The 55,804-nt window shown below is 64.0% G+C and carries 45 protein-coding genes, 1 other RNA gene, 1 pseudogene and 1 riboswitch (1 of these 48 only partly in view); of the genes and pseudogenes, 24 read left to right on the plus strand and 23 right to left on the minus strand.

Features of this window, described 5'->3' with window-relative positions; all coding sequences use genetic code 11:
* From B0919_RS06160 to B0919_RS06195, 8 genes are all read left to right on the plus strand, one after another.
* Nucleotides 1-672, plus strand: partial view of a TylF/MycF/NovP-related O-methyltransferase gene (locus B0919_RS06160; RefSeq protein ID WP_078011335.1) — the 3' portion only. Its footprint begins 75 nt before the window's first position; the window shows 672 of its 747 coding nt (coding positions 76-747); its start codon lies beyond the left edge, outside the window; its stop codon occupies nucleotides 670-672.
* On the plus strand, nucleotides 673-2,238 hold the full coding sequence (locus tag B0919_RS06165) for a GNAT family N-acetyltransferase (protein ID WP_078011336.1): 1,566 nt from the start codon (nucleotides 673-675) through the stop codon (nucleotides 2,236-2,238).
* A 50-nt stretch (nucleotides 2,239-2,288) separates the two neighbouring features.
* A complete protein-coding gene (locus tag B0919_RS06170) occupies nucleotides 2,289-2,999 on the plus strand; it encodes an HAD family hydrolase (RefSeq protein WP_176132878.1) in 711 nt (236 codons plus the stop codon).
* Between the two features lie 37 nt (nucleotides 3,000-3,036).
* Nucleotides 3,037-4,095 carry a pseudaminic acid synthase gene (gene pseI, locus B0919_RS06175; protein ID WP_078011338.1) on the plus strand — a complete coding sequence of 353 codons (1,059 nt, stop codon included), beginning with the start codon at nucleotides 3,037-3,039 and terminating at the stop codon, nucleotides 4,093-4,095.
* On the plus strand, nucleotides 4,092-5,396 hold the full coding sequence (locus tag B0919_RS06180) for a hypothetical protein (protein WP_254846491.1): 1,305 nt from the start codon (nucleotides 4,092-4,094) through the stop codon (nucleotides 5,394-5,396). Before pseI ends, B0919_RS06180 begins: the two co-directional genes overlap by 4 nt.
* Before the next feature lie 244 nt (nucleotides 5,397-5,640).
* Nucleotides 5,641-8,553: a LamG-like jellyroll fold domain-containing protein gene (locus B0919_RS06185; protein WP_176132879.1), complete on the plus strand. Its 2,913-nt coding sequence runs from the start codon at nucleotides 5,641-5,643 to the stop codon at nucleotides 8,551-8,553.
* A gap of 132 nt (nucleotides 8,554-8,685) precedes the next feature.
* Nucleotides 8,686-10,056: a DUF7033 domain-containing protein gene (locus tag B0919_RS06190; RefSeq protein ID WP_139361942.1), complete on the plus strand. Its 1,371-nt coding sequence runs from the start codon at nucleotides 8,686-8,688 to the stop codon at nucleotides 10,054-10,056.
* A 76-nt stretch (nucleotides 10,057-10,132) separates the two neighbouring features.
* On the plus strand, nucleotides 10,133-11,605 hold the full coding sequence (locus tag B0919_RS06195; protein WP_176132881.1) for a lipopolysaccharide biosynthesis protein: 1,473 nt from the start codon (nucleotides 10,133-10,135) through the stop codon (nucleotides 11,603-11,605).
* Here the strand turns inward: B0919_RS06195 and B0919_RS06200 are convergent.
* The 3 genes from B0919_RS06200 to B0919_RS06210 form a co-directional block, all read right to left on the minus strand.
* Nucleotides 11,602-12,486, minus strand: a complete 885-nt coding sequence (locus B0919_RS06200; RefSeq protein ID WP_078011342.1) for a CPBP family intramembrane glutamic endopeptidase — start codon at nucleotides 12,484-12,486, stop codon at nucleotides 11,602-11,604. The genes B0919_RS06195 and B0919_RS06200 overlap by 4 nt on opposite strands.
* 94 nt (nucleotides 12,487-12,580) lie before the next feature.
* A complete protein-coding gene (locus B0919_RS06205) occupies nucleotides 12,581-14,062 on the minus strand; it encodes an amino acid permease (RefSeq protein WP_078011343.1) in 1,482 nt (493 codons plus the stop codon).
* Nucleotides 14,063-14,354: 292 nt separating this feature from the next.
* Nucleotides 14,355-14,446, minus strand: a riboswitch (SAM riboswitch).
* Nucleotides 14,447-14,631: 185 nt separating this feature from the next.
* The gene (locus B0919_RS06210) at nucleotides 14,632-15,522 is read right to left on the minus strand and encodes a hypothetical protein (protein ID WP_078011344.1); all 891 of its coding nucleotides are present in this window, start codon (nucleotides 15,520-15,522) and stop codon (nucleotides 14,632-14,634) included.
* 227 nt (nucleotides 15,523-15,749) lie between these two features.
* Here B0919_RS06210 and B0919_RS06215 point away from each other — a divergent pair, with 227 nt between their 5' ends.
* Both B0919_RS06215 and B0919_RS06220 read left to right on the plus strand, forming a co-directional pair.
* The gene (locus B0919_RS06215) at nucleotides 15,750-16,763 is read left to right on the plus strand and encodes a fasciclin domain-containing protein (protein WP_078011345.1); all 1,014 of its coding nucleotides are present in this window, start codon (nucleotides 15,750-15,752) and stop codon (nucleotides 16,761-16,763) included.
* A 105-nt stretch (nucleotides 16,764-16,868) separates the two neighbouring features.
* Nucleotides 16,869-18,407: an alpha/beta hydrolase family protein gene (locus tag B0919_RS06220; protein ID WP_078011346.1), complete on the plus strand. Its 1,539-nt coding sequence runs from the start codon at nucleotides 16,869-16,871 to the stop codon at nucleotides 18,405-18,407.
* 123 nt (nucleotides 18,408-18,530) lie between these two features.
* Here B0919_RS06220 and B0919_RS06225 read toward each other — a convergent pair whose 3' ends face one another.
* Nucleotides 18,531-19,289 (minus strand): EcsC family protein, encoded by a 759-nt coding sequence (locus tag B0919_RS06225; protein WP_078011347.1) that lies wholly within the window; start codon nucleotides 19,287-19,289, stop codon nucleotides 18,531-18,533.
* A gap of 147 nt (nucleotides 19,290-19,436) precedes the next feature.
* On the opposite strand from B0919_RS06225, the gene B0919_RS06230 reads away from it, so the two are divergent.
* Entirely contained in the window at nucleotides 19,437-19,931 is a 495-nt protein-coding gene (locus B0919_RS06230; protein WP_078011348.1) for a ferritin-like domain-containing protein, read from the plus strand.
* Nucleotides 19,932-19,978: 47 nt separating this feature from the next.
* Here B0919_RS06230 and B0919_RS06235 read toward each other — a convergent pair whose 3' ends face one another.
* The 4 genes from B0919_RS06235 to B0919_RS06250 form a co-directional block, all read right to left on the minus strand.
* Nucleotides 19,979-20,560, minus strand: a complete 582-nt coding sequence (locus tag B0919_RS06235; protein WP_176132883.1) for a DUF4468 domain-containing protein — start codon at nucleotides 20,558-20,560, stop codon at nucleotides 19,979-19,981.
* Nucleotides 20,561-20,682: 122 nt separating this feature from the next.
* Entirely contained in the window at nucleotides 20,683-21,732 is a 1,050-nt protein-coding gene (locus B0919_RS06240; RefSeq protein WP_254846492.1) for a Gfo/Idh/MocA family protein, read from the minus strand.
* A gap of 282 nt (nucleotides 21,733-22,014) precedes the next feature.
* A complete protein-coding gene (locus B0919_RS06245; RefSeq protein WP_254846493.1) occupies nucleotides 22,015-22,860 on the minus strand; it encodes a M48 family metalloprotease in 846 nt (281 codons plus the stop codon).
* Between the two features lie 136 nt (nucleotides 22,861-22,996).
* Nucleotides 22,997-24,166 carry a DegT/DnrJ/EryC1/StrS family aminotransferase gene (locus tag B0919_RS06250; protein ID WP_254846494.1) on the minus strand — a complete coding sequence of 390 codons (1,170 nt, stop codon included), beginning with the start codon at nucleotides 24,164-24,166 and terminating at the stop codon, nucleotides 22,997-22,999.
* 229 nt (nucleotides 24,167-24,395) lie between these two features.
* Between B0919_RS06250 and B0919_RS06255 the strand changes: the two genes are divergently transcribed.
* On the plus strand, nucleotides 24,396-25,295 hold the full coding sequence (locus tag B0919_RS06255) for a hypothetical protein (protein ID WP_078011351.1): 900 nt from the start codon (nucleotides 24,396-24,398) through the stop codon (nucleotides 25,293-25,295).
* A 295-nt stretch (nucleotides 25,296-25,590) separates the two neighbouring features.
* Here B0919_RS06255 and B0919_RS06260 read toward each other — a convergent pair whose 3' ends face one another.
* From B0919_RS06260 to B0919_RS06285, 6 genes are all read right to left on the minus strand, one after another.
* On the minus strand, nucleotides 25,591-26,481 hold the full coding sequence (locus B0919_RS06260; protein WP_078011352.1) for a glycosyltransferase family 2 protein: 891 nt from the start codon (nucleotides 26,479-26,481) through the stop codon (nucleotides 25,591-25,593).
* Nucleotides 26,482-26,484: 3 nt separating this feature from the next.
* The gene (locus B0919_RS06265) at nucleotides 26,485-27,192 is read right to left on the minus strand and encodes a cell division ATP-binding protein FtsE (RefSeq protein ID WP_078011353.1); all 708 of its coding nucleotides are present in this window, start codon (nucleotides 27,190-27,192) and stop codon (nucleotides 26,485-26,487) included.
* A gap of 102 nt (nucleotides 27,193-27,294) precedes the next feature.
* Nucleotides 27,295-27,498 (minus strand): fructose-6-phosphate aldolase, encoded by a 204-nt coding sequence (locus B0919_RS06270; RefSeq protein ID WP_078011354.1) that lies wholly within the window; start codon nucleotides 27,496-27,498, stop codon nucleotides 27,295-27,297.
* A 92-nt stretch (nucleotides 27,499-27,590) separates the two neighbouring features.
* Nucleotides 27,591-28,247: a fructose-6-phosphate aldolase gene (gene fsa, locus B0919_RS06275; RefSeq protein ID WP_078011355.1), complete on the minus strand. Its 657-nt coding sequence runs from the start codon at nucleotides 28,245-28,247 to the stop codon at nucleotides 27,591-27,593.
* Between the two features lie 176 nt (nucleotides 28,248-28,423).
* Nucleotides 28,424-28,521, minus strand: an RNA gene (gene ffs, locus B0919_RS06280) — signal recognition particle sRNA small type.
* Nucleotides 28,522-28,725: 204 nt separating this feature from the next.
* The gene (locus B0919_RS06285; RefSeq protein WP_078011356.1) at nucleotides 28,726-29,421 is read right to left on the minus strand and encodes a hypothetical protein; all 696 of its coding nucleotides are present in this window, start codon (nucleotides 29,419-29,421) and stop codon (nucleotides 28,726-28,728) included.
* A 272-nt stretch (nucleotides 29,422-29,693) separates the two neighbouring features.
* Between B0919_RS06285 and guaA the strand changes: the two genes are divergently transcribed.
* Both guaA and B0919_RS06295 read left to right on the plus strand, forming a co-directional pair.
* Nucleotides 29,694-31,226 carry a glutamine-hydrolyzing GMP synthase gene (guaA, locus tag B0919_RS06290; protein ID WP_078011357.1) on the plus strand — a complete coding sequence of 511 codons (1,533 nt, stop codon included), beginning with the start codon at nucleotides 29,694-29,696 and terminating at the stop codon, nucleotides 31,224-31,226.
* Between the two features lie 155 nt (nucleotides 31,227-31,381).
* Entirely contained in the window at nucleotides 31,382-32,785 is a 1,404-nt protein-coding gene (locus B0919_RS06295) for a hypothetical protein (protein WP_139361944.1), read from the plus strand.
* Nucleotides 32,786-32,873: 88 nt separating this feature from the next.
* On the opposite strand, the gene B0919_RS06300 is transcribed toward B0919_RS06295, so the two are convergent.
* Both B0919_RS06300 and B0919_RS06305 read right to left on the minus strand, forming a co-directional pair.
* The gene (locus tag B0919_RS06300) at nucleotides 32,874-34,781 is read right to left on the minus strand and encodes a DUF4153 domain-containing protein (protein ID WP_078011359.1); all 1,908 of its coding nucleotides are present in this window, start codon (nucleotides 34,779-34,781) and stop codon (nucleotides 32,874-32,876) included.
* 152 nt (nucleotides 34,782-34,933) lie between these two features.
* On the minus strand, nucleotides 34,934-36,931 hold the full coding sequence (locus tag B0919_RS06305) for an ABC transporter substrate-binding protein (protein ID WP_176132884.1): 1,998 nt from the start codon (nucleotides 36,929-36,931) through the stop codon (nucleotides 34,934-34,936).
* Between the two features lie 270 nt (nucleotides 36,932-37,201).
* Between B0919_RS06305 and B0919_RS06310 the strand changes: the two genes are divergently transcribed.
* The 9 genes from B0919_RS06310 (at nucleotide 37,202) to B0919_RS06355 (ending at nucleotide 48,984) form a co-directional block, all read left to right on the plus strand.
* Nucleotides 37,202-38,950 (plus strand): peptidase domain-containing ABC transporter, encoded by a 1,749-nt coding sequence (locus B0919_RS06310; RefSeq protein ID WP_254846495.1) that lies wholly within the window; start codon nucleotides 37,202-37,204, stop codon nucleotides 38,948-38,950.
* 119 nt (nucleotides 38,951-39,069) lie between these two features.
* Complete coding sequence (locus B0919_RS06315) at nucleotides 39,070-40,464, plus strand: HlyD family secretion protein (RefSeq protein ID WP_078011362.1); 1,395 nt, start codon at nucleotides 39,070-39,072, stop codon at nucleotides 40,462-40,464.
* Nucleotides 40,461-42,071 (plus strand): TolC family protein, encoded by a 1,611-nt coding sequence (locus tag B0919_RS06320; RefSeq protein WP_078011363.1) that lies wholly within the window; start codon nucleotides 40,461-40,463, stop codon nucleotides 42,069-42,071. The genes B0919_RS06315 and B0919_RS06320 overlap by 4 nt, the downstream gene beginning before the upstream one ends.
* A 195-nt stretch (nucleotides 42,072-42,266) precedes the next feature.
* The gene (locus tag B0919_RS06325) at nucleotides 42,267-42,956 is read left to right on the plus strand and encodes a DUF1361 domain-containing protein (RefSeq protein ID WP_176132886.1); all 690 of its coding nucleotides are present in this window, start codon (nucleotides 42,267-42,269) and stop codon (nucleotides 42,954-42,956) included.
* 235 nt (nucleotides 42,957-43,191) lie between these two features.
* Nucleotides 43,192-44,592 (plus strand): dGTP triphosphohydrolase, encoded by a 1,401-nt coding sequence (gene dgt / locus B0919_RS06330; RefSeq protein WP_078011365.1) that lies wholly within the window; start codon nucleotides 43,192-43,194, stop codon nucleotides 44,590-44,592.
* A 593-nt stretch (nucleotides 44,593-45,185) separates the two neighbouring features.
* Complete coding sequence (hemL, locus tag B0919_RS06340; protein ID WP_078011367.1) at nucleotides 45,186-46,508, plus strand: glutamate-1-semialdehyde 2,1-aminomutase; 1,323 nt, start codon at nucleotides 45,186-45,188, stop codon at nucleotides 46,506-46,508.
* Nucleotides 46,509-46,791: 283 nt separating this feature from the next.
* Nucleotides 46,792-47,664, plus strand: coding sequence for a hypothetical protein (locus B0919_RS06345; RefSeq protein ID WP_078011368.1), 873 nt, complete (start codon nucleotides 46,792-46,794; stop codon nucleotides 47,662-47,664).
* Between the two features lie 97 nt (nucleotides 47,665-47,761).
* Complete coding sequence (dcd, locus tag B0919_RS06350) at nucleotides 47,762-48,298, plus strand: dCTP deaminase (RefSeq protein WP_078011369.1); 537 nt, start codon at nucleotides 47,762-47,764, stop codon at nucleotides 48,296-48,298.
* A gap of 197 nt (nucleotides 48,299-48,495) precedes the next feature.
* Complete coding sequence (locus B0919_RS06355; protein WP_078011370.1) at nucleotides 48,496-48,984, plus strand: hypothetical protein; 489 nt, start codon at nucleotides 48,496-48,498, stop codon at nucleotides 48,982-48,984.
* Between the two features lie 83 nt (nucleotides 48,985-49,067).
* Here the strand turns inward: B0919_RS06355 and gldC are convergent, their stop codons facing one another.
* From gldC to B0919_RS06380, 6 genes and pseudogenes are all read right to left on the minus strand, one after another.
* Nucleotides 49,068-49,409: a gliding motility protein GldC gene (gene gldC, locus B0919_RS06360; protein WP_078011371.1), complete on the minus strand. Its 342-nt coding sequence runs from the start codon at nucleotides 49,407-49,409 to the stop codon at nucleotides 49,068-49,070.
* Between the two features lie 157 nt (nucleotides 49,410-49,566).
* Nucleotides 49,567-50,691, minus strand: a complete 1,125-nt coding sequence (gene dnaN, locus B0919_RS06365; protein WP_078011372.1) for a DNA polymerase III subunit beta — start codon at nucleotides 50,689-50,691, stop codon at nucleotides 49,567-49,569.
* Between the two features lie 527 nt (nucleotides 50,692-51,218).
* The gene (locus B0919_RS06370) at nucleotides 51,219-51,890 is read right to left on the minus strand and encodes a hypothetical protein (protein WP_139361947.1); all 672 of its coding nucleotides are present in this window, start codon (nucleotides 51,888-51,890) and stop codon (nucleotides 51,219-51,221) included.
* Between the two features lie 456 nt (nucleotides 51,891-52,346).
* Complete coding sequence (locus B0919_RS06375) at nucleotides 52,347-53,009, minus strand: NAD(P)-dependent oxidoreductase (protein ID WP_317043884.1); 663 nt, start codon at nucleotides 53,007-53,009, stop codon at nucleotides 52,347-52,349.
* A 25-nt stretch (nucleotides 53,010-53,034) separates the two neighbouring features.
* Nucleotides 53,035-53,172: pseudogene (locus B0919_RS25625) on the minus strand (NAD-dependent epimerase/dehydratase family protein); the annotation flags it as partial.
* Between the two features lie 68 nt (nucleotides 53,173-53,240).
* Nucleotides 53,241-54,101, minus strand: coding sequence for a helix-turn-helix domain-containing protein (locus B0919_RS06380; RefSeq protein ID WP_078011374.1), 861 nt, complete (start codon nucleotides 54,099-54,101; stop codon nucleotides 53,241-53,243).
* A gap of 171 nt (nucleotides 54,102-54,272) precedes the next feature.
* Between B0919_RS06380 and B0919_RS06385 the strand changes: the two genes are divergently transcribed.
* Entirely contained in the window at nucleotides 54,273-54,599 is a 327-nt protein-coding gene (locus B0919_RS06385) for a cyclic-phosphate processing receiver domain-containing protein (RefSeq protein ID WP_078011375.1), read from the plus strand.
* Nucleotides 54,600-54,738: 139 nt separating this feature from the next.
* Here B0919_RS06385 and B0919_RS06390 read toward each other — a convergent pair whose 3' ends face one another.
* Entirely contained in the window at nucleotides 54,739-55,410 is a 672-nt protein-coding gene (locus B0919_RS06390) for an IS5 family transposase (protein ID WP_078011376.1), read from the minus strand.
* Nucleotides 55,411-55,804 lie beyond the last annotated feature (394 nt).

The following is a 55,804-nucleotide window of genomic DNA, read 5'->3' on the forward strand; positions in this document are numbered from 1 at the left end:
CTGCGCCACTCCCCGCTGCCCGACGCCGAGCTGCTGCACAACCTCGGCCTGTACCTGACGCGCCAGACCCTGTCGCGCCTGCTGTTCCTGGACGAGCTGTACCGCCAAATCGTGCCCGTGCACGGCGTTATAATGGAATTCGGGGTGCGCTGGGGCCAGAACATGGCGCTGTTTCACGCCTTGCGCGGCATCTACGAGCCCTACAATTACAACCGCCGCCTCATTGGCTTTGACACCTTTGAAGGGTTTCCGCACGTGGCCGAGCAGGACGGCGGCCGAGCCCAGGTAGGCGATTACAACGTGACGGAGGGTTACCAGCAGCAGCTGGAGCAGCTCCTGGCCCTGCACGAGGCCGAAAGCCCCATTGCCCACAAGCGCAAGTTTGAACTGGTGAAGGGCGACGCCACGGTGACGGTAAAAGAGTACCTGGCACAACACCCCGAAACCGTGGTGGCCTTTGCTTACTTCGACTTTGATCTGTACGCCCCCACCAAGGCCTGCCTGGAAGCTATTCTGCCGCGCATGCCCAAGGGTGCCATTCTGGCTTTCGACGAGGTGAATTGCCCCGAGTTTCCGGGCGAAACGCAGGCCCTGGACGAGGTGCTCGGCCTGCGCAACCACGCCCTGCGCCGCAGCCCGCTCAATCCGCTGATTTCCTACATCGTTCTGTAGATGGAAGCGACCTGGCCCACCGCCTACCGGGCGCTGCCGCAGCAGGAGTTTAGCGCCGACGGCTACACTCTGCTGCCCATTCGCTGGCAGGACCGGCAGTTGATCCGGCAGTGGCGCAACGAGCAGCTGGCTATTCTGCGGCAGAAGGCCCCCATCACGGCCGAGCAGCAGGATCAGTATTTCAGCCAGGTGGTGCGGCCGCTGTTCGGAGCTGAGCAGCCTGGACAATTGCTGTTTTCGCTGCTGCACGAGGATGAACTGATCGGCTACGGCGGGCTGGTACACCTCGACTGGGAGGCTGGCCGCGGCGAAATTTCCTTTCTGCTCAACACCACCCGCAACGCCGACGTGGCCCAGTTCAAGCTGGACTTTGCCGCTTATCTGCGCCTGCTGCAGCAAGTAGCTTTCGAAGCGCTGCCGTTCAACAAAATCAACACTGAGGCCTACGACGTGCGGCCCTACCTGTTTGAGGTGCTGCTGGCAGCAGGCTTCGTGGAAGAAGCGCGCCTGCACCAGCACGTACGCGTGGACGGAACGCTCGTCGACACGGTGTTTCACGCCTGCTTTCGGCCCCAAGCGCCGTTGAATGCTTCGCCCGCAGCCGTGCTGGTCACCAGCATTTCGCGCAAGGTGCCACTGTTGCGCGCCGTGCGGGCCGCGGCCCAGCGCTGGCACTTTGCTACCCGCCTGCTCGGCGCCGATGCCGATGCGCGCTGCCTCGGCCGGCACTTCGTGGACGAGTTCTGGCCCATGCCGCCATTACGGGACCTGTCGCTGGACGACTTACTGGCTCACTGTCGCAAGCACCACGTCAAGGCCATCATCCCGACGCGCGACGGGGAGCTGCTGTTCTGGGCCAAACACCGCACAGCCCTGGCCGAAGCCGGTGTGGCCGTGTTGGTAAGCGAGGCTACTGCCGTGGAGCTCTGCCTCGACAAGCTGCTTTTTGCCCGGCACCTCGCGGCCCACGGCTTTTCCGCTATTCCCACCGCCCTGCAGCGCACCGAACTCGCTGGCACGCAACAATATGTGGTGAAGGAACGATTCGGTGCGGGTTCTGTGAGTCTGGGCCTGAACCTGACGGCGGAAGCAGCCGACACACACGCCGCTACGCTCCACAGCCCGGTGTATCAGCCCTTCGTGGCTGGGCGGGAGTTGAGCGTGGATGTGTACGTGGACGCTCAGGGCCGGGCCCACGGCGGCGTGGCCCGCCACCGCAACGAGGTGCACCATGGCGAGTCACAGGTAACGACGACCGTCGAGCACCCTGCATTGGTAGCGCAATGCCAGCGCCTAGCCGAAAACCTGGGCATTTATGGCCCAGCGGTGTTTCAGGTTCTGGAAACTCCCGCTGGGGAGCTGCACTTCATTGAATGCAATGCCCGCTTCGGCGGCGCCTCTACCGCCAGCGTGGCCGCCGGCCTGCGCGTATTCGACTGGTTTCTGCGCGAAGCACTCAGCCCCGACAAGGTGCTGCTGCCTTTTCAGCCGCGGCCCGGGCAGTGGCGGCAGATCCGTTTCCCGGCCGACTTGGTAGCGCCCGCTGCCGAGGACCTCGATCAGTAGGTCTGCTTCGCTGCGGTTTTCCGATTCGCCTAACTCTTTACTCCTTCTCCTTGGCTGATTCCGCCCTGCCCGTCCTCGTTTTCGACCTCGACGATACGCTCTACGAGGAGCTGACCTATGTGCACAGCGGCTTTCGGGCCGTGGCGGAACTGCTGGCGGCGCGCTTCGGGGCCTCGGCCGAGGAGCTGACGGCGGAAATGATCCGCGAAGAGGCCGAGCACGGGCGCGGCGCGGTGTTCGACGCGGTGATGCGCCGCCGCGGCTGGTTTTCGCAGAACCTGCGCCAGCAGTGCCTCACCGCATACCGCGGCCACGCCCCGACGTTGCAGCTGCACCCCGATGCGGAGCGCTGCCTGCAGCGCTTCGCCGCGTACCCGCTCTACGTGCTGACCGACGGCAACAAGCTGGTGCAGGCCCGCAAAGCCGCGGCCATGGGCTTGTTCGAGCGGGTACGGCACGTGTACGTCACGCACCGCTACGGCCTGCACCGCGCTAAGCCCGACCCGGAACTGTTCCGCCGCATTGCCCGGCGCGAGGGCGTGCCCGCTGGGCAGGTGGTGTACGTGGGCGACAACGTGCGCAAGGACTTTGTGGGCATCCGGCCGCTGGGCTTCCGCACCATCCGGGTGCGCCGCGGCAACTACGCCCACTACGTGCCCGCTACGCCTGGCCACGAGGCCGACGTGCAAATCGACTCGCTGGACGAACTGACGCCGGAGCTACTACACCAGCTTACGGCCACGCCGGCCCAAGCGGAGTAGCGGAAGTTCGGCAAGGGGTTGCGTAGCTTTGCGGACTATGTCTGCTTCCGCTGCTCATTCGCTCACCATTGGCTCGGTGCCCGTGGGTGGAGCGCACCGCCCGTTTATCATCGCCGAAATGTCCGGCAACCACAACCAGTCGCTGGACCGCGCGCTGGCCATTGTGGATGCGGCCGCCGACGCCGGCGCCCACGCCATCAAGCTGCAAACCTACACGGCCGATACCATCACCATGGATACCGGCTTCGTGATTCAGGAGGAAGGCACCTCGCTGTGGGAGGGCAAGTCGCTCTACAAGCTCTACCAGGAGGCTTACACGCCATGGGAGTGGCACGCGGCCATTTTCGAGCGCGCCGCCGAGCGCGGCCTGCTGGCCTTCAGCTCGCCCTTCGATGAAACGGCTGTAGACTTCCTGGAGTCGCTGAACGTGCCGGCTTATAAGATTGCCTCCTTCGAAAACGCTCACCTGCCGCTGCTGCGCAAGGTGGCCGCCACGGGCAAGCCCGTCATCGTGAGCACCGGCGTGGCTACGCTGGCCGAAATCGACGAGGCCGTGCGCACCCTGCGTGCCGCGGGCTGCCGCGAGCTGGTGCTGCTCAAGTGCACCAGCACCTACCCTGCCTCGCCCGAAAACACCAACCTGCGCACGATTCCGGTGCTGGCCGAGACGTTCAACTGCCCCATTGGCCTCTCCGACCACACCATGGGCATCGGCGTGAGCGTGGCAGCGGTGGCTTTGGGCGCCTGCGTCATCGAGAAGCACTTCACGCTGAGCCGCGCCGACGGCGGCGTGGACTCGGCCTTTTCCATGGAGCCGCACGAGCTGAAGGCGCTGGTGGAAGAAACCGAGCGCGCCTGGCAGGCCATGGGCACCGTGCAGCTGTGCGTGCAGGCCGCCGAGGAGAAAAGCCGCATCTACAAGCGCTCCATCTACGTGTCGCAGCCGGTGAAAGCGGGCGAAGTACTGTCGACCGACAACCTGCGCATCATCCGCCCCGGCGACGGGCTGGCGCCGCGCTTCTGGGACGTGGTGCTGGGCCGCACCGCCACCCGCGACCTTAAGCCGGGTACCCCGCTCACCTGGGACCTGCTATGAGTCAGCCGCCGAACCGGGCGGCTACGTCATTGGTCGCCCGGTACCGCGACATTCTGCAGTTGCGCTTCACCCCCGCCTTTGCCGGGCTGCCTCGCCATGCCCTGAATGTGGTGTCGCCGGCCAGCGCGGTGCGCCGCTTGGTGAAGGTGCTGGGCTACACCGGGCTGCGCCTGGTGGGCAATATCTTTCGGCCGGTGCCGCAGCCCGAGCCGCTGGCGGGGCGGGTGTGGCTGTACGTGCTCAGCCAGAACAACTACGACGCGCTGCACTTCCTGCGGGCGCACCGCCCCGATGCCGCGATGGTAGCGGGCCAGAGCAAGCAGATCGGCCGCTACAACGGGCAGGTCGGCCGCCTCTCGCTGCGCGGCAAGCTGCTGTATTACTGGCAGTTTCCGGTGGTATTCTGGGGACTGTGGCGGCAGCATGGCAGCTTGGCGTGGCGGTTTTTCGACCTGATATACAACGCCATCGGCTACTACGAGGAGTACCGCCGGGCACTGCGCCGCTACCGGCCGCGGGCCGTGGTGTTTGCCAACGACCACAACGACGACGCCCGCGCCATGCTGCTCGCCTGCCAGGCAGAAGGCGTACCCACGGCCTACATCCAGCACGCCAGCGTCAGCACTATCTTTCCCCCACTGGGCTTTGACCTGAACCTGCTCGAAGGCCAGGATGCGCTGGATAAGTATCGGCAGTGCGGCCCCGTGGCCGGGCAGGTGCAGCTGGTGGGCATGCCCAAGGCCGACGCTTTCGTGGGGCAGCGCAATACCAACCCGGTGGTGCGGCGCGTGGCCATTGCCACCAATATTCTGGACCCCACCGAGGGCATTGCGGCGGCGGTGCAGCACCTGAGCGCGCAGTTTCCCGAGCTGCAGTTTACCCTGCGTCCTCACCCCAACGACCAGCGCGACTTTGCCCAGCTGCTACGGCCATACCCGCGGGTGCAGCTCTCCGATGCCCGCCGCGAAAACGTGTTTGCCTTCCTCGCTGCCCACGACGCGCTGGTGGCGGCCGATACCTCCACGCACCTGGAAGCCACGCTGTTGAACCTGGCCAGCATCTACTACCGCTTCGGCTCCACCGGCGGCTCGTTCGACTACTACGGTTACGCAGCCCACGGCCTGGTGGACTACGCCCCTGCGCTGCCGGATATAGACGCACTATTGACCCGCTATCAGCAAGGCAAACCAGCCGACCTCTATCTAAAAGCTGGCTACTATAACGCTACCCTCGGCACCCCGCACGAGGGGCACAGCCAGCAACTAGCATTGGCTGTGCTGGATCAATGGTTATCCAGCTGATTATCTGCTTCAGCCGGGCATGATCTTTCCGCACGGATGGTAGTGGCCAAACTCAATGTGTTTTCTGACAAATTCCAAGAAATAGTTATACCCAAAGCTCGACGGCGCTATCTTTATTCGCCTTTTGTTCATCCAACTGCTCCCTATGCATCTCGATTATTTTACTCGAATACTTTCCCGTGCTACCTGCATTGCCTTGAGCGCCGCGGCCAGCCTGTTGGGAGCTGCCGCTACTGCGCAGACTATGCCTGGCCCTGGCAACACGTTGCGCTTTACGGGCTTTTCGGGTTTCACAGCCGTCAACTGCGGTACGGCCACGCGCGGCATCACCAGCCAGGTAACCGTCGAAGCGTGGATTAAAACCAGCTCTTCCAGTCTGCAATTCGCGGCAACCAAGTACTCCAACAGTCTGGGGGAGGACAGCGGGTTTCAGCTGGGGACCAACAACGGCCACGCCGCCTTTTACGGGCGGGCCCGCACGGGCACGTACTACGTCGCCGGTGAATCCTCGACGGTAGTGGCCGATGGGCGCTGGCACCATATTGCGGGCGTGTGCAACGACAACGTCTGGCAGATTTACGTGGATGGCGTGCTGGAAAACAGTGCCACCTACCCGTACAGCGGCGGTAACTTAGCCAGCAGCCAGGTCTTGTCGATTGGCAACTACTGGTCGGCGGGCGACTACTACTTCAACGGCAACATCGACGAGGTACGGGTATGGAATACGGCCCTGACAGCGGCACAGATCCGGGCAAACATGTGCCGCAAAATCACTATTGTCACCACCGCGCCGACGAACCTGGTGGCCTACTACCGCCTTGATCAAAGCAGCGGCAACAGCGTCCCCGACCTTGGGAGCCAGCCCGTTACGGGCACGGTGAGCGGAACAACGTCGTGGACGACTTCCGGCGCGCCCATTGGCGACCTGAGCGTCGCCGCCTACCCTGGTAGCGGCACAGTTTCGCTCACCGCCGCCTCCGGCGATGTGGCTACCGTCAGCGGCCTGAGCGGGGCGCAGGGCGTGCAGCTGTACGCCATCAACAGTGCGCCGACCTCGGCGCCCAGCAGCGGGGCTGCCTCCACTTACTTCGGGGTATTTTCGCTGCCTACTACGGCCACATACACTTTCGCTCTGCAGCCGCAGAACAGCGTGTCGGTGACCAAGAACTTGTACAGCCGCTCGGGCGGCGACGCGGCCAGCTGGTCGACGACCTCCCCGACCCGCAGCGCCACTACCCTCACGCTGACTGGTCAGAGCTACCGCGCCGAATACATTATTGCCGACCCCAATGCCTGGACGGGCGCCGTGAGCACGGTGTACACCAACCCGGCCAACTGGAGCGCAGGCTTTGTGCCCACCTTTACTGATAACGTGGTAATTCCGGCCAACGCCGTGCGTATGCCGGTGCTCAGCGGCACGGCCAGCGCGGCTAGTTTTGGGGTAGAAACCGGCGCGTCGATGACCATTGATGCCGCCGGTACGCTCACCTTGTTCGGTGGCAGCTTAACCAACAATGGCGCGTTTGGGGGCCCGGGAAGCTTGGTGCTGAATCCCTCGGGCAGTGCAGTACAGCTCAGCGGCACTGCGGGCATCAGCGTGGGTAGCCTCAATGCCACCGGCAACGGCACCACCGATGTGCGCGTGCCGTTATCCATTTCTCGGGTGCTCACACTGAATCAGAACCTGGCGCTGAATGGCGCCGGCACGCTCACGCTGCTCTCCGATGCTCAGGGCACGGCCATGGTCGTGAACGTGGGCAACGGCCAGGTTATCGGCAACGCCACCGTGCAGCGCTACCTCGACGGCTCGCTGAACGCCGGCCTGGGTTACCGTCACTTGTCGGCTCCGGTGGCCAACACCACCATGGCCGACCTGGTCACAGCCGCATTCAGCCCGGTTGTCAACCCGGCCTACAACACCGTAGGCAACAGCGTAACGCCCTTCCCGACGGTGTTTGGCTACGACCAAAGCCGCGTAACGAGCGGTTCGGGTGTGTCGGACTTTGACATGGGCTGGGTATCCCCCGCCAGCCTGACCGAAGCGCTGGTACCCGGCCGCGGCTATACCGTGAACACGACCGGCAACCAGACACTGGATTTTGTGGGCACGCTCGGCAACGGCAACGTAAGCCTCAGCGGCCTGACCCGCGGCACGGGGCCACAAGCCGGCTGGCACCTGCTAGGTAACCCCTACCCCGCGCCCATGCTCTGGAGCCGGGCTTATCAGAACGCTACGGGCCTCGACAACGCGGTGTACGTTTATAAATCCAACGGGCAGTACACGGGTAGCTTCGTCAACGGCGTGGGCGCCAACGGCGGCTCCGACGTCATCCCGATGGGCCAAGCCTTCTTTGTGCGCACCAGCGCGCCGGGCATCAGTGGCAGCCTGAACCTGACCAACGCCGCCCGCGTGACCAGCTACCAAAACCCACTGGTGCAACGTCCCGCAGCCGAAACGCGCCCGCTGCTGCGCCTGCAGCTGCGCGGCAGTGCTACCGCCACCGATGAAGTGGTCCTCTACATGCAGGCCGGCGCCACCACCGGCTTCGATGGCGGCTTTGATGCCTTTAAAGTCAGCCAGGGCGAAACCCTGGCCCTGGGCGTACCGCAGGGCGCCGAGCAACTGAGCATCAGCGGCTTGCCCCTGACCGATGCCAGCACCCTGACAGTGCCTCTGACGGGCCGCGTGCCCCAGCCCAACACTACCTACACCCTGACGGCCGCCGAGCTACTGAACCTGCCCGCTGGCCGCTCGGCCTACCTGCACGACGGCCTCACCGGCAGCGTAACCGATCTGGGCCAGCAGCCGAGCTACCGCTTTACCTCCGCCACTACGGACCTGGCGGGTCGCTTCACGGTATCGTTCAGCGCCAGCCGCGTGCTGGCCGCCTCGCAGGCGCAGCAGGCCCAAATTGGCCTCTACCCCAACCCGGCCCGGCGCGAGCTGTTCCTGCAGCTGCCCGTTACGGCTTCTCCTGGCGTGGTGGGCGTAACGCTCGTCAACGCACTCGGCCAGAGAATCTTCGGGCAAACGTTGGCGGCGGCCCGCGCTACCGGTACCCAGCGCGTGGAATTGCCCAGCCTGCCGGCCGGTGTATACACCGTGCGCGTAGCCCTGACCTCGGGCGTCGTCACCAGGCAGCTGGTCATCGAATAAGCTGCTCTGACTACCAAGCCGGGCGGCGGGAGCGGGAATCATACTCCGCTCCCGCCGCCCGTTTCTGTTGGGGCCCGCCACGCACCTTTGCCCAGCATGCTTCCAGCGCGCTGCCAGCTGTATTTTCGCGCCATGAACCTCCCACCTGCCACCGCTGCACCAGTCACTACTGAAGCCCGCCTGGCCTACGTGCTGCGGCATTTCTGGCTGGCTTACCAGCCGGCTCCGCCCGTGCGCATCGGTTACGCGGCAGACCGGCCGCAGGTGGAAGTGCTGGAAGGCGCCGTTGACTTTTTCAGCGGCCACGAGCCTTACCCGGCGGCGCCCAATTTTCGGGCGTGGCAAGAGCAGCAGGTGCCGTTTTTTTTCGATGCGCACCCCGAACGGCCGCTGCTGGAGTTGCTTCCCGGCCGGGCCGTGGTCAGCGCCGACGTCGTGTCGGCGGCGTTTTACCTGCTCAGCGGCTGGCAGGAGTACTTCTGCGCGGAGCGCGACCAGCACGGGCGTTTTCCCTACGCGGCCAGCGTGCAGCAGCGCTACGGGTTTGTGGCGCTGCCGGTGGTGAACTATTACTTCGACGTGCTGCGTCGGGCGGTGGAGCACGTCAGCGGGCAGGCACTGCAGCCGCGGCGCTGGGCGGCCGACGCGCCGTTTGCCACCTTCGTCACCCACGACATCGACAACCTGTATAGCGCCTGGAAGGAGCCGGCCAAAGCAGCGCTGAAGCGGGGGAACCTGCTCGGGTTTGGCCGGCATCTTTGGCAGCACCTCGCGCAGCCCGATGCCTGGGACAATCTGGAACAGGTGCAGCAGAACGTAGCAGCTTACGGCGCCTCGAGTACATTCTTCTTTATCCCGAATTACGGACGGTCCACCGAGCATGGGCCTTACAACGCGGACTACCGCTTGCACAAGCTGATTCCGCGCGTTCAGACGCTAGCTGCCAAATCTGAAATAGGCCTGCACGGGAGCATCGGTTCCGCTCGTACCCCCCAGCAGCTCGGGGCCGAAGCCGAAGCCATTGGCGAAGCGCTGACGGACAAAGGCCAGCGGTTGGGCCTGCGCTTTCACTACTTGCAATGGGAGCCGCGCGTGACGCCCGAGCACCTGACTGGCCTCGGCGCGCTCTACGATTCCACCTTGGGCTTCGCCGAGCATTTCGGCTTTCGCCACTCTTACTGCTTGCCCTTCCGCTTGTTTGACTTCAAGCACGGCCAGGCGTTCGACTTTCTCGAAATCCCGCTGAACCTGATGGACGCCACCCTGCACCACCCGCGCTACCTGCGGCTGGCACCCGCGGAAATCATGCCCGCTATCCAGCCCATGCTACAGGAAATCGAGCGGTTCGGCGGCGTGTTTACTTTACTCTGGCACAACGAAAACTTCGACCCGGCCAACTCGGCGAACGGCCCGCGGGAGTTCCACCGCATCATGGAGTACCTTCGCGGCCGCGGCACGGCGTTTCTGACGGGCCGGGCAATATGTGCAGCGGTGCAAGAGTAAGCTGAGGCGTTTGCCATTCGGCGCCACCACGCTGCTAGCCCAATACCATAATTTCACGACCTCACTATTTCACCACTTGGGCATCGTCCAGCGGCAGGGGCTGCGCAACACGGTTATTTCCTACTTCGGCCTGGGCTTGGGCTTCGTCAACACCGCCCTGCTCATGCCGCGGTTTCTGGCTGCCGACCAGGTGGGCCTTACGCGGGTGCTGCTGAGTCTAGCCACCATTTACGCCCAGCTGTCGGCTTTCGGCTTTGCCAGCGTGGGTATTCGCTTCTTCCCCTACTTCCGCAACCGCGACGCCGGTCACCACGGCTTTCTGCCCTTGCTGCTGGGCCTGCCGCTGCTGGGTTTTGCCGTCGTTACGGGTGCGTACTGGCTGGGCCAGCCGTTGATTCTGCAGGCCTATGCCACCGATGCAGCCCTGCTCGGCCCCTACTACAGTTGGTGCGCGGTGCTGGCCCTCTTCACGCTGCTTTACTCCCTGCAGGACGCCTACCTGAAAGGGCTGTACCACACGGCGTTTTCCTCGTTTCTGCAGGAAGTGCTGCTGCGCGTGCTCATTGCGGGCGTCACGCTGGCGTTTGGGCTGGGCTACCTCTCGTTTCACCAGTTTGTGCTCTGGTATATCGTCGTCAACAGCAGCATCACCCTGCTGCTGACGGGCTACCTGGCCTACATCGGGGAACTGCACCTGCGGCCTAAGCGGGCGGCGCTGGCGGTGCGCCCGGTACGCGAGCTGCTGAACTTCGGGGCCTTCGCCCTGCTCTCCAACATTTCCGGCACCGTTATCAGCTCCATCGACGCCCTGATGGTGGGCTCGAAGGTGAACCTGAAAGCGGCCGGCGTGTACACCACGGCGTTTTTCATCAGCACGGCGCTGACCATTCCCTTCCGCTCCATCAATAAGATTGCCTTTCCGCTGCTGGCCGATTACTGGAAGGAAAATGATTTGCCGCGCATGGCCGAATTCTACCGCAGCACCACCCGGCTCAATACCGTGCTGGGCTGCTACCTGGCCCTGGGCATCGGCCTGAACCTGGATTTCATCTACTCCCTGATGCGGCCTGAGTACGCCGCCGGGGCCACCATCGTGTGGCTGCTGCTCGTCGGCCGCCTCATCGACGGCATCACCGGCGTCAATGGCCTGATCGTGGTGACTTCGCCGCGCTACCGCTTCGATTTGTTTTTCAACGCCGGGCTGGCCGTGGCCACGGTCTTGCTGAATCTGCTGCTCATTCCGCCGCTGGGCATGGTGGGCGCGGCCTGGGCGGCCCTGCTGGCCCTTACCAGCATCAATGTAGCCCGCACGTGGTTTGTGTGGCACGCCTACCGCCTGCAGCCCTTCGATTACCGCATTCCGCTTATCCTGGCCATATCGGCCGCCACGGCGCTGGCGGCGTGGCTGGTTCCGCCGGTGCACTCCCCGCTGGTGACCATGCTCGTGCGTTCGGTGCTGCTGACGGTGGTGTACGCGGGGCTGGTGCTGCTCACCAGCGCCGTACCCGAAGCCACAGGTTTGGTGCGCAAGCTCACCGGACGCCGCTAAAGCGCTGGTACGGTTGGCAGTTCGCTGGAGGCAGCCACCGGCCGCGTAAGCTGCTGGATGTAGCGCATGCTCAGGCCCACCACGAGCAGCGACACCGCCACGGTGGCAAACTCCCAAGGCTGCGCCGCGGAAATGTGCTCGTGCCACTTGTACTCTCCATGGGCCGCATACATGGCACCCCAGGCCGCCATATTATTGATGGCATGCACGGCGATACACGCCATCAAGGACTGGGTGCGTGTGTAGAGCCAGCCCAAAAACAAGCCAAGCAAAAAGGCACTGAGGGCCTGGGGCGGATTTAGGTGGATGATGCCGAACAGCAGGCTGGTTTGCAGAATAGCCCGGCCGGCGCCGTAGTTGCGCGTGAGGCCCGGCAGCAGCAGGCCGCGCATCAGCCATTCTTCCAGCACCGGCGCCCCCACGCACATCACCACCAAAGCCAAGGCGGGCTGCTGCATGAGCTTGACAAAGGTCTTGTCGGCGCTCCAGGTGGGCAGGTCCAGCCACGCCACGGGCAGGCGGGCAAACAACAGGGCCACCGCTACCACTGCCACTACCGCGAATAGCCGCGGCGAGTCGGCCGGGCCAGTCCAGCTGGTGGGCTCCAGGCGCTTGGGTCCGGCCCGCCGCCTCAGGAACAGAATCAGGGCTAGTTGTGCCACTTGCCCCAATACCACCATAAAACCAGTAGCGTAGCGCGCCGGCAACCACGCGTGCCCGGCAATGATGGGCAGAGCGAATAGAATAGAACTGAGCAGCAACCAGCCCAGCATGCCCCAGCTTTCTTTGTACGTAGGATAATACCGGGTAACTACTGTGGGGGCTACGGGCGCGGGCGCTTCGGCCAGCGGCGCTTCCGATTCAGGGTATAGCTGTTCCATATAGATGAGTTAATTGCTGGCTAAAGTAAGCAAACGGCAACGCCGCCGGCCTCACGGCTCGGCGGCGTTGCTGCTGGATACCAAGAATAGTTTACTAAGCCACCTGATTGCCGGCCGGCTCCACCGTGGGGTCTACCGTCAGCCCCTGGGCCAGCTTGCTGTGCTTCTTGCCGTAGCTGAAGTAGATAACCAGCCCGATGGCCAGCCACACCACCAGACGAATCCACGTGTCGCCGGGCAGGCTGAGCATCATCACCAGGCAGGTAATAATGCCCAGAATAGGCACCACCGGCACCCAGGGCGTGCGGAAGGCGCGGGGCGCGTCAGGCTCTTTTTTGCGCATGATGAGCACGCCCACGCACACCATCACGAAGGCCAGCAGGGTGCCGATGCTGCACATCTCGCCGACTACCTTGATGGGCACCAGCCCCGCAAACAGGCTGATGAAGGCGCCGAGCAGCAGGTTGGATTTGTGCGGCGTCTGGAAGCGCGGGTGCACCTGCGAGAAGACGCGCGGCAGCAGCCCGTCGCGGCTCATGGAGAAGAATACCCGGCTCTGGCCCAGCAAATCCACCAGGATTACCGACGTGTAGCCGATGAGAATGGCGCCGATGATGGCCGTGCTCAGCCAGCCGTAGGGCGTTTTTTCGATGGCAATGGCTACCGGCGCGGCGCTGTCTTTGAACTCCTTGTAGTTGGCCAGCCCCGTCATTACGTAGCCGAAGAGCACGAAGAGCACCGTGCACACCAGCAAGGAGCCGATGATGCCGATGGGCATGTTGCGCTGCGGATTCTTGGCCTCCTGCGCCATGGTGGCCACGATATCGAAGCCGATGAAGACGAAGAAAACCAGCCCGGCCCCGCGCAGAATGCCGCTCCAGCCGAATTCGCCGAAGGTCCCGGTGTTCTGCGGGATGTAGGGGTGGTAGTTGGCCGGGTCGATGTATTGCCAGCCCAGGGCAATGAACACCAGCACCACCAGTACCTTCAGGGCCACCACCACGGCATTGAACCACGCCGAGCCCTGCGTGCCCCGGATGATAATAGCCGTAATAGCCAGCACCACCAGAATGGCCGGCACATTCACCCAGCCGCTTACGGTGCTGCCGTCGGCCAGCGTAGCCGTTTCCCAGGGCGACATCACCAGTTGCGGCGGCAGGTGCAGGCCGTACTTGCTGAGAAACTTCACCAGGTACTGCGACCAGCTGATGGCCACCGTGGCCGCGCCCACCGAGTACTCCAGCACCAGGTCCCAGCCGATAATCCAGGCGAATAGCTCGCCCATGGTGGCATAGGAGTAGGTGTAGGCCGAGCCGGCCACCGGCACCATAGAGGCAAACTCGGCGTAGCACAGGGCCGAAAACGCGCAGCCGATGGCCGCTACAATAAAGGAGAGAGTCACGGCCGGGCCCGTGTGCTCGGCCGCGGCAATGCCCGTGAGCGAGAACAGGCCCGCCCCGATGATAACGCCCACCCCGATGGCAATGAGGTTGAAGGGCCCCAGGCTGCGCCTGAGCGTGTGCGAACCAGTCTCTGCGGCTTCCAGCCGCAGCAGTTCCAATGATTTTTTGAGCATGATACAGGATTAGCGCCGCTACGGACGCGCAGAAAACAGCCCCGGCCGCTAGCGGCCCATCAGCACGGCCCGCCCGGACGCTTATCCGCCGAACGGCCCTGGGGCAACGAGAAAAAGCTGGTCCACGGCGACTGACGCCGCCGGGCGCGCAGTTACACCCCGAAAGTGTGGCTACTGCCGACTAGCTCCAACAACAACAGCCGGCCTGCAAAGCGAGGCGGGCAGCAGGCACCGATACGGCGCGGGTGGAAAGGCAAGCGGAAAAGTGGTTCGAAAAGCCCACAGCAACTTGTTTTTATATGGTCAGGAATTGGCACCGTTCGGGACTTTCCCGAGGTTGCCGGCGCTTCGCAGAGCCTGTCTCTCCGCGCCTCTGTATAAAAACAATCCTTCAGCAGTAAAGAATTGGTCCGGCAAAGGTAGCCCCACGACGCCGGCAATTGCAAATCATGGTGCCCGCCCCGACTCTCCAAACGCCTGCCGCCCGGTGCGGCCAGCGGCCCGAAGACTGCTGGCCGCACCGGGCAGCGGTACGCGAAAAAAGTCGTTTTCTAGCTCAGGAAGGCAGGTTAGTAGTTGTAAGACACGCCGGCTGATACCCCGGTCGACTGCCCCACGTTGCGGCCCGTTACGTACTGGCTTACGCCCAGAATCACGCCGATGCCTTTGATGACGGGCTTGTACACGCTGGCCCCGATGCGCGCGTAGCTGACGCGCGTAGCCGTGAAGTCGCCCGTGAAATTGGGCTGCAGGATATCCGTGCCTGTGCTGCTCGACTGCTGCAAAGAGCCCCAGGCCTCAGCGTAGAAATTCAGGCCGGCGTAGCCCACCTTGGCGTCGGCGAGGAAGGCATTGGGTACGGCATTGGTGCGCAGGCTGTAGCCGGCCTGCCCCATAAAAAAGATGCCCGAGGGCGTACGCAGCTGCGCAATGCCGAGCGTGGTGTACTTGGTGGCTCGGTTGCCGATGGCAATGATGTAGCCCAGCCCGGGGTCGTTGCGGTAGTTGCCGGCCGGCGTGCTCACCCCCACCGCGCCCAGCAGATCCAGCTGGCTATTGCCCACCGGTGCCGAAAACGACTTGAACTTGAGCATCACCGACACGTCCTGCAGCCCGGCGCGGGTGTTGGTGTAGCCCTCGTCCTGCAGCACCGGCTGCGCCGCCTTGCCCTTCGCTTGGATGTAGGGCAGGCTCAGCACCGCCTCGATGTTGTCGGTGATGCCGTAGTTGGCGTACAGGCTGACCGAGGACACGCGCACCTCCCGAAAAATCGGCACGGCGTCGACTTTGTCGGGTACCAGAAAGACGTTTCGGTAGTGCTCGGCGGTGCCCGTAAATACCACGGAGCCGTGGTGCTTGCCGGCCATAAAGCCGCTCACCAGGCTCTGGGCCTGCCCGGCCCCGACGGCGCCCAGCAGCGCCGCCCCGGTCAGCAGGCAGGTGAGGTAAGAGTGTTGCATGTATAAGGTGAAGAGAGGAAATGAAGACGCTTTAGCGAGTAGTCCGGCGTGTTGGCACAGCGGTTTGCGGGCCTGACCAAATTCGGGCGCGCTAGCTACGAGCCCAATTCTACCTTCGGATTCCCAACGCGGGAGAAAAATTTTCCGAACGGGTAAAACCACTGGCCCAACCGGTTCCGTTTGTTGGCCGGCTTCGCCGGAGCCATGTGCTACTCTCCACCTTCTCTATGCCTTCACGCCTACGCGCCCTGTTTCCCATTTTGGGTTTAGCGGTTCTGACTTCGCTGTCGGGTTGCAACAAAAACACCGAAACCAACCCCTCCATTGCCGGCGTGGCCGTGGGCAATAAGGACTTCAGCGTGCTGGAAGATGCCGCCGTGCGCGGCGGTGTGGTGGCGCTCCTTTCGAACCGCAACCCCGACGACCCGCAGGGCAACTACACGGTCTTTGCGCCCAACAACGCCGCCTTTGCCCGCCTGGGCCTGTACTCGGCGACGGACCTGCTGGTGCTGAACCGCGACTTTCTCACCGGCACCCTGAAATACCACGTGACGGGCGGCACGCTGGCCGGCAGCACCCTGCGCGCCGGCGTTAGCTCGCCGTCGGCGCTGGGCGGCATCCCGCGCCGCATCATCGAGCGCAACGGCGCACTCTACGTCAACGGGGCGCGCATCCTCGCCACCGATATTCCGGCCTCCAACGGCACGGTGCACGCCATCGACAAAGTGCTGCTGGCCACCGGCGGCAACGTGGTGGAATCGGCGCTGGCCCTCACTAACAAGCAGGTGTTTGTGCAGCCGGAGCTGACCTTCCTGGTAGAAGCCGTGCTCTACGCCAACCTGGCCGGCACGCTCTCCAGCCCGGGGCCCTTTACCGTGTTTGCCCCCAATGACGCGGCCTTTCGTAACCTGCTCACGCAGTTGCAGGTAGCGCCCGGCTCGCCGCAGGGCTACGTGCCCGCCGACATCCGCAAGCTGCCCGTCGGTACCGTGACGAGCGTGCTACTGCAGCACGTCATCGTGCACCCGAGCGGCCCGGCTGGCCGCTTCACGCCCGAGCTGCCCGAAAACGGCCGTGCTGCCTCGGCCGGCGGCGGGGCCATCAGCTTCGGCCCCTTCACCGACGGGGTGCTGACGGTGCGCGCCACCGGCAACGGCCCCGCCGTGGCCAACATGGCCATTCCCGATGTGCAGTGCACCAACGGCGTGGTGCACGTCATCGACCGCGTGCTGCTGCCCTAAGCGCCTGGCCAACTGCTCGGTCCACCTACTTTCCTGCTTTAGCTACCTAGTGTTGCCCGCCTCGTGGTGCCGTCTGGCTTCGCGGGGCGTTTTTTCCCGATTGCCATGAATAAATGTGTTGCGGGCCTGCTCTGGGGCTGGGTGCTCCTGCTGCTACCGCTGCTCACCTGGGCGCAGCCCGCTGCACAGCTGCCACCGACTGCCTCGCTGGAGGGCGAGTGGAAAGGGCCTCTGACCGTGCCCGGCGGCAGCCTGCCCGTGAGCATCACCGTCACCGAGCTGGCCGGCGGTACCCGCTTTGCCGTGCTCAATGTGCCCGCGCAACGCATCAACCGTGCCCTGCTCACCGTCGACCTCAAAGCCGATACCATCATTTTCGAGTCGCAGGAGCTGGGCTTTAACTACATCTGCCGCCGCTCCGCCGACGGCCAGCAGCTGCAGGGCCAATGGCGCCAGCAGGGCTTCAAAACCGACCTCACGCTGCAGTTTACGCCGCTGCCGCCCCAGCCCAAGAACTTCAAGTTTCCGCCGCCCTACCGCGTGGAGGAGGTCACTTTCACCAGCGCCCACGATAACACACGCCTGAGCGGCACCCTTACCACGCCGCCCGGCGAGGGCCCTTTCCCGGGCGTGGTGCTGCTACCCGATATGGGCCCGCACGACCGCGACGCCGCCGTGGGCGACTACAAGCTCTTCGGCTCCCTGGCCGATTACCTCACCCGCCACGGCGTGGCCGTGCTCCGCCTCGATGGCCGCGGCGTAGGCCAGTCGGGCGGCGACTGGCGTACCGCCACCCCCGCCGACCTAGCCAAGGATGCGCAGGTGGCGCTGAGCTTTCTGCGCACGCGCAAGCTGCTCGACATTGCCCAGCTCGGGCTGATTGGCCATGGGCTAGGCGGCAACGTGGCCCTGCAGGTAGCGACGCAGCCCCTGCCGCCGGCCTTCGTGGTGAGCCTCGGGGCCCTGGGCAACCCGGGCTACGACGTGATGGCGCAACGCCCGCTGGCCGCTTTTCTTAAAGCCGGTGAAGCCGACACGGCCCAGGAGCATCGGGGCCGTCGACAGCTGCTACAGCAGCAACAGCAGGGCGAGAAACTGGCCGAGCTGCGCCGCAAAGGGGCCAATTCGGCCCAGATAGAGACGTACCTGGGGCAGCAGCAGATGCGCCAGCGCGCCGCCGACAAAAAGCAGCTGGACGCCCGCGTGAAAAAGCAGCGCCCGATGATGGAAATCGTGCGCAACATGCCCAACAACGACCAGGCGCAGGCCATTCTCGTCAACATGCTGCGCCAGCAAAACCCTGCCCTCGACCCGGCGGTAGCCCAGGCGCACGCCACCGACATGGTCACGCCCTGCTACCGTAGTCTGGTGACTTACGTGCCCACGCTCAACCTGGAGCAGGTGCGCACCGCCGTCTTCCTCCTCCACGGCACCGACGACCAGCACATTCAGCCGACCAACCTGAGCGTGCTGGAAAAAGCGCTAAAGGACAACCGCCGCGTAACCTCTCGCCGTCTCGACGGCATTAACCACCTCTTGCAGGCTCCAGCGCTGGAATGGCCGCTCGTGAACGGCGAGCAGAAACCTGTGATGTGGCCGCAGCTGAACATCCTCGAGTGGATTCGTAAGCAGGGAAAAGGTTAAGTTCTAACGGTAGCACCCGCTGTCCTGGCGAGAAGGCACAACATTTCGCGCATCAAGCAGGAGCTACCTCTCTTTGCTCGAAGGACAGCTAGATGAGCCATCGTGCGTCCTCACCACGGTAGGTTACTCACCCGTTGGTGCTACGTCACGGCTTTCGGCATCAGCGCTGAAATACCGCATGCGGTAGCAGTTCATGGCCGTTTCGCCGAGCTGCTCCAGCAGGCGGTAATTGGCCACGGCCCCGACGGCGGCTCCCACCAGCGGCAGCAGCTGCGCCAGCTTGGCCAGGTCGATGTAGTCGCGGTATTCCTGCTGAAAGGTGCGCCAGTCGAAGTCGGCGGCGTCGGGGGGCAGCGTTTGACGGTAGGCTTCCCAGTCGGCCACGCGCTGGTACACCTCGTTGCGGGTGTGCTGGCTGCTGAAAGCCAGCTGAAACACATGCAGCAGGTACAGTCGCTCGGTGTAGTCGTGCACATCGTGGCCATACAGGGCCGCAATGTCGAACAGCAGCTTGAGCTTGATGCCCAGCAGCAGCGGAAAATCGGCCAGCCCGACAAAAAAGCCGGCCGCGCCGGTGGCGGCGCCCTCCACCACGGCCACGTGCCGGTAACGCCGGATGCGGGTGCGCACCACGGCTTCGCGCTCTGCCAGCGGGGCCGCCAGCAGCGGCCGGCGCGTAAGGTGCCGGGAGCCAAACAAGACCCCGCGCACCATCTGCTTGATGGCGGCCGTGAGGGCCTGGTGCAGCTTTTCGGGCAGCAGGGCGTTCAGGCGCGTCTGCATGCCGCGCGTCAGGCGGTCGAGCACGGTGGGCGGCTGCTGCATGCGGCGCTGCCACGCGTGCAACTCGGCGTAGGCCTGCTGGTCGGCGACGTCTATCATGGCGGTTTGAAGTGCTTTTCGGGCCTAAGGTACGGGCTGGCGCGGCGCCCGATTCGTAAGCTCTACCATATCAGTGCGGGCGTAGTTGCGTAAGGTGAACGAGTAGCCGCTGCTATTTTCCTCACCACACCAAAACCCCACACACCGATGTTTGATAAGCTGGAAACCCTGAACGACCTGCTCATTCTTCAACTCAAAGACCTCTACAGCGCCGAAACGCAGCTTGTGGATGCGCTGCCGCAAATGGCGGAAGCCGCCAAAGACGGCCGCCTGCGCCGCGGCTTCGAGCGGCACCTGCACGAAACCGAAAGCCAGGTGAAGCGCCTGGAGCGCATCGGCAAGGCGCTGGAAGTGGACCTGGACGGGCACACCTGCGTAGCCATGCAGGGCTTGATCAAAGAGGGTCAGATAACGATGTCGGAAAACGCCACCGACGAGGTAATGGACGCCGCCCTGATTGCGGCGTCGCAAAAAATCGAGCACTACGAAATTGCCGGTTACGGCACGGCCGCTCACTACGCCGAGCGCCTGGGCTACGCCGACGCGGCTGATTTGCTGCGCAAAACCCTGGCCGAGGAGCAGCTCACCGACACCAAGCTCAACGACTTGGCCAAGAACTACCTGAACCAAAAAGCCGAGTAGAACATCCGGCTCGGGGCAGGAAGACGAGAGCTGGCAGGCCGCTCGGCCTACCAGCTCTCGTCTTCTTTCATGGCCCCGGCTATGCTGCGCGTGAGCTGCTGGGCCACCAGCTGCAGTTGCCGCTGGTGGTTTTGCATGCGGCGCGGCGTCATGAAGGGCACCGAGGCATCCAGGAACCTCTCCGCCGGCTCGATGCCGGGGCAGGGCGTGCCGGCGCTGGGGTAGTCCTGGAAGTAAAAGTCGGTTAGCTCGTACTTGTAGCGGCCGTCTTTCACGGCCAGCTTCACGGTGCAAAACAGCTGCTTCTGGAAGAGCAGATTCCCGAGCCCGGGCATGTCGATGTCCGTCACCACCTGCCCTACTACCAGCCCGGCTTCCGGCTCGGCCACGCGCAGGTACACCTGGCTGCGGCGCTGCGGGGTGGCAAACCAAGTTGAGGCCCGGCCAAACAGCACGGCTTGGCTGGCGTTGGCCATCGGTACCACCGCCGTGTAGCGAATGATCTGGGTGCCGGAATCCACCGGAATCGGCGCGAGGACCGGGGTAGCCGGGGCAGAGGCGACTTGGCTGCCCTGCGCCAAAGCGCCGATGGAGCCCATCAGCAGGCAAAGAGTAAGTACGTGTCTCATAGAGATAGGAATTAGTGGAAGTCGGTAAAAGCAAAAGCCCGGCCAGCTGTGCAGCTGCCGGGCTTGTTTCATCGCCAATAATGTGGTTGGCAAGCATTACTTCCTCGTATTGAGCTGCTTCGCTAAGCCGGTTTCAGCGCGTAAATCCGCTCGATAATCTCCACCACTTTCAGCCCTTCCAGCGCGTTGGTGGTGGCGTAGCTGCGCCGCTGCACCGTGTCCACCACGTTTTCGATGACTTGCACGTGGTTAGCCGCTGAGCCTTGGTACGGGCCGTAGTTGTTGGCCGGGTTGGTAGGCGGCAGCACTGGCAACTGGTAGTCGCGCAGGTGGCAGTACTCCACTTTGTCCATGTACTGCCCGCCCAGACGCAGGCTGCCGTGCTCGGCTACCACCGTGAGCGAACTTTCCAGGTTTCGGTCCCACACGGCCGTGCTGTACTGCAGCGTGCCCGCGCCGCCGCGCACCAAGTCAAAAGTAACCAGCCCGGAATCCTCGAATTCCGTCAGCTGCTGGTGGTTGAAGTCACGGAAGCGGGCCGTAACGTTAGTAATGTCGCCGAACACCCAGTAGAGCAGGTCAATGAAGTGACTGAACTGGGTGAAGAGCGTGCCGCCGTCCTGGGCGCGGGTGCCGTGCCAAGTGCCGGGGCGGTAGTAGCGGGCGTCGCGGTTCCAGAAGCAGTTGAGCTGCACCAGGTAAATCTGCCCCAGCCGCCCCTCGTCGTACACCTGCTTGAGCCAGGCCGCGGGCGGTGAGTAGCGGTTCTGCATCACTCCGAACACCAGCCGGCCCGTCTGCAAGGCCGTGTGCACGATGTCTTCGGCATCGGCTTTGCGCAGGGCAATGGGCTTTTCGATGACCACGTGCAGGCCGTGGCGCAGCCCGCGAATGGCCTGCGGGGCGTGCAGGTAATTGGGCGTAGCCACCGTCAGCACATCGGCGGCGGGGCCGTGGGCCAAAAACTCTTCGAGCGAATCGAAGAAAGGCACGTCGGGAAAAGCAGCGGCCAGCTCAGCCCGCAGCTCCTGCCGGGTATCGACCAAGGCGACGAGCTGGGCGCCGGGGTGCCGCGCCACCAGGGAAGCGTGGCGGCGGCCGATATGGCCTACGCCGCAGATAACAAAGCGGACCGGGGCCGCGGCAGCAGAATTGGAGTCAGAAGACAGCACGCCGCAAGCTGCGAAAAAAGCAGCGGATGCAGCCCGGTTTACAGGCTTTTTGCTGGTAGCAGCTTATCCAAATAAGCACCGTTTTTGGAGAAACGCCCTCCGTAGCGGCATCGGGAGTTGTATGGCTTTTCACACCCGGAATGCATCCGTACAACCCGCTCCCGCACCGCTGCCTGTTAAAAAAGCGCAGCCGCTTCTCGGGTGAGAAGCGGCTGCGCAAGGGAAAAAAGTCACAGGTGATAAACAGCTACCGGGCCTGCGACATTGCAGGTGCTGAGCGGCTTAGAGCAGCCGCTTCAGCTCCGTGAAGTTGGTGTTGCTCACTGAGCGGCTGGTGCAGCCCAGCGCACGGGCACTGCTCTGAATGGCCTGCACGCGGGAGCCAGGGTTGGGGTGCGTGCTCATAAACTCCGGCGGATTGGCATTGCCCTGCTTCTCGGCCTTGATGAAGAAGCCAGCCGCACCGTCGCAGGCGTAGTAGCGGGTGCCGTTCAGGTAAATAGCCGAGTACTTATCCGCTTCCTGCTCGAAGGTGCGGCTGAACTTGAGCTGGCCCAGGCCGGCCAGGCCGCCGGCAATCTGCGTGAGCAAGCCCTGGTTTTTGCCCAGCACCACGCTGGCCAGAATACCGATGCCGTATTGGCGCTGCAGCAGCTGGGTGCTGTGGCGGCGGTCGGCGTGGGCTATTTCGTGGCCCAGCACGCCGGCCAGCTCGCTTTCGTTGTCGAGGAACTTCACCAGGCCCGTAAACACGTAAATGTGGCCGCCGGGCGTGGCAAAGGCGTTCTGCGTGGCGTCGTCCTTGATCAGCTTCACGTCCCAGGGAAACTGGTTGCGGTACTTCAGGTTGCCGTTGTCGAGCACACGCTTCACCACGCCGTCGAGCAGCTGGTAGGCGCGGGCGTTGCTGCTGCGTGACATCAGCTGGCCCTTAGCGGCGTACATCGAATCGGTCTGGTGCGCTACCTGGGCACCCAGGGCAATGTCCTGGTCGACGGAAAACAGGTTGAAGCCCTGCGCCGGTGCCACAGGGGCGGCCGCAGCAGCGGGCTTATAAACGGTGGCAGCGGTAAGGCCGGCTGCGGCCGTCAGCGCCGCGGCGAGGGTCAGGAAAGGACGGAACATCATCGGGTAAGAAATCAAAAACAGAAGCGTTGTACGACGCTCAGAAAAAACGGTGCCAAGGCCGCGCAGCGGCACATCCGGGACGCGCAAATGGCCAGTCATCCTGAAGACTCGGCGCTTCAGGATGACCAATTCGAAACTACTCCGCTGCGCCAGTTTTTACCACCGCTGCCACGTATGCCACCTGCTCAGGCGTCAGACCGGGGTGAATGGGCAACGACAACACTGTACGGCACAGCGCCTCGGCCACCGGAAACTGACCGGCCCGGTAGCCCAAATAAGCGTAGGCCGGCTGCAGGTGCACCGGCACCGGGTAATACACTACCGAAGGCACCCCGTGCTGCTGCAGGTGCTTTTGCAAGGCATCACGCCGCGCCTCCGACGCCAACGTGAGGGTATACTGGTGAAACACGTGGGTGCTGCCGGCCTGCCGTGCGGGAATCTGCAGGCCCGGCACCGTGCCGAGGGCCGCATCGTACTGGGCGGCTACCTGTTGCCGGGCGGCCGTCCAGGCGCCGAGGTGGCGGAGCTTCACGCGCAGCAGCGCCGCCTGCAGGGTATCGAGGCGCGAGTTCAGGCCGATGCGCTGGTGCACGTACTTGCGGCCGCGGGCCTGGCCGTGGTTGGCCAGCTCGTACAGGTGCGCGGCGCGGGCCGCGTCGCGGGTGAGCAGGGCGCCGCCGTCGCCGAGGCAGCCTAGGTTCTTCGACGGAAAGAAGGACGTGGTGCCCACCTCCCCTACCGTACCGGCCGCTACCAGCTGCCCGTCAGCCCCTTGCCAGGTAGCCCCGATGGCCTGGGCGTTGTCTTCAATCAGGGCGAGGCCGTGCCGGTTGGCCACGCCGCGCAGGGCGGTGAGGTCGGCGCACTGCCCGTAGAGGTGCACGGCCAGGATGGCGCGGGTGCGCAGCGTGATGGCGGCCTCGGTAGCGGCGGCGTCGAGCGTGAACATGCGCGGATCGACTTCGGCCGGCACGGGGCGCAGGCCCAGGATGGCAGCTGCTTCGGCCGTAGCCACGTAAGTAAACGCCGGCACAATTATTTCGTCGCCGGGCTGCAGCTCCAGGCTCATCAGGGCCAGTTGCAGCGCGTCGGTGCCGTTGGCGCAGGGCACCACGTAGGCGCCCCCGAGGTAGGCGCCCAGCTCCTGGGCAAACTGCTCCACGTCGGGGCCCTGGATAAAATCCCCGGTGTGCATCACGTGCTGTAGGGCAGCATCCAGTTCCGCTTGGATGGCAGCGTGTTGGGCGGGCAGGTCGAGCAGGCGGATGGGCGCCGGGGGCGCAGCGAGAGCAGATGCAGCGGACAAAACGCGGGAGATGAAAGGCATTGACCACCGCGTGGCGCGGTGGTTTCGGGGGCTAAAGATAGCGCGGGGCTGTGGCGACGGAACTTCCCGGCTCGCTTATATAGGCTTAAAGCCATCTTTCTGCCCGCAGCCTGCGTAACCTGCTATGTAGAGCTTGCGTTAAGCGGCCCAAATGCCCCGCTGGCCGCAGTGCGGGCGACATTTTTCTTCACTGTAACCTAGCATCCCCATGTTTAAGAAGGTTCTTACCACCCAAGCCCTGGCCCTGCTGCTGCTCAGCGGCGGCGTGGCCTTTACCAGCGCCAGCTGCAACCGCGCCGACCGTCAGGAAGCCGCGGCCGACACCGATCAGGCCTACGAAGACTTCAAAACCTTCGTCGCCAACACCGAAGCCAATGCCGAAGCCGTGGGCAACAAAACCCAGGCCGAATGGGACGAGGAAACCAACCAGCTGAAATCGGAATACGACGCCAAAACCGCGGCGGCCGAAGCCAGCATGAGCAGCTGGAACGACCAGCGCAAAGCTGAATACGACGAGCTGAAAACGCGCTACACCACGGCCTACGACAAGCGTTCCACCGCTTACGGCAGCGGCAGCATGAGCGCCGGCGGTAGCGACGCTACCAAACCGGGCAAGTACTACACGGCCACGAACCCGGCCACCCAGCTGACGGCCGCCAACGCCCGGCAGACCTACGAGGCCTTCGTCAATAACATCAAGCAGAACGAAGACAAGTACGACATCGACGACTGGCGCTACATTAAGACGGAGTGGCGCGCCCTCGACGAAGCTTACGACAAGGTGAAAGGCGACATTCCGGCCAAGGACCTGGCCGAAATCCAGAAGGAAAAGCTGAAGTTCGCCGCCTTCAAATCCTTTGACAAAGCCGAAGCCCGCGCTGCCCAGGGCGCCGACGCAGTAAGCGGCGAAGCCCGGAAATTGGACGCCAATACCCAGGACGAACGTTCGAAAGTTGGTCAGGCCGCCAGCAACACCGCTCACGACGTGAAGGAAGCCGGTAAGGACGTGGGCCACGGCATTGGTCACGTCGCCAAGAAAATCGGCGAGAAGACCAAGGATGGCTACAAGGAAGTAAAGTCGGAAGTCAAGAACACCGACAATGACTAATCACGGATTGCGGCAGATTCATCGGCTTTCACGGATTTCGTGAACGATGGACGCCACACGGTGGAATTTCAGCAAAAAGGCCTCGCTTCGGCGGGGCCTTTTTTAGTTGCTACGCGATGAAAGCGGTTTAGAAATGGGTATGTATAGCTAAGCCGTCTGTCATCCTGAGCGGAACGCGAAGGATCTTATCACGCTTGGGCATATTACCCTCTAGCGCTGTAAGGTCCTTCGCGTTCCGCTCAGGATGACAGGAGGAAGATGAACCTTGAGCAGCGTCTTTAAGACGAGCTTTGCGTCAAAGCACTTCTAGCAGCCAGGACAGCTTCAGCAGATCCAACGCGCGCAAATCCGACTGCTCCAGGACACGGCGGCGCAGCCGCCACTCGGCGGCGCGCAATCCAGCCAGAGCCAAGCGGCTCAGTCCCAACCGGCGCAGCCGCAGCGCCGTGCCCAGCAGGCGGGTATCGGTGCCCAACCCTTCGGAGCGGTAGAGCGCGGCCAGGTTCAGTACCGCGTCGTGCGACTTTTGCAGAAACACCGGTGCCGGCTCCAGCCCGTCGTGGCGCACGGGGTTATCAAGGTGCAGCACGGGTACTTGGGCTTCGCGCAGGCGCCAGCCAAATTTGGTGTCCTCGTGACCGTAGCGAGTAAGGCTTTCATCCAGGCTGAAGCCGCGAAACAGCTCGGCCCGGATGAGCAGGTTGTTGATGGTCAGCTGGGCGTACGGGTCTCGTTGCCGCGCGGCCGCCGGGCGCGCCTCGCGCTGCCAGCCGTAATACCAGCGCAGGTGCAGCACCGGGTCAGCCGGTGGGGCATCGGCATAACAAGTACCGCCCACCAATACTGGCGCCTGCGACGCCACCGCTGCGTAACGGGCGATGAAGCCGGCGTCGGGCAGGGAGCTGTCGTTATCGAGCAGCAGCAGCCAGGGGTGCCGGGCCCAGGCCACCAGCTGATTGCGGATAGCCGCCCGGCCTACGTTGTGGGGCAGCTCGCGGTAGTGCACGCCGGGCAGCGCGGCCAGCGGGCGGTGTTGCGCCCGAACAGGCGGGGCCGAGCCGTCGTCGAGCAGCAGGATTTCCGCGGGGCCGGGCCAGTTGGCCAGCTGTGCCCGCAGGGCCTGCACCAAGGTCTCGACGGGCCAGTTGTACACGGGAATCAGGACGGAAAGGCCTGCTTCGGGCATGACTTATCCGTAGTTCTTCACCCGTAGCTCCTCGCTGCCAATGACGCTGACCTTCCCGTCTTCGCAGCGAAATACGCGCTTGGGGTAGCGGCGAATCAGTTCGTAGTTGTGGGTGGCCATCAGTACGGCCGTGCCGGCATTGTTGATTTCCAGGAACAGCCGCATGATGCCGTCGGTGACGTCCGGGTCGAGGTTGCCGGTGGGTTCGTCGGCCAGCAGCAGGGCCGGCTCGTTGAGCAGGGCGCGGGCAATGACCACGCGCTGCTGCTCGCCGCCCGAGAGCTGGTGCGGCATTTTGGTGGCTACACCCGTCAGGCCCACGCGCATGAGCACATCCTGCACGCGCTGCTTCATTTTGGCCCGGTCGCGCCAGCCAGTGGCCTGCATCACGAAGAGCAGGTTTTGGGCCACGCTACGGTCGTAGAGCAGCTGAAAATCTTGGAACACGATGCCCAGCTTGCGCCGCAGGTACGGCACGCGGGCGGGCGGCAGCTGACGCAGCGGGTAGCCCACCACACTGCCCATGCCTTCGGCCAGCGGCAGGTCGGCGTAGAGCGTTTTGAGCAATGACGTCTTGCCCGAGCCCGTGCGGCCCACCAAGTATGCAAATTCGCCCTTGCCCACTTCTAGCGACACGTGCTGCAGCACGGTATGCACGTCCTGCATGATGCGGGCGTCGCGAAGCTCGATGACGGCGGAAGGCGTTTCCATGAGGTTAGCAATTAAGGACCAAGGGTGAGCAATCAAAAAGGCCCCGGACTTAAACGCGGCATAAGTTACCTGCGCAGTCCTGAGGCCCCTCCTGCCCAAACCCTAAATAGCCAAGGGCTGCAGCTTGCCGAACTCCAGCCCCTCAATCACCGCCGCCAGCTCGGTTTCTTTGCCTTCCAGTCCGTAGCGGTGCAAATCCTTCAGCGGGCGGTCGGCGCGGAAGTAGGCAATGAGCACGAACTCATCGTCGCGGAGCTGGATGTAGTCCGGAATCTTGGCCTTGCCTTTGACTTTGATGATGTACATGATGCTAATGTGAGAAATGTGAAAATGTGAAAAATGTGAGAATGGTCACTCGGCACATTCCGCACATTTTTCACATTTCACACATTAACAATTTAACCGTTGACCTTCTTGTGGTCGGCCAGGAAGGTGGCCAGGCCTTTGTCGGTCAGCGGGTGGTTCAGCAGGCCGGTGATGACGTTCAGCGGGCAGGTCACCACGTCGGCGCCCACTTCGGCGCACTGGATCAGGTGCGGCACGTGGCGCAGCGAGGCGGCCAGCACTTGCGTGGGGTAGCCGTAGTTGCCGAAGATGTTCACGATCTGCTCGATGAGCTGAATGCCGTCATGGCCGATGTCGTCGAGGCGGCCGACGAAGGGCGACACGTAGGTAGCGCCGGCTTTGGCGGCCAGCAGGGCCTGCCCGGCCGAAAAGATCAGCGTGCAGTTGGTCTTGATGCCTTTCTCCGAGAAGTACTTGATGGCCTTTACGCCGTCGCGAATCATAGGCACCTTCACCACGATGTTGGGGTGCAGTTCGGCCAGCTCTTCGCCTTCGCGGATGATTTCCTCGTAGGTGGTGCCGATTACCTCAGCCGACACGTCGCCGTCCACCAGCTCGCAGATGCGCTTGTAGTGGGCCATCACGTTGTCCACGCCGCCGATGCCTTCCTTGGCCATCAGCGAGGGGTTGGTGGTTACGCCGTCGAGCACACCCAGCTCCACGGCTTCCTGAATGTCCTTCAGGTTGGCGGTGTCAATGAAAAACTTCATCAGGGAAAGACTTAAAACGAAAATACTGGCCCAAAGCTAATCACGGATTTAAACGGATTGGGCGGATTCCACGGATTTTGTGGACGGTATGGCATCGAAAACGAGGCCGATAGGCGCCGGCTGCCAGCAGCAAGCCATATGCCTCCGCTGCCCCTCCGCTTTCAGCTATGGGCAAAAAAAAAGCGAACCAGTATCGCACCGCTACAACCGCCTGCCCTTGCTACCTTCCGGTCCTGGGGGAGTTCAGCGGGAGCTGGTCGTACTGATTCGCCGGTGCAAAGATACCACAGCGCTTTCGGGCAAAGCAAGCCCAAGGGCAAAAAATGCCCGAAAATATCTTCCCAAAGTCGGTTAGCTAGGTACAAGCCCTTGGTTCACAAGCCACCTGCCACGTCATCCGGCCCGAAAAAAACATGATGACCGCGGTCCGAAAGTGCGCATTGACACCTTCGGGCGACGGCCACCCGCTATGGGGCACCTAGCGCAGAGGAGCCACCCGCAGGGCCATGCCGAAGCTGATTTGGCTGGCGAAGTGCCGGAACGGGTATTGCTCGCCGTTCAGCTCGATGTTGCGGGCCACGCGGAGCATGCTGCGCTCGTAACGGGCCGTGAGCATGACGCGGCCCAGCTCGTAGCCCACGCCGGCCTGCCAGGCCACGCCGAGGCGCCGCATGCTGCTGTTGATGCTGTGCACGATGGCGTAATCCTGCCCGCTGCGCTCATAGCCGGTGGGAATGCGCACGGCCAGCACCGGGCCGCTCAGGGCCAAAAAATGCTCGCCGAAGCGGAAGCCCAGGGGCAGGGCTACGTTCAGGCGCTGCCAGTCCTGAGAGGTAGCCAGCGTGCTGAAATCGGTAGGCGCCGTGGCGGGCACGGGCTCCACGGTATTGGTCACGCGGTGCCAGCTCTGGTTACGCGAGTACGACAACTCGGGCTGCAGCAGCCACCGGCGCTCCGGGCCGAAGTTGTAGCGCCCCCAGAACCCGATGCGGAAGCCCGGGGAGGGCGTGGTCATGCGCGGCACCACCCGGTACTGCCCCACCGCAAAAGCGGGCTGCTGATTGGTCACGCGAAACAGATCGTGGCCGAAGAGCATGCCGCCCTGCAGCGCAGCCCGGGTGGGGGCTGCTGCTGCGGGGACAAGGGTTTGGGCCTGGGCCGCGGAAGCGGCCAAGAGTAGTAGAAGTAAAAGTTTTTTCAAGCAGGGTAAGCGTAGGCAGAGTGCGGAGTATTACCTCAAAAAAGCAAATTCCGGCGCCGCCATGCAACTCAAAAAACGCATATAGGCATGTTTACCAATAAATTACTGAGCAGCCCTTTTCTTATCCTATTTCCGCCCGTGGCGTTAGTCTGCCGGCTTGGGGTTGGGCGCCTTTTCGGGCCCTTCCCTGAGCCTTCCTGCGTAAGCGGGTTGGATGGCAAGGCTTTGCCGCCCTACCTTTGCCCATGCCTCAACAGATTTTGATCCTTGATTTCGGGTCGCAGTACACGCAGCTCATTGCGCGGCGCATCCGCGAGCTGAACGTCTTCTGCGAAATCCACCCCTTCACGCACGCCCCGGACCTCACTGAGGATATCCGGGGCGTTGTGCTTTCGGGCTCGCCCTGCTCGGTGCGCGACCCGGAGGCCCCCAACCCCGACCTCGCTAAGTACCTGGGCCGGGTGCCGGTGCTCGGCGTGTGCTACGGCGCTCAGCTGCTGGCCCACCAGGGCGGCGGCGAAGTGCTGCCGGCCACCATCCGCGAGTACGGCCGGGCCCGCCTGCACCACATCGAGCAAGGCTCGCCGCTGATGCAGGGCCTGAGCCTGGACTCGCAGGTGTGGATGTCGCATGGCGACACGATTAAGACGCTGCCTGCAGGCTTCGACATCATTGCCAGCACGCCGGAGGTAGCCGTGGCGGCCTACCACGTGCAGGGCCAGCCCACCTACGGCATTCAGTTTCACCCCGAGGTGACGCACTCCACCGAGGGCAAGCGGCTGCTGCGCAACTTCGTGGTCGATATCTGCCAATGCGCGCAGGACTGGACGCCCGAGCACTACGTGGACACGGCCGTGGCGGCCCTACAAAACACCATCGGGCCCGACGACCAGGTAATCCTGGGCCTCTCCGGGGGCGTGGATTCGTCGGTGGCGGCTTTGCTGCTGCACCGCGCCATTGGCCCGCGCCTGCACGGCATCTTCGTCAACAACGGGCTGCTGCGCAAGGAGGAGTTTGAGAGCGTGCTCCACTCCTACCAGGGCCTGGGCCTGAACGTGACGGGCGTGGACGCATCGGAAGAGTTTTACGCGGCGCTGAAGGGACTCTCCGACCCCGAGCAGAAGCGGAAGGCCATCGGGCGCACCTTTATTGAGGTGTTCGACCGCGAAGCCCACAAGGTGGAAGGGGCGCGCTGGCTGGCGCAGGGCACCATTTACCCCGACGTGATTGAGTCCGTGTCGGTGAAAGGCCCGGCCGTGACCATCAAGAGCCACCACAACGTGGGCGGCCTGCCGGCCGAAATGAACCTGAAGGTGGTGGAGCCGCTGCGCATGCTCTTTAAGGATGAGGTGCGCGAAGTGGGCGAAACCCTCGGGCTGCCGCACCACATCCTGCACCGCCACCCCTTCCCCGGCCCCGGCCTGGGCATCCGCATCCTGGGCGACATCACCCCCGAGAAAGTGCGCCTGCTGCAAGCCGCCGACGCGGTGTTTATCGATGCGCTGCACCAGACCGGGCTGTACGAGAAAGTATGGCAGGCCGGCGCCATTTTGCTGCCCATCCAGAGCGTGGGCGTGATGGGCGACGAGCGGACCTACGAGCAGGTAGTGGCCCTGCGCGCCGTGACCAGCGTGGATGGTATGACGGCCGACTGGGCCCACCTACCCTACGACTTCCTGGCCGATGTATCAAACCGCATCATCAACCAGGTGCGCGGCATCAACCGCGTGGTCTACGACATTTCGTCGAAGCCGCCGGCGACGATTGAGTGGGAATAAGGCATTAGCTAAACCGGGCCAATTATTCGGAGCCGGGGCTGGCTCCGGATAATTGGCCCAACCTTTGCACCCATCGTTTCGGCGCATACTTCGCCTTGGCGGGGTGCTTCCGATCAGCTTCTTCAATGCTTCTTTACTACCTCCTTTAAGTACCTATGTCCCGACTGCTACATTATCCGAGCGGTATGCTGCTTGCGCTGGCCCTGACCCTGGGCGCCTGCTCCCACGACGACGCGCCAGCCCCGCTGAGCGTGACGGCCAGCACCGACCCGAACGCGGCGCCGACCATTGAGCCTAGCTCCAGTGCCGTGACACCGCCGACCAAGCCGCTCGACCCGGCTGCGGCCTTCGACCTAGACAACGCGCTTTTTCTGCCCACCCCGCCTAACGCTGCCCCGGTTCCGGCGCCGTGGGCACCCGGAGCTCCCCGGGCCTTCGGTGAGGACCTGGCGCAAGACCACCGGAGTGCCGACGGCTGGGAGGTCGTGTTCAGCTCGTTTTCGACCCGATCGTTGTCGGCGTCGTCCCATCTGCTGCTCTACAACAAGTACCGGGGCGTGATGCGCCTCTACGTCCTGAATGCCAACGGCACCGTAAGCAACCGCGCCGTACTGGCCTCCACGGCTCAGCTGCAAGGCAGCCGCGCCTACGCGTCGCCGTTGCTGGCTTTTGCCAGTCAGGCCGTCGTTGATCCAGACCAGCGTCCGACAAGCACTTCCACCCTGGAGCCCCAGTCCCTGAGTGCGGCTACGTGGTACGCCACGGAAATCGAGCTGGCTTACGACTCCAACATGCGCACCTACGACTTTGCTTCCTTGGCATTGGGCTGGAAGCTCGTCAGCGCTGAGGTGGCAGATGTACGCCTGGGCGGCACCGCCACGGGCAATTCCCTGCCGGTAGCTATACAGGCTCCGGAGGTTGATTTCGCCGGCCGCGGCACCTACGACGGGCCCGCCGAAATGCGCCTGACGGGCTCAGGCAGCGTAGCAGCCCTGCAGCAAGCCAACTTGCCCACCGAGGCCGCCCGCAACGTACTGGCCCAGGCCGCCGGTACCAACTGGTACCGCGGGCTGATCAGCCAGCAGCCTGGCAACGCCGGCTCCCTGGTGTACCTGCCGACGCAGGCCCGCGTGTCCGTAGCCGCCGACGTGTTAGTGGCGTCGAATAGCTTCGCGCTGCCTGGCTACGACAACACCACCGTGACGGGCTCTGCTCCGCAGTATAACGCTGCGCCCGGGGTGTTCTTTCTAGCGGCCCGCCCCGTGGTGACAACTCAATCCTCCTCGGGCGGCACGTACACCTATACCCTGGATGCGGCCTCGGTCCGCTACCGCTTCAACCCCGCCGTCACGGCCATTGCCGACATCCGCAACGTGCGGCAGGAAATAGTGGCTGCCGCCCCCAACAAGGAGTGGGATGCGCCCATTTACACCGGCACCACGCTCACGGCCAACCAGCAGCTGAACGTGTACGGTGTGCGCGTGGCCTTCGACGTGGTGCCGCGCAATGGCAGCGCCGCCGTGCACATCAGCAAGACGTTCAAAGCAGACCTGCGCTAACGGCCAGCCCAGCAACAACCAACATGCAAAAGCCGCCCTGGAATACCGGGGCGGCTTTTTCGTGCTTGTTCGGGCCAGTCTCAGAAGACTATGGCTGACTTCCGTCCGCTATTTCCAGCAGGGCCTGGGCTTCGTAGCTCAGCTCCACTGGCTCGCCTGTGCGCCGCAGCCGGTTGAGCTGCCGCAGAAATAGCTGCAGCCGTAGGTTTCCCTGCTGCCCGCGCAAGGTAAGCCGGGCCGCGGGCAGCTCGTAGGAAGGTTCTACCGCCCCGGCCCCGGCCCGGTCGTAGGCGTTGACCAGCGAATCAGCCAGTTCCCCCGGCTGCAGGGTGATGCGCGGCTCCCAACGGCCGTCGGCGGTTATTTGCTGAAGCTGCACCTGTCGGCCGTGGTTGCTGGCCCAAAGCCGGAACTTGCCTTCGGGCAGCGCGGCCTCCACCAGCTGCTCTTCGGCCGGCTGCTGGTAGCGGGTCAGGTCGAGGTCATCGAGCCAATAGCGGCCCTGGCCCAGCGGCCACACCTGCGCGTCGCGGGGCTGAAAGTTGTCCCAACGCGCTTCTACTTCTCCCGCCGCCACGGCGCCATATTCCACAGTCCCCGACTCGCGCTCCAGCTGGTCGCGGAGCCAGTGTTGTTGCTGCCAGCGAGCCTTGTGCTGCAGCGAGTCAGGCGGCGTCAGGCGGGCGGCGAAGAAGGGCTGCAGTACGGCGTTTCCCTGCCGGTCGACGAAAAACTCCAGGATGGACCACAAGCGCCGCTGGTCCTCCTGTGCCAGTTGGGCGCCCCGCTTGGCGTCGAAGCGGCCGTTGACCAACAGTTGATACCGAGCGGCCGTTTCGCGCAGACGCCGCAGCTGGCTGCGCTGGGCCACGGCGAAGGCGCCCCAGGGCCCGCCGGCCGACAAAAACGTCACCACTGCCAGGGAAGCCGGAATCCAGATAATACCCTGCCCGCGGCGCACCAGGAAGTACACGGCCATGCCCAGCAGCCAAGCCGCCAGCACCAGCACGAAGTACCGCTCCTCGGTGATGCCGTAGGCCCGTACCCGCGTGCCGATGGCCACGGCCAGCAGGGCCAGCAGCGGGAACAAGGCGAGGTAAAACCAGCGCGCGAAGGAGCGAATCCACGCATTCTCGGCTGCGTTGCGGATGGGATGAATCAGCAGCAGGGCGAAAATGCCCGCTACGGCCAGGGCCAGTACCAGCAAGGACACCCAACCCTTGGGCAGCGTCCAGGCCAGCACGATGCGGGCCATGTAGGCATAGAGAATGGTCAGGTAGAGCACCACCAGCGGCAGCAGCACAAACTGCGTGAACAGCTTCAGGCCCCGCGGGTAGTCGTTTTTCTGCTCCAGCGCGGCGAAGTCGCGCGGTACGCCGGCCAGGAAAAACCAGGTGTTGAACACCGTCGCCAGCACCACGAACAGGTAGGCGTACAGCCGCTCGTTCAGGTGCACCTCAAACAGCTGATCCACAGCCACCAAGGCCAGGGCGCACCCCACGAACAGCACGCCGGAGTACAGCCCGCCGATGAGAAAGCGCAGAAACAGCGTTTCGTTGTAGCGCCAGAAGCCGGGCGTATCGGCCTGGCGGCGCAGCTCGGCCAGGTACGGGCCGGTGGCCACCAGCAGGTGCAGGCCCAGCAGCAGGAGCAGCAGGCGCAGCACCCACAGAGTATTGGGCTCGGTGGGCGCCAGCGCGTACCACGTGGCGAGCAAGCCCAGCGCCGCAACCTGCCCGCCCCAGCGCCTCGTAGCCGGCCAGCGGTACCGCTCGCCCGTGAGGGCTACCGCCAAGGTAAGCGAGAGGCCTAGCGCAGCCGTCGACAGCAGTGGGAACAGCCAGGGCGGCGGCCCCTCCAGCAGCCGGCCGCCATCAAGGTGAATGAGGTAGATACCAGCGCCGCCGAGCACGAGGGCCCAAAGCAGCGTGAGCGGAAAGCGACGAATCACGGCCCCGGCCCTGGACAAAACACCTTGTAAGGATGGCAGACGCATATGGTGAAATAGTAAGGTGGTGAAATAGTGAGTTGATGTTTAGATAGCGCCCTATTCACGCACCCCAAAGCTAAACGGCCCCGGCAACAGTTGCTGCCAGGGCCGTTTGCGCCATATGAGCCGCCAGAACGTCAACTCACCATTTCACCATCTCACCGAATACCCACCGGGTTCTGCACCTCGATTTCCAGACGCTCCAGCTTGGTAATGGGCACGTACTGGTTATCGTGGGCCTGCTGCGGGTAGCCGATGCCTTGGAACAGCGTGCCCGATACCGGCCCGGAATTGGCCAGGGGCAGCTGAAAAGCCGGGCCGTTCAGGTACAGCTGGGTGCCGAAGTAGTACAGCAGCTCGTAGCCCGAGGCGGCAAACACCGAAGGCGGAATATTCTGCTGCTGGGTGTAGAGCTGGCGGAAGCGGCGCACGCCCGGCAGGGTCAGGTCGAGGTACTTGGGCTGCACGAAATACACGGCGCGGCGGTCGAGCTGGCCCAGGCCGATGCTGGGGTTTTCCTGCCAGGAGGCGTAGGTAATGAGCGGCACCGCCAGGCCCTGGCTCTGCATGATGCCGAGCGTGAACGGGCCGGCCTTGCGGTGGTCGGAGGCCACTACCAAGTGTCCGCCCCCCTTCAAATCTATACCGCCGAAGCCGGCGTTGAGGCTTTCGGGGTTATCAGAGTCGATGCGGCGCACGGCCAGCACTTTACCGCCGAGGGCCTCAAAGGTCTTCTTGTACGCTTCGGCAAAGGCCGCCTCGTCCTTGGTGTCTTCGTGAATGATGACGGCGGGCCGGGCTCCGCCGAAGGTGCGGTAGGCATACTCCGCCGCCGTGCGCCCCTGCGTGGCCGTGCTCGGCTCGAAGAGGTAGTACCAGGCGTTGTCCTGCACCAGGGAGCCGTCCTGCGACAGGGGATTCACCGCCACAATCTGGTTTTGCTGGGCGTAGCGGGCCAGAATCTTGGCGCCCGACTTGTACACCGGCCCGATAATCAGGTCCATGCCGGCCAGCTCGGGCTGCTGCAGCAGCTGCTTGAGCTGCAGGGTGTCGGCGCCGGTGTCGTAGGCGTAGAGGTTGAGCAGGCGGCCCTCGCGCTGCAGCGAGTCCTGGGCCAGCTTCATGCCGGCGTACAAATCGGTGACGAACTGCAGGCGGCGGCGCGTCTCCCAGCTCGGGTCATCGAACTCGAAGGGCAGGAGCACGGCCACGTTGTAGCTGGCCTTCTTCTGCGGGCGCGGCCGCGGCGTGTAGCGCGCGCGGTCCAGGCCGAAGCGCTGCACCAGTTGCTCCAGCTGCGGGCGGTCGGCGTCGGTGTACAAGCCGCCGAACACCAGCTGATCGACATAGGCCCGGGCCACGGTGGTGTCCTGGGCGTAGGTACGCAGCAGGCTTTGCCACAGAGCTTTGTCGCGCACGCGGGCCAGGTACGTAGCCTTCATGGCCATGCGCTGGGTCCGCAGCTGCGGCTCGGGGATGCGGCCGAGCACGTTCAGGGCATTGTCGGTGTCGCCCTGCTCGAAGGATACTTGGCCCTGCAAAAACAGCGCGTCGGACAGGCCAGCCCACTGCGAATACTCGTTGCGGAGCAGGTTAAGCATCTGCTCGGCTTCGGCCCACTTATGAGCCCGGCTGGCCGCTATGGCAAACAGGTAAGCCGCCTCCGGCCCGCGGCCATACTTGGCGGCGGGCGGCGTGAGCGGGCGCAGCTCGTCCATGGCCAGCTCGTAGCGGGCCTGGTTGATGAGCGTCTTGCCGTTGCGGTAGCGTGTGTCGGGGTCGGTGGAGCCCAAGTTGGCCGGCAGCGGTGGCGTGGGCTTGGCGGCGGGCTTCGGCGCGGCGGGCGTAGTGCCAGCGCCCGAAGCACCCGTCGTTTTGGCCGGCGTGGTAGCGGGCGTTGCTTTGGGCGTGGTGCCGACAGGGCTTGGCTTCGCGCCCGTGGCGGGGGTGGTTTTCGGCGTGGTGGCGCTGGGCGTCTTGCCGGTGGCAGTGGTACCCGGTTTGGTTACCGTGGCAGGCTGCTTGGCGGGCGTAGGGGCCGGTTTAGCCGGGGTGGTTTTGGCCGGTGCCGGCTTGGAGGGCGTGGGTTGCTGCGCCAGGCTGGACCCGGCACAAAGCGAAGACAACAGGAGGGCACACGCGAATAAGGACCGCATAGGGGGAGAGGTCAACGAGGGAGACATAGCGAGCCATTCGGAATGGCTTGGCAGACAAAGGTACGCAGTTGGGCAAGCCCACGATTCAGTTGGCACAGACAGCCTGCACCGGCCGAATTTTTAATGGACATTTAAGTTGACTTTAACGCGGCCTTAAGCTTGCATAGCTCTCTTTGCGGTTGAAACGAGCAGTTCAGCTCAGTTCCTCGCCTCTCTTTCAGGGTGCGGGTATTGAGCTTCTGCCAAGCCGCACACACCCTTATTAGTACCATGGCTGAAGCCTCTCCTACCGGTTCTCTCTCGCCCATGCAGCGCCTCTGGCGCCTGCTCGGCACCGAGCGCCGCGACATCATCTACCTCTACGTCTACGCTTCCCTCACCGGTCTCATTGCCTTGTCGCTGCCGCTGGGCGTGCAGTCGGTTATCGGCTTCATTTCCAGCGGAGCCGTCAGCACTTCGCTGATTGTGCTCATTCTGTTTATCGTGCTCGGCACCCTGGTGGTAGGCGCCCTGCAGGTGATGCAGGTGTATCTGGTGGAGTTCATTCAGCAGCGCCTGTTTGCCCGCGTGGCCTTCGACTTTGCCGTGCGCCTGCCGCGGGTACGCACCGAGGCGCTGAACGGACAGTACCTGCCCGAGCTGGTCAACCGCCTGCTCGACACGCCCACCCTGCAGAAGGGCCTGGCCACGCTGCTGCTGGAAGTATCGGCGGCGGGGCTGCAAATCGTGTTCGGCCTGCTGCTGCTCTCCTTCTATCACCCGGTGTTTATTGCCTTCGGGATGCTGTTGGTAGGCTTGCTGGCGCTGCTGCTGCGCGCCACTGGCCGCCAGGGACTTGAGACCAGCCTCACCGAGTCGAAATACAAGTACCACGTGGTGGCCTGGCTGGAAGACGTGGCCCGCACGGTGCACACCTTCCGGCTGGCGCCGCGCCACCGCCTCGTGCTGGGCCGCACCGACGAGCTGGTGCAGGGCTACCTGGGCGCCCGCCGCGGCCACTTCCGGGTGCTGCTCACCCAGTACTTCGGCTTCGTGGCGTTCAAGACGCTCATCACCGCCGGCCTGCTCATCATCGGTTGCTGGCTGCTGATCGAGAAACAAATCAACATCGGTCAGTTCGTGGCCTCCGAAATCATCATCATCCTCACCATCAACGCGGTGGAGAAGGTGCTCATCAAGCTCGACGTGTTCTACGACGCGCTGACCTCGCTCGACAAAATCGGGACGGTGCTCGACTTGCCCGTGGCCCCCGACCACCAGGGCGCCGGCCTCGACCTGCCCGCCACTACGAAAGGCCTGGCCGTGGCCCTGCGCGAGGTGCGCTACCAATACCCCGGCGGCAGCCGCCTCTCCCTTACCGGCGTTACGCTGCAGCTGCACCCGGGCGAGCATCTGGGCCTGGCCGGCTACGACGGCTCGGGCAAGACCTCGCTGCTGCGCGTGCTGGCCGGCCTGCTCGACGAGTACACCGGCCTGGTGGCCTACGACGGCGTGGCCCTGCGCGACCTGGCCCCGGCCACGCTCTCGCGCATCGTGGGCGAAAACCTGTCGCACCAGCACCTGTTCTCGGGCACCGTACTCGAAAACCTCACCCTCGATCAGCCCGAGGTGAGCCCGCAGGACGTGGCCTGGGCGCTGGAGCTGGTGGGCCTGCGCGACGACATCTACGCCCGCCCGCAGGGTCTGGCCACCGCGCTGGGCAACGGCGTGCCGCTGCCCGACCACGTGCGGCAGAAGCTGCTGCTGGCCCGCGCCCTGGTGCGCCGCCCCCGCCTGCTGCTGCTCGACCACTTCCTGCCCGGCGTGGAGCCGGCCGAGCGCCTGCGCATCCTGCAGCGCCTGGTGGCCCCCGAGCAGCCCTGGACGCTGATTCTGGCCGCCAACGACCCGGCTCTGCTGGCCCTGTGCCCGCGCGCCGCCCTGCTGCGCAACGGCCAATTGGTGGCCGACGGCACCTACCAGCAAGTATCGCAGCAGCCGGAGTTGCGCGAGCTGTTATCCATGAGGAAAGGAGAATAAGACAAGCGGCATAAGCCTGTCGGGCGCCTCTGGCCCCGTTCTCACCCAACGGCCCTTCCGACAACGGGAGCAAGCCCTCAATTCCTCATTCTTCACTCCTACTTCCCTTTAGAATAAAAATGGCTCCTTTTGCCGAACACCCCATCCCGGTCGACCACCCCGCCGCGGCGCAGTTCCGTGCCTTCGAGCAGGTGCAGACGCCGCGCACCGGCCGCGTGCTGGCGCGCTGGTGCGGCGGCCTGGGCGTGCTGGTTTTGCTGGCCGGCTTTCTGCCCTGGACCCAAAACATCCGTTCCACCGGCTCCCTCACCACCCTGCGCCCGCAGGACCGCCCCCAGACGGTGCCAAGCACCATTGCGGGCCGCATTGAGCGCTGGCGCGTGCAGGAAGGCCAGCTGGTACACAAGGGCGACACGCTCGTCGACATTGCCGAAATCAAGGACAAGTACTTCGACCCCGAGCTGCTGGCCCGCACGCAGGAGCAGCTGACGGCCAAGGAAGCCTCGCTGCGCGAAAACGTGGCCAAGGGCCGCGCCCTGGAAAACCAGCAGGAGGCCCTGCGCACCTCCCTGCGCGTGAGCCTGGAAAAAGCCCAGAACAAGGTGGAGCAAACCCGCCTGAAGGTGAACAGCGACGAAGCCGAGCTGCGCGCTGCCCAGAACGACTTCGACATTGCCCAGCGCCAGCAGGAGCGCCAGGAAAACCTTTACAAGCAGGGCCTGAAGTCGCTCACGGAGCTGGAGCAGCGCCGCCTGAAGTTTCAGGAATCGACGGCGAAGCGCCAGTCGGTGGAAAACAAGCTGGCCGCCTCGCGCCAGGAGCTGATCAACGCCCGGCTGGAGCTGTCCTCCTTGCAGGCCGAATACCAGGACAAGCTGGCCAAGTCCGAATCGGACCGCCGCTCGACGCTGGCCTACCAATTCGACACGGAAGGGCAGATTTCGAAGATGCGCAACGAGTACGCCAACCTGAGCATCCGCTCGGGCTTCTACCGCATCACGGCCCCGCAGGACGGCTACGTGGTACGGGCCCTGAAGGCGGGTATCGGCGAGGTCATCAAGGAAGGCGAGGCGCTGGTGACGGTGATGCCCAACAAGCCGCAGCTGGCCGCCGAACTCTACGTGCAGCCCATGGACATCCCGCTGCTCTCGGTGGGCCGCAAGGTGCGCCTGCAGTTCGATGGCTGGCCGGCGCTGGTTTTCTCCGGCTGGCCGGGCACCAGCTTCGGCACCTTCGCCGGGCGCGTGGCCGTCATCGACAACCTCGACTCGCAGGGCCGCTACCGCATCCTCGTCACGCCCGACCCCAACGAGGAGCCCTGGCCCCAGCCGCTGCGCGTGGGCTCGGGCGTGTACGGCTGGGCCCTGCTCGACGACGTGCCCATCTGGTACGAGCTCTGGCGCCAGCTCAACGGTTTCCCGCCCAACTACATCGGCACCGACAAAACCGACAAAGCCAAATCCGACAAAAAAGCCGACAAAGGCGGCTATTCCTCCGAAGAAACCGAATTATGACCCATTTGCTTAGCCTGCCGCGGCTTCTTCGCCGCTTTGCCGCGCCGGTGCTAGCCCTGGGCCTGAGCCCCTTGCCCAGTCCGGCGCAGATTCCGCTGAATGCTACGGCCAAAGCCGCTGCTTTCGGCTCCCCGCTTACTCCCACTACCTCAGCCGCTCCGGCCACCTCGTCTTTGCCCTTATCCGGCTCCTCTGCTCTTTCGCAGAAGGAAGCGGGCGAAAAGGCTGACGAGGCGCCCGCGCAAAACGAGGCCTTCACCCTGGCCGACCTGCTGATCATGGTCGGCGAAAACCACCCGGTAGCCCGCCAAGCTGCTCTGCAGCCCGAGCGGGCCCGCCAGGAAGTACGCCAGGCCCGCGGCCTGTTTGACCCCGCTGCCGAAAGCAAGTTCTACCGCAAGGAATTCGGCGGCAAGGACTACTGGAACCTCTGGGATAACACCCTGCGCGTGCCCACCTGGTACGGCCCCGACGTGAAGCTGGGCTACGAACGCAACGTGGGCCCACGCGTGAGCGAGCAAAACGCCACGCCCGGCCCCGGCCTTACCTACGTCGGCCTTTCGCTGCCTTTGGCCCAGGGCCTGCTCATCGATGAGCGCCGCGCCGCCGTGCGCCAGGCCCAGGCCCTGCAGGGCCTGGCCGAAGCCGAACGCCGCGCCGCCCTCAACAAGCTGCTGCTGGCCGCCACCAAGGACTACTGGAACTGGACGCTGAGCTTCGAGCGCCGCCGCCTGCTGCAGAGCAACCTGGAGCTGGCCGACATTCGCTACCGGGCCGTGCGCGAGCGGGTGCGCCAGGGCGACATGGCCGCCATCGACTCGGTGGAGGCCCTGACGGAGCTACAAAACCGCCGCGCCCAGCTGGTGCAGGGCGAGGTGGAGTGGCAGAATGCCACCCTGCTGCTCAGCAACTACCTCTGGGATGCCCAGCAACGCCCCCGCGAGCTGCCCGCCACGCTCCAGCCCCAGCCCCTGCCCTCGGCCGCGGCCTGGCAGGCCCCGCCGGTCGTGCCGCTGGAAGAGCTGGTGCTGCAGGCCCGCCAGCAGCACCCCGAGCTGCTGAAGGCCCGGGCCAAGCTCGGCGCCCTCGACGTGGAACGCCGCCTGTACCAAAACAAGCTGCTGCCCAAGCTTACCGTCGACTACAACCTGCTGCTCACCGGCCGCCCCTACGACGCGGAAGCCGGCTACGGCCCCACGCCCGTGTACCAGAACAACTACAAGCTGGGCGTGAGCTTTGCCTACCCGCTGCTGCTGCGCCAGGAGCGCAGCAAGCTGCAGCTTACCCGCCTCAAAATTCGCGACGCCAACCTGGGCCTCGACCAGATCGGCCGCGAAATAGCCACGGGCGTGCGCACCACCGCCAACGACCGGCAAGCCCTGGCTCAGCAGCTGGAAGTGCAGGCCCAGGTAGTGGCCAACAGCCAGCGCCTGCGCGACGGGGAGCAAATCCGCTTCGAAAACGGGGAAAGCAGCGTGTTCCTGCTCAACTCCCGCGAGTCCTACCTGCTCACGGCCCGCATCAAGCTGGCCGAGCTGCAGGCCAAGTACGCCCAAACCCAAGCCTCGCTGCGCTTTGCCGCGGGCGGCGCCCCGGTAGCCGAATAAGCCTCCTGCCGCAGATATGCCTACTTCCGGTGCCGCCGGTGCTACCCAGCACCGGCGGCACCGTTTGGGGGGGCAATACGCAGGCAGCCACTTGCTTGCCGCGTGCCGCGTTTGATGCCTACTTTAGCCGGCGGCGCACGTACTTTCTGCGCCGCGCGGCCGTTACGCGGCTTCGCCCTACTCTGCCTTACCGCCATGCCCAGCTTATCCCCTGCTACTTCCTCCGCTCTGCGCCAGCGCTTCGGGCTGGTGCTCATCCTGGCCGCGTCGCTGGCCCTGAGCGGCGTGCTCATCGTATTCCGGGTGTTCTGGACGCACCACATCACCTTCGTTTTCCTGATCTGGAATTTGTTTCTAGCCGCCATCCCGATGGGTCTGACGCTACTGCTGGGCCTGGCCGAACCCGCCACGCGCCGCCGCTGGCTGCTGCCGGTGGGGCTACTCTGGCTGCTGTTCTTCCCCAACGCCCCCTATATCCTCACCGACCTGCTGCATTTGGGCGAGTTTCCCGGCGTGCCGCGCTGGTACGATCTTACCCTGATTCTCACCGCCGCCTGGAACGGGTTAATGCTCGGCTACGCGTCCCTGCTGGATATGCAGCGCTTCGTAGAGGAGCGCCTCGGCTGGGCCGCGGGGTGGATGTTCAGTTCCGCAGCCCTCACACTCAGCGCCTACGGCGTGTACCTGGGCCGCTTCCTGCGCTTCAATAGCTGGGACATCGTCACCAACCCCTTCAGCCTGGCCTACGACATCCTCGATACCCTGTTGCACCCGGCCCACCATCCGCGCGCCTGGGGCGTTACGCTGCTGCTCGGGGCCTTTCTGCTGCTGGGCTACCTCACGGTGCGGGCCTTGGGGCGCCTGCAGCTAGCCGACCAGCAATAACCTCAAAGGCTCAAAATCCGGGTGAAGAAGCCCTGCCGTTGCCTCCCAACGACAACCGCCCCACCCGCTTCGCTCTAACGCGCCAGCCGTAAGCCAATCGGCTGCACCAGCGCCATCAATCGTCAGGCTCCCCCTCTCCTTTTCGGAGAGGGGGCCGGGGGGTGAGGCGCAAGTGAGGCGCCCCGCAGAACGCCCCCATGCCGCAAGCACCCCGCCTGCGTATCTTGCCCGCTGCATGAAGCTCGCCACCTCCCCCACCCCCATGTCCTGGCCGCGGCTGCTCTCGCGCCGCCGCTACCCCGACCAGCCCCAGCTGCACATCGTCACCAACGCCGCCCCCGTGCGCGGTGCCTTCGTGCAGGACTACGACCGGGTGGTGTTCAGCTCGGCGTTCCGGCGCCTGCAGCGGCAGGCCCAGAACGTGCCCATGCCCGAAACCGACTTCGTGCACAGCCGCCTTACGCACTCGCTCGAAACCGCCTGCGTAGGCCGCTCCCTGGGCCGCCTCGGCGGGCGCCTGCTCATGGAGCAGGACGCGGCCCTGGCCGAAGAGCTGCCCCACTTCGATGCTGACTGCGGCGACATCGTAGCCGCCGCCTGCCTGGCCCACGACATCGGCAACCCGCCTTTCGGTCACTCTGGGCAGGACGCCATTTCAGCCTACTTCAGCAGCCCCGCGGCCGAGCCCTTTGTGCGCACCCTCACGGCTGCCCAGCGCGCCGATTTGCAGCAGTACGAGGGCAATGCCGCCGGCTTCCGCATCCTCACGCATACCTACGCGGCCCACAGCAGCGGCACCGCCGGGCTGGGCCTCACCTACGCCACGCTGGGCGCCTTCAGCAAGTATCCGCGCCCCTCGGCGGGGCCCGCAGCCGAGCAGGCCGGCAGCGCCAGCGAACGGAAATACGGCCACTTTCAGACCGAAGCCGAACGGTTTCACCACGTAGCTCAGGACCTCGGCCTGCTGCCCAAAGCCGACGCCAGCGGCTTCTACCACCGCCACCCGCTGGCCTTCCTCGTCGAAGCCGCCGATGACATCTGCTACCGCATCATCGATTTCGAGGATGCGCTCAAGCTCGGCCTCATCGCGCCCGAGCAGGGCCTGCAGCTGCTGCGCGACATGCTCGCCGACCCCGCCGACCGCCCCCGCACGGTGCAGTGGTACGACTGGCGCGAGGAGCTAGGCTACCTGCGCGCCCGCCTCATCGGCAAGCTGGTGGCCGAAACCGCCGCCTGCTTTGCCCGCCACGCCCCCGCCATGCTCGTGGGCGAGTACGACGCCTGCCTGATTCAGGAGCTGGACTGCTGGCAGGCCCTGCAGGAAGTGCAGCAGCTCTCCGTGCAACACCTCTATCGCAGCCGCCCGGTGCTACAGACCGAAGCCGCCGGTTTCGAGGTCCTCGCTGGCCTGCTCGACGCCTTCCTGCACGCCACCTTCGACCCGACGGCCGGCGCCCGCTCCCGCAAGCTACTCGACCTGGTGCCGGCCCAATACCGCGCCGTAGGTCCGCAGGCCGACCTCTCCGCCTACGAGCAGATCATCCTGCTCACCGATTACGTCGGCGCCCTCACCGACCAAAACGCCCTCAGCCTCTTCCGCACCATCCGCGGCATCGACCTGCCAAAAGGCTTCTAAGCCGGAAGGTGAGCAACCAAGAGCGGTTCCCGCCCCCCTGTACCAGTAGCCCCGCGCTACGGCGCGGGCGTAGCTGAACGACAGTATGGGAACTGCACTGACTTGGGAATAGAACAGCAGACAAGAACAACAAACTCCCCTCCTCAGATGAGGAGGGGACGCGGCAAGTTTACTTGCCGCTGGGGTGGTTGACCGTCGTTGCTGACGTTGTTTTCATCCGACGCAGTTTTCATCCTTCCATCAGCAAGAGGCCCTAGTACGGCAGCTACTACCGCCCGCAAGAGGGCAGCTACCTCCTCCCCGCCCTCAACTACCGCCTCACCGATGCTACCTACCGCCTCACCGCTTGCACCTACCGTCTCTCCGCCCTTAACTACTGCCTCGCCGATACTAACTACCAGCTCTCCGCCCCTAACTACCGCCTCGCCGACATCAACTACCACCTCGCCGGCAGTAACTACCGCTTCGCCGACGCTACCTACTGCCTCGCCGCTGCTTACCCATTGCCCCGCACGAGGGCATCACGATAATCCACGGTCTATCTTTGCCCGCAGCTGCCGGCACCAACCTCCCCCGGCGCTTGTTCGGCCCCTATGCAACAAGCTACTTCCGCTACCGACCTCAACCTCTCGACCAGCGACCAGCTCTTCACCCGCGCCAAAGACCTGATTCCGGGCGGCGTCAACTCCCCCGTGCGCGCCTTTCGCGCTGTGGGTGGCCACCCAGTGTTCATGCAGTCGGCGCAGGGCGCCTGGCTTACCGACGTCGACGGCAACCGCTACCTCGACCTGATCAATAGCTGGGGCCCGATGATTCTCGGCCACGCCCCCCAAATCGTGCTCGACGCCGTGGCGCAGGCCCTGCCGTCTTCGCTCTCGTTTGGTGCCCCCACGCGCCGCGAGGTCGAAATGGCCGAACTCATCATCGAGATGGTGCCCAGCATCGAAAAGGTACGCCTCGTCAACTCCGGCACCGAGGCTACCATGTCGGCCATCCGCGTGGCCCGCGGCTACACCGGTCGCTCCAAGATCCTCAAGTTTGAGGGCTGCTACCACGGCCACGGCGACTCCTTTCTGATTGCTGCCGGCTCGGGCGCCCTCACCCTCGGCACCCCCGATTCGCCCGGCGTCACCGAAGGCGTAGCGCAGGACACGCTCACCGTGCCCTACAACAACCTCGACGCTACCGCCGCCGCCATCGAAGCCAACCCCGAGCAGATTGCGGCCATCATCCTGGAACCTGTCGTGGGCAACATCGGCCTGGTGCCGCCCGCCGAAGGCTTCCTGCAAGGCCTGCGCGAGCTGTGCACCCGCCACGGCATCGTGTTCATCTTCGACGAGGTAATGACCGGCTTCCGCCTGGCCCGCGGCGGCGCGCAGGAACTGTTCGGCATCGAGCCCGACCTGACCACGCTCGGCAAAATCATCGGCGGCGGCATGCCGGTGGGTGCTTACGGCGGCAAAAAGGAAATCATGGACCAAGTGGCGCCGGCTGGCAAAGTGTACCAGGCCGGCACGCTCTCGGGCAACCCCATTGCCACCGCCGCCGGCCTGGCGCAGCTGCGCTACCTGCAGGAGCACCCCGAGGTGTACGAGCAGCTGGAGCGCACCAGCGCGGCCCTCGCCGACGGCACCCGCCAGATTGCGGCCGAGCTGGGCCTGAACTACACCGTCAACCGCGTCGGCTCGATGTGGAACGTGTTCTTCACCTCGCAGCCCGTCACCGACCTGGCCTCGGCCAAAACCTCTGACCTGGAAGCCTTCGGCCGCTACTTCCGCGCCATGCTGCACCGCGGCGTTTACCTGGCGCCCTCGCAGTTCGAGGCCCTGTTCGTGAGCACCGCCATCACCGACGACCTCGTGGACCTGTACCTGTCGGCCTGCCGCGCCTCCATGCGCGAAGCCCACGGCCTGTAAGCGTCAGCCTCGGTTCAGGTAACGTATCTGTCATCCTGAGCCGTAGGCGAAGGACCTTCTCACGTGTGATAGTAATAATCTATCTAGCGTAACAAGGTCCTTCGCCTACGGCTCAGGATGACAGTTTTTTTAGGCGTTAGCCGCAGGTGTACTGTCAGTTCTTTACCGCCGGATTTATGCTTATTCCAAGCACCGGTGCCTTATTTATTCGCGTCATAGCCATTGGTTTGGCATCATAGCCGGTTCGCGGCCTATCTTTGCCCCAAACCTGTTGACTGTTGTTATGCCTTACCGCTACCGTTTGGGGTTTTGGAGCCTGCTCGTGCTGTTGCTGATGATGCCGTTGGGAATGCTTGCCCAAAGCGAAAAACTAGCCGCGCAGAACAAGCAGCTCTTCGACCGCGCCGTGGACGAGCTGAATTTCCGCACCATGGAAACCGTCTACGACAAGACGTTTACCCGGCGCAAATTCCCCGTCAACCTGCGCACGGCCAAAGCCCGCCGGGAGTTTGACGACTTCCCCGGCCGCGACGACCTTAAAACGCTGTTTCGCAACTACAACAGCGTGGCCGAGCGCTACAAGAACCGCTTCGGCAAGGGCCGCACCGACCTGGCCGAGTTCGAGAAGCAACTCAACGGCATCCTCATCGACCAAAACTTTGAGTTCTTCATCCACGGCCTGCCCCGCGACGAGCGTTCAGCCCTGATTCACGGTCTGCAGCGCTACATCAAGCAGGCCAGCGCCCAGTTCAACGCCTCCGAGGACCCCGCCCCCGAAGAGCTGCTGGCCGATGCCGCCAACGTGCCGCCCGCCGACGTGGACGCCGCCTCCGAGGCCCCCGTTGCCAAGCCCCTGGAAGAACCCGCGCCCCTGACCGACGCCACGACCGAAACCACCGATGTGGAGTCGCCGCGGGCGCGGCCCATCGGCGAGTACAGCGCCCCGCGCCACGATTGGCTGGACTACACCACCCTGCTGTGCTCGGTGGTTTCCTTGGCGCTGCTGCTGCACCTGACGCTGAGCGTCATCCCGGCCATGCGCACGCAGATCAACAACCTCACGGCCGAACCGGACATGGACGAAGACGAAGCACCCGCCCCGAAGCGCCACGCGGCGGTGCTCCCTTCCGACCGTTACGACGACGAGGAAGTCTAACCCTACTCCGCTTGCCACACCCGATGAGGAATGAAGAACAGCGCCCGCGCCCCTTCTTCATTCCTCGTCTTTTTTCTTTCTCCTTCTCTCTCCTTTCATGATCCTCACCGACGAGCAAATCTTGGCCGAAATGGAACGCGGCACCATCGTTATTGAGCCGTACGACCGCGCTTGCCTCGGTACCAACTCCTACGACGTGCACCTCGGCCGCTACCTGGCCACCTACCGCGACCGGGTCCTCGACGCACGCAAGCACAACGAAATCGAGGTCTTCGAAATCCCGGAGGAGGGCTTCGTGCTCGAACAAAATACGCTCTACCTCGGCGTAACGGAGGAATACACCGAAACCCACGCCCACGTGCCCTTCCTCGAAGGCAAAAGCTCCGTTGGCCGCCTGGGCATCGACATTCACGCTACTGCCGGCAAGGGCGACGTGGGTTTCTCAAACACCTGGACGCTGGAAATCAGCGTGACGCAACCCGTGCGCATTTACCGCGGCATGCCCATCGGGCAGCTTATCTACTTCACGGTGGAGGGCGCCATCCAGAACTACTACAACCGCAAGCCCAACGCGAAGTACAACCAGCGCACCGACAAGCCGGTGGAATCGATGATGTGGATGAATAAGTTCTAGGACGGCCTTTTGGCTGTTCCAAGACCGTTGATTCGAGCGCTACGCTCGGCCCAACGGTCTTTTTTTGCAGCCGACGTGCGGCAATTCGCCTCTTACCGAACCGCTTGGCACACTTTTTCGTTAGAAAGGGGCGTTGGTTGCTTCGGCAGCCCGAACCTGTGTTTCCGTGGCTTCGGCCCTTAACGATAGATTTTGCCATGAAAAAGATGATTGCAACGGCTGTACTGGCGACGGGTGTAGCGCTCGGCGTACAGGCGCAGCAACCCGCCAAGAAGAACCCCGTCGTGCAACAGCGTGCGGAACGTCTGTCGAACCAGATGTCCCGGCAACTGCGGCTCAATAACTATCAGACCACCAAGCTGCGCGCCATCAACGAGGATAAAGTCGCCAAGATGGCGGCCATCGAAGCGCAGCACGCAGGCAACACCAAGGTCATCGACGACCAGTGCCAGGGCGTGTGCCGCGAGCGGGACCAGGAGCTGCGCGCCGTGCTGACCACCGATCAGTACAGCAGCTACTTCAGCAACCGCGCCGCCTACTACAAGTACGACAAGGACTACGCGGCCCAGGCCAGCGACATTATGCTGGTGAAATCGGTGCAGAACCCGCTGCCGGCCAGCGCACGCGGGGCTACCCTAAGCCAGACCAAAGAAGACACCAAACCGGCTCCGTCGCGCACGCGCTAACGGTGCCTACCGTATAGAAAAAGCCCGTCCGGTGATTACCGGACGGGCTTTTTTGCGTCGTGGGGCGAGCTGTTCGGGCGCGACTAGCGCTGCTGGCTCTTTTCCTCCTGCTCCACGTGCTGGGCCAGCTCGCGGCCCAGAGCGCGCAGCTTGGCGCCCATGAACTCGTCGCTGGTGGCGGCCACGATGCTTTCGGCCAGGGAGCCGATCATATCCACGTAGAAGCGCTTCATCTCGTCGACGGGCATTTCCTTGGTCCACAGGTCAATCTTCATGGTGCCGGCCTGCTCCCGGTCCCAGATGCTGATGTTCATGGCCTTGGCGAAGTGAATGTCGCCGCCAGCATCGGTGGCGCTCCAGCTGATAGCCTCGGGAATCTTCTGCTCGTCGAGGGCAATGCTGAAGTGGATTTCGGATTTTTTCATGCGTAAGGAAGGTAAGTCGGGGCAAAAAGAACGTCATGCCGAGCGAAGCCGAGGCATCTCGCGTGTTTAGTTAGATAGCAATTTCTATCTGACATCAGCACGCGAGATGCCTCGGCTTCGCTCGGCATGACGGGCTTGTGGGTCGTTCAACCAACTACTACACGTAGTTGTTCAGCATCACCGGCATCACCAGCATCAGGATGCTTTCGTTGTCTTCGGCCAGGGTGGGCATGAGCAGGCCGGCGCGGTTGGGGGTGCTCAGCTCCAGGGTGATTTCCTCGGAGTCGATGTTGCTGAGCATTTCGATGAGGAAGCGGGCGTTGAAGCCGATTTCCATGTCCTCGCCGTCGTACTGGCAGGGCAGCTTTTCATTGGCCTCGTTCGAGAAGTCCAGGTCCTCGGCCGAAATCGTCAGCTCGGAGCCGGCCAGGCGCAGGCGCACCTGATGGGTGGTCTTGTTCGAGTAGATGGCAATGCGCTTCACCGAGTTCAGCAGCTGGCCGCGGTCGATGATGAGCTTGTTGGGGTTCGACACCGGAATGACGTTCTCGTAGTCGGGGTACCGCTCGTCGATGAGGCGGCACACGAGGCGCATCTGGTTGAAGGAGAAGAAGGCGTTGGACTGGTTGAACTCCATGCGCACCGGGGTAGCCTCGGAGGGCAGGGCGCCTTTGAGGAGATTAAACGCCTTGCGCGGGATGATGAGGTTGGCCGTCTGGCCGGCGGCTACGTCCTGGCGGCGGTAGCGCAGCAGGCGGTGGCCGTCGGTAGCCACGAAGGTGGCCTGGTTGTCGGCCAGCTGCACGAGGATGCCGGTCATGGCCGGGCGCAGCTCGTCGGTGCTGACGGCGAAGATGGTCTTGGTGATGGCGCGCAGCAGCGAGTTGGAGGGAATCTCGACCGGAGCCGAGCCTTTCACCACGGGCACGCGCGGGAAGTCGGTGGCGTTTTCGCCGGCCAGCTTGTAGCGGCCGTTGGCCGAGCTGATTTCGATGCCGTAGGTTTCCTCGTCGAGGGTGAAGGTGACGGGCTGGTCGGGCAGGTTCTTGAGCGTGTCGAGCAGGATGCGCGCGGGGGCGGCGATGCGGCCGCTTTCGCGGGCTTCGACGGGCAGCTCGGTAATCATGCTGGTTTCGAGGTCGGAAGCGGTGATGGTGAGCTTGCCGTTCTCGATTTCAAAGAGGAAGTTCTCCAGGATGGGTACCACGGGGTTGCTCGTGACGACGCCGTTGATGCTCTGGAGCTGCTTGAGGAGCGCCGAGGACGAGACGATGAACTTCATATAGGGCTTTGGGAAGAGTGTCAGATTAGGGATGACAAAGATAAAAGGGTAAGTGGGGAAAACTAGGGCTTCGCGGGCGGTAATGGGTAGGGTCGGCGGGCAGCCGGGCGCGGTGGCATGAGGTTCAGAGGATGTGACATGGGGTTCAACCGGCGTGACATGAACCTTGATGCAGGTGACATGAACTTCAAAAAGGGTGACATGAGGTTCAACGAGCGTGACATGAACCTTGAAAAGGGTGGCATGAGGCTTGGCAGCCGTGGCAGCTCTGTGGTGCGGGTTGGCCGGGGTTGTGAGGCGTTTGGCAGCGCTTGAGCTAGTCAACGAACTATCCGGCCGGGGAAAGTTGTGCCTTACAGTCTGTGAACAGCAAGTAATAAGAACGTCATGCTCCAGTTAGGAAGCATGACGGCCCGGTAATGTGCAAAACACCTCTGCCACCTGCTGGGACAGGACAAGGGCCTGGCGATGTTTGCGGGGGCGGACCTAGGTAGAGCGGCGGCCCGGCTGCTGGCCCCGCCGGCTACTCAGGGGCCCACGCGCCGCAGCTTTCTCCCCTGGTAGCGGTAGCGGCCAGCTTGCAGCGGCGTGAGCGGAGACGCGTCGAAATAATTCTGGACCTGGCCCACCGTGTTGGCGGGGGCCATGTACACGTTGCGGCCGCGCAGGTGAATGGCGCGTTCGTAGCCGACGGAGCGTTCGTCGTCGGGGATGGAGTTACCGCGCATCTCGTAGACATAGCTGGTCAGAGCCCGCAGCAGCAGGCGCGGCCGGGGCGGCGTGGGGTCGAGCAGGTAGCAATGGCCATACCGGGTGCCGCTGCTACTGCCATTGAGTTCTGAGCCGAAGCGCAGCAGGACTTCGAACTGGCCGCGCCCGTCGAGGTTGGCCTGCTCTACCTCCAGGGACGGTGCTTCCGGTCCGCCCTCGAAGGTAGGGCCACTACCAGGACCTGGCTCCAGCTCTAGCTCCAGCCAGGTAGTATCGTGCGGGTGCGGGCGGTAGAACAGGCGCGGCCACTCGCCATTAACCAGCATGCGCAGCAGCGGGGTCACCTCTTCAACGTAGTCAAAACCGGCAGCCTCCCGGCTTAGCATCACCGTCCCGAGGGTGTCGAGGATGGGCAACGGGCCGGCGGCGAAGGGTTTCGGGGCTGCGGGTAGGCTCTCTGGCGCCGCGACCAAGCTGTCCGGCAGCATGGCGGGTGCAGCGGCGGGTTTTGGAACCGCGGCTAAGCTATCTGGCGGCGCGGCTAGCGTGGTAGCCGGGGGCCCTTGAGACTGGCCGCAGGCGCAGAGCAGGCCGGTGCCGAGCAGCAGGCCATAAAGGGATAATGGGCGAAAAGACATAGAGGTCCAAAAAGTAAGTGTTCCGGCAGCATTCGTCAAAAAGCCCTGCAGCTTGTCGCGTTCGGCCACCCGTAGCGGCGGGGCCAAGGGATTCACGCTCCCACCAAAGCCAAGGGGTATCTAGCGCATCCCATCGAGTGCGGCGAGTAGCGCGCCACCGCTAAAAACGAGGTAGCTGTCTTTTCATAGCGCGTCGCGAAGCCATGGGGGGCTATCGGTTGCGAAACCGCTATAGACTACGCGGTCCGACCCTGCCGCTGAAGCCGCAGAATCGGACCGCGTATTGGCCAGGGTGCCCGGTCGGCCTCACAGCAGACTTTCCTGCAGTGCCTGCTGGACCGTCCGGACCGTGGGCTGAAAGCCCAGACTTCGGGCGAGCGAGTTGTCGCATTGCAGGTACCAGGGGTTCAGGAGCGGTTCGGCGGATGCGGGCAGGGTCTGGCCCACCAGCTGGGCCAGCTCATACACGGAGGTAGCCGCGTCGTCGCAGATATTGACGATCCGGCCGTCCAGCGTACCCGTCAGCGCCAGCTGCATGGCCGTGGCCACGTCGCGGTGGTGGATGGTGCTCATGCGCATGGCGGGGTGAAAGCCGTGCGCCAGCGCCTGCCGGGGCAGGGCTTCGAGGTGGCCGTCGCCATCCCCGTAAACGAACGGGAGCCGCAGCACCACCCCGTTGAGGCCACTGGCGCGCCAGGCGTTTTCGGCTGCCGCCTTGCTGGCCGGGTAGGCATGCTGCGGCGCCACGGCGTCGTCTTCGCGGCCGGGGTGCGCCTGGTCGGGGCTGTAGACGTGGCAGGTGCTGGTCAGGATGAAGCGGGCGGCCGGCGCGTGGGCCAGAGTGGCGGCCAGCAGGCTGCGTGTGCCTTCCAGGTTGCTTTGCCAGATCAGGTCGGTATCGGGCGTGCGGAATACGGCGGCGAGGTGGATGATGGCGGCCCCGTACCGCTTCCGTGAGCGACGCCGGATCGAGCAGGTCGCCCTCCACGGCCGGTACGCCGGCCGGCGCTGGCTTGCCGGGGCGCACCAGCGCGCGGCAGTCCAGACCCGCGGCCAGCAGCCGCCGGAGCAGGCGGGCGCCCACCAGGCCGGTGGCGCCGGTTACCAGAATTTTTCCTTCTTGTGTGGTCATTGCTTCTGCGAGTTGATTGCGGAAGCAAAGCTCGGCGAGCGGCCGGCGCCGGGGCTGGACGAAAGCCGCTATGGTCTGGACAGATCCTGAAAGAAGCCCGCTACGGTCTTGCCCGTGGCTTTCTTGAACAAGCGCGAGAAGTAATCGGGGTCGTTGAAGCCCAGCTCAAACGCCAGCTCCTTGACGGACGTCCGCTGGTGGTAATACAGGCGGCGCTGGGCCTCCAGGATGAGGCGGCTGGTGACGAATTCCTTGGGCGAAAGGCCGGAATACTGCTTGACGAGCTGGTAGAGGCTATCCGTGCTCAGGGCCAGCTCTTCCGCAATCCGGCCGATGGTCGGGTGCTCGGTCAGGTTGTTTTCCACGAATACCTTGAAGCCAAGGTACTTGGTGAGCTTGTCATCCATCGGCTTGCCGCACGCCGCGAAATACGCCGTATCGATTTCGGTGAGCAGGCTGTTCAGGTGGGCCAGCAGCAGCTCGGGCGCGGTGTCGGGGGTGCTCAGCAGGCCCATCAGCAGCTCGAACACGGCCCGGAGCCGGGCCGCGGCTGGAGGTGCAAACCGTACTTTCGCCTGATTGAGCGGATTGAGCAGGAAAGGGTACTGCCGGGGCAGCCGGGCCAGGCAGTCGTCCTGAAAACCCAGCTTGTAGTACGCACTGCCGTGCAAGGTGGGCGGCAGCTGCCGAATCTGGTGCGGCAGCGAAAACACCAGCTCGCGCGGCCCCACCTCTACCTGCTCCAGGTCGACGCCAAACTGCGTGGCGCCTTCCCAGACGAACAGAAAGAAGTAGTAGGACAGCCGGTGCGCCGAGCCGTAATGGGACGCGGCCTCCGGAGGCAGATGCCCAAAACCGGGCGCCACCAGCCGGATGGGCAGCTGCTCGTTCTGGCTGAAATCGTTCAGCAGCGAATCATTGCGTTCCATAGTCGGTAGCTTTCAACGGTGCATGTTACATAATTCCGCAGGCCGCCCCGCGAGAAAACCCAGGGCTGGGGCCGTGGCAAAGGTTCCTCCGGCCATCAGCGTGTCCCCTGCCTTCCGCCTGACACCGGGGCAATGATGTACTTTCGGGCTCAGACGTTTACGCGTTTCCCAATGCCTACTGCCTACAAGCTCTACCTGGACGACCTGCGCACGCCCCGCACCGAGGGCTGGGTGGTGGTGCGCAGCTTCGAGGAGTTCGTGGCTACCATCACGGAGCGGGGCGTACCAGCGGAAATTTCCTTCGACCACGACCTGGGCTGGGACGAGGCCCGTGGCTGCGAGCGGCCCAGCGGCTACGACTGCGCCAAGTGGCTGGTGGCGCAGGGGCTGCTGGTAGAACGGTTCAACGTGCATTCGGCTAACCCGGTGGGGGCAGCGAATATTCGGGGGCTGCTGGAGGGTTATGCGCGGTTTCGGATGGGCAGTTCCAATAGTTGAAGTACGGGCGGCGTGGTGGACACCTTGCTGCTTTTAGCGGCAGTGGAGACGCTGCCTCCACATCAGGGCCAGGCACGGTTACGCTGCGCTAAACTTGCGCCACTTAGTGCTTTAAAAACGCTAAGAGGCTGTTGGGGAATTAGAGGGAGCGGTTCAAGCATAAGCTGATGTTAGCGAGCAAGAGCCAAGCCACGTGGCTGGCCGGGGTGTATTCGTAATCAATGGCTAGTCGCCGAAAGCCCGTGAGCCAGGCGAAGGTGCGCTCCACGACCCAGCGCTGGGCGACGGGGATGAACCCACGCTGGGAGGGCGGCTTGCTGGCCAGTTCGTGGCGCACGCCGAAGCCAGCCAGGTGCTGGGCAAAACGGCCCCGGTAGCCGTTGTCGGTGAGCACCGCCCGTAAGCGCCAGCCCCACCAGGGGCGGTGCGGCAGCAGGGCTACGGCGGCGCTGTCGTGGCCGTTGGCCGCATGCACGTGGGCCGCCCAGATGCGCCCGCCGGTGTCCACCAAGATTTGGCGCTTGCGCCCGTTGACCCACTTGCCGCCGTCCGTGCCGCGGTGTTCGTGGATGCGCGGGGCCAGGCGCACGCTCTGGCTGTCGGCGCACAGCAGCGCGGGGCACGCCTCGCGCCCCTGCGCCAGCCGGTCCAAGGCGTTGACGACGGTGTTGAGTTGCTGCCAGAGGCCGGTGCGCTGCCAGCGGGCGAAGTAGTAATACACGGCCGTCCAAGGCGGGTAGCCCGCCGGCAAGTTGCGCCATTGGCAGCCCGCGCGGCACAGGTACAGCACCGCGTCCAGGACGCGGCTCAGGCTACTTCAAACTTTGTACGTAGCTGGTGACGCTGCCGTCCCAGTAGCATCTTAGGCACCTGTCCTGCTCCATTGTATGGTTGCAATTGCTGTAACCATACAGCCAATGTGCGCATTCAGGGCACAAAGCCATTATCTTGGAAGCATCAGCGAAGTATAAGCTTCCGCACTCGCCGCATGCGTTGGTGTCTCTTTTTGCAAGTTTAGAATCCATCCCACAGAGCTTAATAGAAGTTTGCGCAACCGGGTTCGCACTAGCCTGGACTATTTGGTAGTGGCTCAGGTGGGCTGAAGCCCGTATAGTAGAACATGGAAGCATGTTCGTACTGCGGCGCTTCAGCGCTGCGCAAGAATGGGTTGGCGCGCAATGGCAAGCAACGCTACCACTGCCGGG

This window comes from Hymenobacter sp. CRA2, from assembly GCF_002007105.1.
In the GTDB taxonomy this organism is placed as follows: Bacteria; Bacteroidota; Bacteroidia; order Cytophagales; family Hymenobacteraceae; genus Solirubrum.

Bases quoted from the DNA above. Each gene is read 5' to 3' on its own strand.
- B0919_RS06165 (WP_078011336.1), top strand. From the start codon at position 673: ATGGAAGCGACCTGGCCCACCGCCTACCGGGCGCTGCCGCAGCAGGAG.
- pseI (WP_078011338.1), top strand. From the start codon at position 3,037: ATGTCTGCTTCCGCTGCTCATTCGCTCACCATTGGCTCGGTGCCCGTG.
- B0919_RS06180 (WP_254846491.1), top strand. From the start codon at position 4,092: ATGAGTCAGCCGCCGAACCGGGCGGCTACGTCATTGGTCGCCCGGTAC.
- B0919_RS06185 (WP_176132879.1), top strand. From the start codon at position 5,641: ATGCCTGGCCCTGGCAACACGTTGCGCTTTACGGGCTTTTCGGGTTTC.
- B0919_RS06190 (WP_139361942.1), top strand. From the start codon at position 8,686: ATGAACCTCCCACCTGCCACCGCTGCACCAGTCACTACTGAAGCCCGC.
- B0919_RS06200 (WP_078011342.1), bottom strand. From the start codon at position 12,486: ATGGAACAGCTATACCCTGAATCGGAAGCGCCGCTGGCCGAAGCGCCC.
- B0919_RS06205 (WP_078011343.1), bottom strand. From the start codon at position 14,062: ATGCTCAAAAAATCATTGGAACTGCTGCGGCTGGAAGCCGCAGAGACT.
- B0919_RS06210 (WP_078011344.1), bottom strand. From the start codon at position 15,522: ATGCAACACTCTTACCTCACCTGCCTGCTGACCGGGGCGGCGCTGCTG.
- B0919_RS06215 (WP_078011345.1), top strand. From the start codon at position 15,750: ATGCCTTCACGCCTACGCGCCCTGTTTCCCATTTTGGGTTTAGCGGTT.
- B0919_RS06220 (WP_078011346.1), top strand. From the start codon at position 16,869: ATGAATAAATGTGTTGCGGGCCTGCTCTGGGGCTGGGTGCTCCTGCTG.
- B0919_RS06225 (WP_078011347.1), bottom strand. From the start codon at position 19,289: ATGATAGACGTCGCCGACCAGCAGGCCTACGCCGAGTTGCACGCGTGG.
- B0919_RS06230 (WP_078011348.1), top strand. From the start codon at position 19,437: ATGTTTGATAAGCTGGAAACCCTGAACGACCTGCTCATTCTTCAACTC.
- B0919_RS06235 (WP_176132883.1), bottom strand. From the start codon at position 20,560: ATGAGACACGTACTTACTCTTTGCCTGCTGATGGGCTCCATCGGCGCT.
- B0919_RS06245 (WP_254846493.1), bottom strand. From the start codon at position 22,860: ATGATGTTCCGTCCTTTCCTGACCCTCGCCGCGGCGCTGACGGCCGCA.
- B0919_RS06255 (WP_078011351.1), top strand. From the start codon at position 24,396: ATGTTTAAGAAGGTTCTTACCACCCAAGCCCTGGCCCTGCTGCTGCTC.
- B0919_RS06260 (WP_078011352.1), bottom strand. From the start codon at position 26,481: ATGCCCGAAGCAGGCCTTTCCGTCCTGATTCCCGTGTACAACTGGCCC.
- B0919_RS06265 (WP_078011353.1), bottom strand. From the start codon at position 27,192: ATGGAAACGCCTTCCGCCGTCATCGAGCTTCGCGACGCCCGCATCATG.
- B0919_RS06270 (WP_078011354.1), bottom strand. From the start codon at position 27,498: ATGTACATCATCAAAGTCAAAGGCAAGGCCAAGATTCCGGACTACATC.
- fsa (WP_078011355.1), bottom strand. From the start codon at position 28,247: ATGAAGTTTTTCATTGACACCGCCAACCTGAAGGACATTCAGGAAGCC.
- guaA (WP_078011357.1), top strand. From the start codon at position 29,694: ATGCCTCAACAGATTTTGATCCTTGATTTCGGGTCGCAGTACACGCAG.
- B0919_RS06295 (WP_139361944.1), top strand. From the start codon at position 31,382: ATGTCCCGACTGCTACATTATCCGAGCGGTATGCTGCTTGCGCTGGCC.
- B0919_RS06300 (WP_078011359.1), bottom strand. From the start codon at position 34,781: ATGCGTCTGCCATCCTTACAAGGTGTTTTGTCCAGGGCCGGGGCCGTG.
- B0919_RS06305 (WP_176132884.1), bottom strand. From the start codon at position 36,931: ATGCGGTCCTTATTCGCGTGTGCCCTCCTGTTGTCTTCGCTTTGTGCC.
- B0919_RS06310 (WP_254846495.1), top strand. From the start codon at position 37,202: ATGGCTGAAGCCTCTCCTACCGGTTCTCTCTCGCCCATGCAGCGCCTC.
- B0919_RS06315 (WP_078011362.1), top strand. From the start codon at position 39,070: ATGGCTCCTTTTGCCGAACACCCCATCCCGGTCGACCACCCCGCCGCG.
- B0919_RS06320 (WP_078011363.1), top strand. From the start codon at position 40,461: ATGACCCATTTGCTTAGCCTGCCGCGGCTTCTTCGCCGCTTTGCCGCG.
- B0919_RS06325 (WP_176132886.1), top strand. From the start codon at position 42,267: ATGCCCAGCTTATCCCCTGCTACTTCCTCCGCTCTGCGCCAGCGCTTC.
- dgt (WP_078011365.1), top strand. From the start codon at position 43,192: ATGAAGCTCGCCACCTCCCCCACCCCCATGTCCTGGCCGCGGCTGCTC.
- hemL (WP_078011367.1), top strand. From the start codon at position 45,186: ATGCAACAAGCTACTTCCGCTACCGACCTCAACCTCTCGACCAGCGAC.
- B0919_RS06345 (WP_078011368.1), top strand. From the start codon at position 46,792: ATGCCTTACCGCTACCGTTTGGGGTTTTGGAGCCTGCTCGTGCTGTTG.
- dcd (WP_078011369.1), top strand. From the start codon at position 47,762: ATGATCCTCACCGACGAGCAAATCTTGGCCGAAATGGAACGCGGCACC.
- B0919_RS06355 (WP_078011370.1), top strand. From the start codon at position 48,496: ATGAAAAAGATGATTGCAACGGCTGTACTGGCGACGGGTGTAGCGCTC.
- gldC (WP_078011371.1), bottom strand. From the start codon at position 49,409: ATGAAAAAATCCGAAATCCACTTCAGCATTGCCCTCGACGAGCAGAAG.
- dnaN (WP_078011372.1), bottom strand. From the start codon at position 50,691: ATGAAGTTCATCGTCTCGTCCTCGGCGCTCCTCAAGCAGCTCCAGAGC.
- B0919_RS06370 (WP_139361947.1), bottom strand. From the start codon at position 51,890: ATGCTGCCGGACAGCTTGGTCGCGGCGCCAGAGAGCCTACCCGCAGCC.
- B0919_RS06380 (WP_078011374.1), bottom strand. From the start codon at position 54,101: ATGGAACGCAATGATTCGCTGCTGAACGATTTCAGCCAGAACGAGCAG.
- B0919_RS06385 (WP_078011375.1), top strand. From the start codon at position 54,273: ATGCCTACTGCCTACAAGCTCTACCTGGACGACCTGCGCACGCCCCGC.